Below are 57671 nucleotides of genomic sequence, written 5' to 3'. Positions count from 1 at the left end.
ATCGAGGCGAAACTGGATAAATTACTCGCTCTGCTGGAGTCTCGTTAAGATGTTCGTAGTTGATCTCACTTTTGACTGTTATCAGGACACTACGCTTGAGCAAGCAGAGCAGGCCATCAACCGAGTGGTTAACGCGCTGCGTTTCAACGGCCAAATCATTGGCGATGAATTTCCCACCGTTTTAAAAGAAGGCTTTTTTATCACCCGGGTAATGTGTCCACTTGAAGATGCACTGCATCCTCTGCATCACAGCCCATTCGTTAAGCACGCCATTGATCAACTCCAGCAGGCGGGATTGTTAGCACCAAAAGTCAAAGTAATAGGTCAGGATATTCATGCCAATGGCGCTGATCAATGCCAGTCTCCGTCCAGCTATATTCTCTACACAACCTATGTACACACCTGCAGTCCGTTGTATTGTGGTGATGATTTTCAGCCAGTGCCGCTGTATAAAATCCCGGCCATTGCCAATGGCGATTATAAAGCACTGATAAAATGGCAAGAAGACTGGCAGGCCTGTGATCAGATCCAGATTAATGGTGCAACACGCTGCGAGTTTGCCGCCCTCAATGAGTTGACCAGCCTGGACAGCGATCTCACCCGCCGGGGCCTAGATCTCAGTAAGCGGATCCGTTATCTCACCAAAAAGCCGGTTTACTATTACTTGTATCGGGTTGGGGGCGAGAGTCTGGCGCAGGAAAAAGCTCGTTTGTGTCCGAGCTGTGGCGCACATTGGGCGCTAGATGAGCCCTGGTTTGGCATTTTCGATTTCAAATGTGATGCCTGTGAACTGGTTTCCAATATTTCCTGGGATTTCCAGTAAAGACACAAGAGGTGGCCTGGCCACCTCCTGATATAGCTTAAAACTGCGAGACCAGCTGAGCCAGAAACGCACTCAGGCTGGGCGCCAGCACTGTATGTGGCGCCTTACCCACACGTTCAAGACATACTTCACCCGTACTGAGTTGCACTGTAATTAAGACATCTTCCTGCGCAGTCAAACCAATAAAAACGGTATCAGCTTGCTTCAGGCGGCGCTTCATTAACACATGCCCGGTGATATTCTGTTGTAAGCGCTCGAAATCTTCTTCATTCCAGGCCTGCAGCAGTTCAACCTCTTCTCCATCCAGCTTAGCCACAATATTGCCACCATACGCTGTGCCATAAAACGCATTTAATTCAGGGCTAAACTGAGTTTCCAGCGCACTGGCCAGTGCAGTCAAATCACCGCCCGGATTTCTGGACACGGCTTGCCAGGCAATCAGGCCATCGCCTCTTGGCTCACCGGTTTCACACGGGCTGGGCCATTGTGCGTCATGCTCGATCAATGGCCAGTGACCCCGGGTCTGCTGTACCGAGTTGGCAAATTTATCATGAAGTTCGAGGATCAAAGTGCTCACGCTCATACTGCTATTTTCGCTCATTATTCGCTATAATCGGGGCCATTGTAACTACTAATGGATCAACATGACAGACTACAATAACGCCCCGGAGTTAAAAGCCTCTGTGCTGGGTAAAACCACCGAATACGCCAGTCAGTATGAGCCAAGCTTGCTTCACCCTATCGCACGCAAGCTTAATCGTGATCAGATAGCCGTTGATGAGCAGGCATTACCATTTTTTGGTGAAGACATCTGGCATGGTTATGAGCTGTCCTGGCTGAATACAAAAGGTAAACCCCAGGTGGTTATCGCGCGCTTTGTGTTCCCTTGCCAAAGCAGCCATATTATCGAGTCTAAGTCATTCAAACTCTATCTGAACAGCTTCAATCAGAGTCAATTCGCCAGCTTTGACGCGGTACGTGACACATTACAGCAGGATCTCTCCAAAGCGGCCCAGTGCGATGTTACAGTGACTTTATACGGCCCTGACGACCACAATTGCCTGCCATTTTCAGCGCTGCCGGGAGAGTGTATAGATGAATTAGATATTGCCGTGGATGATTACAGCCCACGCGATGGCTTATTAACTCAGGAAAGTGACCAGCACGTGAGTGAAACCCTGCACAGCCACTTGTTAAAGTCTAACTGCCTGATCACCTCTCAGCCAGACTGGGCAAGTATTGTTATCCGCTATGAAGGGGCGAAAATCTGTCGTGAATCATTGCTACGTTACCTGATCTCATTTCGTGACCACAATGAATTTCATGAACAGTGTGTAGAGCGCATCTACTGCGATCTGCTGCGCGCACTCAACCCCACCAAGCTGGAAGTGTATGCACGTTATACGCGTCGTGGTGGCCTGGACATCAATCCGTTCCGCTCCAGCGAACAAGATAAGACCACCTTCAATGTTCGGATCAATCGTCAGTAAACGCCTCAATCGGCACGCTGACAGCACAAACATCGGTGTGATTGGCCTGGTGTAAAAACCAGGCTTCAGGACGATTTTTGCGCGCTGCTATCAAAGCCCTAAATGCGTCACTCTGGGTATTAAACACCCGAAAGCGTTGCTTGTCGGTACGCTGAATATCCGCCAATACCTCAACGCCAAGGATCGGGTTAAAAGGCTGATTTTCTTCAGGTTGTCTGTGCAATCGTTGCACATGTTCCATACCAGCTAACACTCGGCCAAAAACCGTGGTATTTAAATCCAGATACCGCTGTGCTGTTAATGTGAAATAGAACTCACTGCCCCCGCTATCAGCACTATTTTGCCGCGCCATCGCAAAGGTGCCCGGGCAATGCGTCTGCCAGGTACGTGTCCCCTTGTCGTTCTGTGCAACAGCAAACCCGTTTAAAAACCCGGTCCGTGGTGCATAACCATCGAGCAGGTTTAAGGGTGTGATCTCCTGAGGCTCAGCGGTTGCCAGGAAAAGCTCAGCGGGAATACTTTTTGACCCCTTGAGCGGGCGTTTCTCGTCACTCTGATCGCCGCCCTGTGCAACAAAACCTTCAACAAAGCGATATATAGTCAGGTCACGGTAAAAGTCCTCTCGCGCCAGCGCCTTAATATTTTCCACATGGCCGGGCGCCAGCTGCGGGTTCAGTTCGACATAAACGGGTCCGGTTGGCAAAGTGATCTTGAGGATGTGCTCCAATGGTACTGACCGCCAATCCGCATCGCCTGCCTGTGCGATGATCTCAGCAGGGGCTGGTGTCGCCTGAGGTACATCAACACTATCAGTTTGTGCTAGTTTGTCGGTTGCCTGACAGGCAGTGAGTGCGAGGAGTAACAGGGCTGCTGTGCTCATCCTTGATGTTATTTTGCGTATTATTATTGTCATTGTATGTTCCTGGTTGATACCACAATTCGCTGCGTGACAAAGGCGTCTCGGCAGACAAGGTTGGATTCGGCAAGCGCAGGTGGGTGCGCCCAGCCAAATCGAGTTGTGTTAGCTGTTCCGCGAAATGGCGACGAAATAGCTGCTCAAAACAACCATCCGCAATCGCTTGCTCAAGGCCTGCTTGCAGCAAATCACGGAGCTGGATATTGGCTTTATCGACAAACAGATAAACTGCTGATGGATAACTAATTAATAGACTGGGTTGCACCATAATATCAGTGCGTGAAGGAAAGTCATTGGCAGCCAGAATATCTAACGGCACGACATCCAGACGTTGGTTGCTGAGCATAGTCATGGCCTTTTCGGTATCGTGGAAAGCCACTACCTGTAACCCGTTGCGTTCGAACACCGCTCTGTCAGGCCAGTCATGACGCAGCCCAAACAGCAAAGGCTGCAACTGCCCCCAATGCTTAATATCCACAAAGTCCGCCGCCCGGCTGGCAGCAATGAACAACACACGATAGCCCAGCAAACCTTTAACCAAGGGGATACGCACAGCCAGGGCCTGCTGCTCACGCGCCTTACTGGTCACAGACCAAAACACATCAATGCCCGATGGTTTGCCGAGCAAACGCAATGCCCGACTCTGTGTCGGGATCCCGACAATTGGCTTAAATGTCACAGGTCTGGGTTGATAAGACAGTGCCAGTGCCAGTAACTCAGTCACATAAGGGTTGGCGCCCGCAGTGACACGGATCTCAAGCGGCCCAATAGCACGAGAGGCCGAGGCAGAGCCGGAGATACAGAGCATCAGTAGCAACAAAAAACGGCGCATCATTCGTCCCAGTCAAACTTATACAACAGATCAATACTCTTATATAAACCGCTGGTGGCTTCAATATAAAACTTTGAAAAAATACGATACCGCACTGCCACTTCGCTGAGCGATGCAAACACCCCGACCCGGTAACTGACCTGTACACTGGGCGTCAGATAGCCAGATACTTCAACTTGGGTATCGTCCCCGCTACCTTTGGCGGTCAGGTTCACGTCCTTAATCCCTATCGTCTCTCCCGCTTTGGCGAAATAACCCTTACTGCGATCGATACTCTGCGACAATAAAAATTGTGCCAGCATGGTATTGTTATTGCTGTCACCCTCCCCCAATGGCTGCCCATTGAGCAAATAAGCCAGCGCCTGTGCCTGATCCATCGCGGGCTCAGAGTAAATAACCAGCTCCGGACTGCGAATACTGCCTTTCACTTCAACACCAGCAACCACGCCATTGGCTGTGGTATCTGGGTTGCGGATCGCACGCACATTGATATAGGGCTTATCCAATGGGCCATTAAAGCCCAGCTGACCCGTCTCTATGCTCAAATCCTGACCAAAGGCCTTATATTGTCCTTCTCGCAGATTAATCTCGCCGCTGGCCAGCATGGCTGAAGCGAGTTGTTTTTCCAGCGATAGCTCACCTGCCAGATACGCATCCAGCCCCATCGCCTTGACTCTGACATCATCAAGCAAACTAACATCCAGGTCGAGACGATAATCCAGTATCTGAGCAGCCTCACTGGCACCGGGCTCAGTGCCATCAATGATGACCTGATCGTCACTCACAGTGACAACCCCTTCCGGCAGTTCTTCTACCTCTATGCGTCCATAAGGGACACTGACCGATCCCAATAGCTCAGCATACTGACCGTTGTAGCTCAGTGATAGATCAGGCGAAATATCCAGTTCGATACCTGGCTGAGGCATCAGCGTCAAGCGCTCACCATGGAGCTGCAATTTCGCCGCCATAGCGGCTTGCCAATCGACCTCACCGGTGAATGTAAGCTGGCCTCTGGGCAAGGTGTGCAGCTCACCATGGAGCAAAGCCTGCTGGCCATTCAGTTGCATATCAAGGTCCAAGTCGCTGATGGCCACAGGAATTTCACTGGCTTTTAGTTGAATATCCGAGGCTCTAAGCTGCCCATTTAGCTGCGGCTGAGACAGTGCACCATCAATCCCTATCTGACCGGCGATAGTGCCAGCCAGTTCCAGGTCGGGCCACAACAGACGGCGGAGTAAAGGTTTGAACTTATCAAGCTCTATGCCTGCGATGTTGACAAAACCGCGCATGGAGTGTGTCTCTGTCTGTAATGGCATCTCCAGTTCGCCATTGAAATGACCTAACTTTTTGAGCGCCAGTTGCCAGGCCGTTTTGGCTTGTTGTGCATCACTGTTGAGTGTCAGTGCAAAGCGCTCTATTTCAAGAGGTAAGGTCGGTGCTACGCTGTCTTCACTGTCGTTGAGCTGCTCAGCGACAGCGCCATGTAAAACAACCTGAGCATCAGACATATCCAGCTGCCCGTCCAACGCCTGTAACTGACCTTGTGACCAGTTTGCCCTGGCATGACCCGACAATAGGCCTTTTAGTTGCGCTGCGTTACTGAGTAACGGATTAAAATGCGCAAGGTGTAGTTGCTGCAACTCTACGCTGGCCTGGCCCTGAGCCCCCTGCTGCGCCGAGAAACACAGCTGTCCGGGTGCCAGTGTCCAGCATTGACGCCCTACCTCAACTTGCCCGGCTTTAGCCACAATTGGTGCCGATGACAGCAGTACCAGCTCGCTGCTGTTTATGCGCAACAGGCCCGTATCCAGTTGACCTGCCCAGGCTTGCTGAGCATATTGTCCACTTAATGCCAGCTCAGCGCTGCCGTCGTTATTCTCAATCTGTACCCTCAGCTGATGCTGGCTTTGATCACCTTGCGCCGTCATACTGAGTGCCGTTTCGGGTAGCTCCCCCAGCGTCACAGCAGGCAAAGAGACACGTAAATCCGTCAGCCAGTTTCTGGCCATATCCAGTGTCAGAGCCAGCGTCCCGCCTTCAAGCGATGTGTCCTCATAGATCAGTTTGTCGAGCTGGCTGTTGAACGAGAGTGCGGGCATATCAACCGGTCCGCTCGCGGTAAACACCCCAGACAGGTGTACATCCGCAGGCAAAAGCGAATTTCGTTCATGTGCCAGGGCCAGCTCACCTTGCAAGTCCAGTTGTTTATCGGCTTTGCCTGATACCATAATCTGACTTTGCCCGTAACTGAGCTGAGCAGCCTGGATCTCGCCATGTAAGTCACTATTCACTTTGCCTCGGGCTACCAGCTTCAGTGGCAATGCAGCCAACTGCCCCGAGAGTGTGAGCTCATTTATCTGTGCCTGCCAGCGTTCACCCTGCTGAGTAAACTCAAGCTGATAAGCGCCCGACAGCTGCGTCTCATCGAGTTCAAGCCAGGCGCCCAAAGGCAACCTGTGTAGTTCCCCCTGCAACCGACTACGAAGTCCATCTTTCCAGCTCACCTGCGCACTGAGTTGTGTATGAGCGTCTCCTAAAGCCAGTTCAGCCTTTTGCAACGCCAATGCGTTAAGACCTCCGTTGGCAGCCAGTTGCACCTTGAGCTGATTATCCAGCAAGGCCAGCTGCTTGCTGAGCGCCACATCGGCATGCGCGGTGAACTGATAGTCATCCGCGGTACCCGAGGCGCTGAACGCTAGCTGCTGCAGGGTGTTATCCGCATCGAGCGCAAATTGCCCGGCCCGAATATCCAATGAAAATGGCCAGTTTGGGACTGCCACATTCACACTTAAGGCGACCTCGCCTTGCGCCATACCAGTGATATCCGCAGCCAATTCAAGTTGCTGCAGGTCGCCATTCAATGTGAGCGAACTCTGATAATCCGGATGCTGATAGTCAAGCGTACCCGACACAGCCCAGCTGCTCAGGTCAGCCTGTGCTGTGACTGCCAGCTGATGAGCAAGATAAGCCATCGACAAGCGCCGTATCGACAACTCGGACTGCTGAGCACCTGCACTCAATGTTAGCTGATTCAATATCTGAATATCGCCCTCGTAGGGTTGATAAACAAGCTCGCCTACAGTCAGTTGTTCAAGATCAACGGCCATAGGAAGGCGTAAAGCAGGCAAGGATAATGCTGGTATCTGTGTCGGCATAACGAAAGGCGCAGCAGGTGCTGGTGCTTCAGATTGTTTGATTTGTATGCTGCCCAGTGCAAACTGACCAATCTGCATATCCTGCTCATCAATGCGTGCAGTCAGCATCAGCTCCTGAAGATCTATCTGATATCCGGCTGCTTTGATATCTGCAACACCCAGCGTCAGTTGCTCAATGGCAACGGAGAACGGCACAGTCACAGAACCCGGCTCAGGCGCAGGTTCTGTCCCTGTTGCGTCAGGTTGTGCGCTTCTTTGCTCAGTCAGATGTAAGGTCACCTGATCGGCACTGCCAGAAAGGCACAGGGTTGCACAGCTAAACCATTCAAGTGACAGGCTTAACTGACGTGCATCAAAAACAAGCTGTTCGTTTTCAAACCGGATATCCAGTACGGCATTAGACAACAAACGTGCCTGCGGCGAGCTTACCTGCAAACCAGAGACACTGTGGTTGGCCACCCAGACAACAAACTTATGACCGGGTAAGGTAAATAGCAGGCAAAAGACCGTCACACACACACCAATGACAGCATAGCTAATACGGCGCAGCCAGGTTTTCATTCCCATTACATCTCCGGTCCAATCACAATACTTAAACGGGTACTTTTGCTGTCTTTACTCAGTCCCCATGCGTGGTCTAGCCGAATTGGCCCAACCGGTGTCAGATAACGCAGCCCGAATCCTGCCCCCAATGCCCATTTCTCTTTAAAATCATCCGTCGCGGTACCACTATCAACAAACAAGGCAACACGCCAGTTAGGCAAAAACTGATAATTGTACTCAGCGCTGGCAGTCGCCAGGTATTTACCGCCGAGCAACTTGCCGTCCTCATCGCGCGGGGCCACAGACTGATAAGCAAACCCTCGTACGCTCTGATCGCCGCCTGCGAAAAAGCGCATATTAAAGGGCACGGCCGCAATGTCCTCAGTCACAATTGCACCGGCTTCCAGACGCGTCAGAAAAAAGTGTCGCTGCTCCAGGTTACGCAACCAGGCATTTTTCCATCGCACTTTGAGTAAAGATGTTGAAGAGATCACGGAGTCACTGGCCAGTTCGACCGAGATCAGTCGCTCATTCCCCCAGTAAGGCAGCATCCCCCCCAGCGTTTGCTTTTTCGCATAGCTAACCCCTGGGATCAGCATTTCAGTCTTAAGTACCTCACCATCTTGTTCACTGGTTTCATGTTCACGTTTCAAAAAAGCGGTACGCACCCAGTTACCGGATGTCAGCCATTGACGCTGAATCTGAATATTCCAGGTTTTGGTATCCACCCCTTCGGTCAGATCATCCTGCAACTGATAGCCACCAAGAATGCGAAATACGTCGCTATTAGGGTCACTCATTGGAATGGTGTAAGCCGCACTGATATCCTGCTGGCGCTGTGAAACATTAAGATCCGAGGTCATGGAGTGTCCCCCGTCAGTGATCCAGGGCTTACTCCACTTAAAGCGCGCTTTTGCCCCCAACTCAGTGCTATATCCACCACCAACTTCATAGCTATTGGCCGGTTTGTCGACCAACTCAACACGAACAGGGACCTCACCGCCTTGTCTGGCTTTCAGTAACGGGTAAACACGAACACTTTGAAAATACGGTGTCTCATTCAATGTCAGGTTGTACTCTGACAATTTATCCGCGGCATACAACTGACCAGACTGAAACGGGCTCAGTGCTCTGGCAAAGTCTATTGCTTTTGAATCAGAAGACAAATGCAGCTTACCAAAGCGATAGCGGGGGCCAGCTAAAAGGACTAAGGTAGCAGAAACCTGCTGTAATTCACGCTCTACAGTGATCTGCTTTTTCTGCCACTGAAAATCAAAATAACCCAGCTCCAGTAGCAGACTTTCAATTTGCGCTTTGGTGGCTTCATACTGATCATGTCTGACTTGCTCGCCAGCCTGGATAGCGCCCGCGATTAAACGGCTGCGCAGTGTTTCATCTGTAATCCCCTGTAAGGAGATCTCAACGCTGTGCCAGGACACTGGGGTCCCGGGATCCAGATGTAATGCGACACCGCGAGTCTGGGGGTCAAATGCTACAGAGAGCGTATGGCGATAATATCCAAGTGCCTGCAATGCCTTAGTAACATCTTTACTGATGAGCTTAGTTCTGCGCGGCGTAAATGGCTTACCCACGTAGGAGGCCATAAATCGCATGACGTTATCCCGAGCTTCATCCGTTAATTCAGCGCTGTCGGGGACACTGTAAATGGTAAACTCTGAGATACCAGATGACGCTTTAGCCAAGCAATGAAATGAAAACAGTAGCACAACAAGAATGGTACTAAACGCAGATAAACGCACTAAATAACCCTATAAATCACAGTGGCATTATGATACCACAGCAAGTTGACGCTGACATGGCGTGGTTAAGCCCAACACTGTGTTATTTTTATGCGCTTGCACGCAAATTTTTGCGGTCAGTGCTTTTTATTTTGTGTTGGATAGCGGACAATATCGCCAGCTATATTAACTTGAGTACGATTATGCAATTCCCTGATGATGACAACGGCCAGCTTCTGTCTGAAATTGCTGCAGCCGGTGTAGATCTCACGCAGATGCACAGCATCGATTTTTTTATCTTGTTTGAACAAAAAGCCGACGCAGAACGCTTTATGAGTGCCATATCTGCAGATGAGTTAGCACCAAACACTAAGCTGGATACCTGTCCGGATACTGGCGTATGGGAAGTAATAACTTCTGTGACTATGGTGCCAGATCACCAGCTTTTAACTCAGACAGAACAATACCTGGAGTCTATCGCTAACAGCCACGAAGGCTACGGTGATGGCTGGGGGATCCTCGCCGAGTAATGCTCGCGTGTTTTCGTCGCGGATAACAGCAAGTTCAGCTTAGCTTTTATCCGCGGTGCGATAACTGCCCTGATAATCAAAAATCTTCTCTGCCACCTGCCAGCCATACTTTTTATGTTGTCGGGCAATCACAAAATCTGGCGCCGATAACACAGTGGCATCCACCTGTGCCGCCTCCGTCCATGCCTTCACATTAACGCCAGTCCGGCAGTGTTTTTCAAACTGGCGAACAAAATAGTGCCGACTTTTGGGGTTCGCAAAGTCAAACACTTCGCTGACACTTGCGCCATCTTCATCAAAATAGGTGATTTTCAGCACTTGCGCCTTAACCACTTCACCACTTAACCCGCTACAGCGTATCACCATGGCATTTTTTAAATTGAGTGCCGCCCGCAGCTTATCGTCGGGATCTGCCAGCATCACTCCACAACTATGACACTGACGGGCCGCAATGTCGTTCTCGGCCCCACAACTGTCGCACTCTTTAAACTTAAAACGATAGTCACATTGTTGCTCATTGCCGTCGTCATCCTGTAACAACCCCTGACAACGCCTGCCAAAATGCTCAATAACCCGCCCCTGCTCATCATATTTGCCCCAGAAAATATTGCCAAAACCACAGCCAGGGCACAGTACCTGAACGGGTTCATTGTCTGAGTTAGGCTTTTTACTACCCACTTCCGGGTGGAATAAGTCAAATTCATTGGCTGCATAATCGATTACCAGACAATCTTTTTTACCTTCACTGAGACGCAGACCTCTGCCCACAATTTGCTGATATAAACTAACCGACTCGGTGGGCCTTAAGATCGCAATAACGTCGACATGAGGAGCATCAAACCCCGTAGTTAATACCGATACATTCACCAAATATTTTATTTCTCGACGTTTAAATGCGGCAATGATGTTATCCCGCTCACGATTATCCGTATCGCCAATCACTAAGGCTGTTTGATCTGTTGGTAAATAACCAATGATCTCTTTGGCATGTAATACGGTCGCAGCAAATATCATCACGCCATGACGCTCTTTGCTGAGTGACACAACGTGGTTAATAATACTCTTGGTAGCACGGGTATTACTCTGCAACAGCTGATTCATATCCGCTTCACTGTAACGACCAAAGGCGTTGCTATTCAGCGCGGAGAAATCGTAATTTTCTACTGCCGGATCGAGTTTATTAGGCGGAGTGAGATAACCATGCTTGATCATATAACGCAGTGGTAGTTCATAAATACAACGGCTGAAAGGGCTATTTTCACTGCCACGAACAAAGCCATGATAGTGATTTCGATACACCCAGCCACTGCCTAACCGATAAGGCGTTGCAGTCAGCCCTAAAAGCTTTAGAGCAGGGTTAAATTGTCGCAGGCGGTCAATGACCGCCATATACTGGCTGTCTTCTTCACCGCTGACACGATGGCACTCATCAATAATCAGCAAAGAATAAAAGGTGTCTATCGCTTCTAAATTCCTCGCCAGTGACTGAACACTGGCAAACGTTACCTGATGAAGCGTCTCTTTTTGTTTTAACCCCGCCGAGTAAATACTCGCGTTTAAACCATAACTTTGATATTTCTGGGCGTTTTGCTCAACCAGTTCTTTTACATGTGTCATCACCAGAATTTTGTGTTTCGCAAGTCGTGCTAACTGGGCGATGACCAGGCTTTTACCAGCCCCGGTTGGCAACACAATAACTGCGCTGTCATCGGACTTTTTAAAATGTGCGATGGTATTAGCGACCGCTTCTTCTTGATAAGGTCTGAGCGTGTAAATAGGGACACCTGAAAATATTAACGAGTTAGGATAAAGGTATAGATAGAATAAGACAGGATTTAGAAAGTGAACCGAATGGTTGTCCACTTAAACAGGGCAAGCCAGTCACTTATGAAATACTGTGACTGGCCTTAGGAGCGCACAATTAGATTTTGTGCTCTTCTAAATTAACACCAACAAACGCCTTTGGTGTTTTACCGCGACCAGTCCATTCAAATACCTCACCGTCTTTTTCAATACGGTATTTTGGGCGTACCTTACTACGCTTATCAGTCGCACTTTCCGAAGCAAAATCTTCTAAAGACAATCCTTTTTCTTTAATCAGTGCCAAAACTTCTTTTTTGGCTTCTTCCTGTTTTGCCTGCTCATCAATAGCAGCTTGGATCAGCTCCAGCGCTTTATTCAAATCACTGTAACTTGCAGTCTTTATAAAAGATCTTATTTCACGCATTGGATTACTCTCGTAGATTGTTGAATTTACAATTTTCTAAGTTAATTAAGCTCGATATATAGAGAGTATATTATATTTATCTCATTTCAAATTAAAAGTGATTAAATTTATAATGCCTGTTGATAATTACTCAATATTAGTCACGACACTTTCCACTATTAGGCACAGTGGTAAAATAACATGCCGGGCTAACGCATCCACACTTTCACTTCTGCCAGGCCATTCGACTGCAGCACCTGTAACTGAGATTCTACATTCTGGCTTTGCTCGAACTCAAAGGCATCCAGTTGTTCATCAAAAGTAATCGTCGCGGCGCCATCTCCACCACGCTGTTTTACTTCATGTAATGCGATGTCAGCCAGGTTAACCGAGGCCTCCCAGCCGATCACCTGTCCTCCCAGCAAGGGCAGTGGATAGAAAGACCAACCCACAGAGACACTCAGGTTTAGTGACTTACCATTGGGTAGCTTAAAGTCAAATTGGGCAATAGCTTTACATAAATCGCTAACATACCGCTCAACTTCAGAGCATTTAAAGTCCCGTAAGAGCAGTAAAAACTCATCGCCACTCCAACGTGCTACATAATCTGAACCCTGAGTACGAGTATTGAGCAAGGTTGCAAGCTGCTGTAAACAGCTATCTCCACCAATTGGGCCATAAGCATCATTGATTTTACTGAAACTATCTATATTCAGGATCATCAGCACCAGACTCTTATCCTGCTGACGCAATGACTGTGCGTTACGCTGATAGTGTTCAATATCCTTAGGAAGCTGGTCAAATAAGAAGCGGCGACTGCGAAGCCCGGTCAATTCATCTGAGTGGCTGACCAGTTTTAATTGCGTATTCACCTGATTCAATTTGTCGTTCGCTTTTCTCAGCTCGGTTGTGCGCTCAGCAACCAGCGCTTCCAGAGCAGCCTGTTTACGTCGCTCCTGAGTACGGAACACCCAAAACACCAGATAGAACAAAAACATGAAACCACAGGTGATAATCAAACGGAAAAACACCGTTTCATCAAACCGCTGAGGCAATTGCAGATTCAGCGACAGATTATGTGCCTGTTGCCAGTCCTGACCACGTCGCTTCACCTGTAATAAGAAGGCAAAATCACCCGGCGGCAAGTTTGTATATATGGCTTCCCGGCGTGACTGTGCATCGCGCCACTGGGCATCATGCCCTTCCAGTTTATAGCGAAATTCTATACTTTGCGGTGCATAAAAATCGATAGCCGTGTAGCGAATCGTCAAATCACGCTCGCTGGTATCGAGCTCAACCGGGCCCTCAAGTCTGTCTGGTGTCAGGTTTCGGTATGCCGTGGAAATACTCTCAAATTTGGGTGCCAGTTCAGCAGCACTGAACAATTGCACCTTTTTCGGGATCCGCACTATGCCTTGCAGGCTGGGGTAGAGAAGATAATCATCCTGTTCAACCACAGCATCATGCCCCAGCCCGGTACAACACTGGCTCGGCACCCCATCCAGTTGCCTGTCAAAGGGGTTGATCACCTGCTCAACCTGCAGATTCTGCACAGGTTCACTAAACTGCGCCACCGGCATCCGATATACCCCTTTCATGGTACTCACCCAAACGAGCTCCTGGGTTTTATCGAAATGCAATGACAAAATCGGGCCATAAGGTAGCCCGTGTGACGCATCCAGCTGATGCCAGTCTCCATCTTGGCTTCGATAATAAAGGCCATCATAAAAGGTCCCCACTAACGTGGCACTGCCTTCTACGTGTAAAATACTGGTGACATAAGCAGACTCAAGGGACGTCTGCCCGCCTATCTTCTCGATGCCACGTTCATTATATTTATAAGCCCCTTTGTCGGTGCCAATAAAACCAAAGCGAGGGAAGTCGACGACATAGGTAATAAACTGGCTACCAAGAAAGGCATTGTAAGTGAAGGGTGTCAGTCCGCTGTAATCGAGCCGATACAGACCACGCCCGGTCCCCAGCCATAATCCACCTTGATTGGAGGGGGTCAGCGTAAAGACCTGAGTCTGACGAAACTCTCGATTGGGGATGGCAAGTAATTTATCGTCTTCATAAATGACCACACCTCGGCCGGTGCCCAGAAACAAACGTTCGCCAATAAACTCCATATCATGGATCTCGACCCCTTTGAGCTGCTCTGAACTGATCACAGGCTCAAAATTATCGTTTCCATCCAACCGACCAACCCCTTCACGGGTCGCAACCCAAACGTTCCCCTGTAAGTCTTGCGTAATAGCAGAAACAGCCTGCTCTCGCTGCGTTCCCACGGCGAAACGCTCCACTCTGCCAGCATGCGCCAGCCACAAGCCTTCATTGATACTGGCCATCCACACATTTGAGTCGTTGTCGATGAAGATATCAGTAAACCAGATCCCTTGATCCAGCTGTGCCAGTTCAACATATTGCCACTGACCACCACTTTCTTTGTATAGCAGCCGTCCGTATGTAGAAACCCACATACCGCCTTGCTGATCGCTTAAAAACTTATAGGTCGCGTTATTGCCAATCTCATCGTAGCGCCGTAACACCTCATCGAAATCAAGAAAATAAGCCCCCAACTGGGAAGCCAGGAAAAGCTTACCGTCTATCCAGGCAAGGTCATGGATATTGGTCTGCGCTAACTGTCGGGGTAAAGAAACTTTGCTCGACAGCTCCAGTCGCATATCATTGGAACCCATGGATTGCGATTCGCTGATCCGCAGTAAATGGCGCTCATTAATCAGCCAAATCCCTTGCGGTGAAGACGTCATTTTGGTTACGGAGCCAACGATTTGGCTGATATGCGTTAGGGAGAGTTTTTTGTTATCAAGGTTATTTTCAGCCAAAGTAAGCCGCTTGGCCGAGACGTAATATAAGCCATTTGCCGCGACCCAGATATTGCCATTATGATCTTCGAGAATATCTCTGACTTCACCCTGGACTTCAAAACGCTCTGCGACCAGCGTCTGTGGATTTAAACGGGTCACACCCCGGCGGGTGCCAATCCACAACATGCCAAATCGGTCTACGAAAATCTTATTGACCGCATTGCTGTCGAGAAACGTGCTGTTTTGGGTCGTATAATTACTAAACTGTAAGCCATCAAAGCGACTTAAGCCGAACTGTGTCCCCAGCCAGATATAACCCTGCTGATCCTGTACAACACTTTTTATACTTTGCGACGGCAGCCCGTTTTGCATACTCCACTGTTTAACAACATAATCATTAATTGCCGCATTCACACCGGTGGTGAATATGCACAGCAACAGTAGAAGTATAAATCGCATAGGCTCCCTCTTCGTACCCGTAAAAAAATTAGCCGCCCAGGACCCCTGTTTTAAACAAAGCTTGCAGACAAATCAATGAAAATATCCCGGCAAGCAGGTCATCCGCCATGATACCAAAGCCACCATGGAGTTTTCTGTCCAATAATCTGATAGGACCTGGCTTTGCGATATCAAAAAAGCGAAACAACAAGAAGCCAACCAACAAAGACTGCCAGCTGATTGCTGCCCCCACCATAGTGATATAAAACCCGGCAACTTCATCCCATACAATGGCTGGATGGTCATGTACCCCGACATCCCGAGCAGTTTTACCACAAATCCAAAAGCCAGCCAGGCTGATGACAACCGCCAGGGCGACTTGTAGCCACAAGGGCTGTCCCATTGTCAGCAAAATAAATGGCAATGCTGCCAGGGTACCAAAAGTCCCCGGCGCTTTGGGTGCCAGTCCTAAACCGAACCCCAAAGCTAAAAAGTGGTGCGGGCGTTTGAGGTTGAATGATAACGGCTTATTCAAACCTGCTCCTCATTAAAAATGTTGATAACCACTGCGTGGCAAAGGGCACTTTTCGCCCGCATTGAACAACTCAAGCTTGCCCGCCGAAGCCGTGACCTGACCGATGCAAACAGGCTCAACGCCATACTGGCGCAGTCGTGCTTCGACAGCCCCTTTATTGCTGTCGTTGACGGTAAATAACAACTCGTAGTCATCACCATAAGCCAGACTTAACTCACGCCGCAAAGATTCGGGTTGTAATTGTTGCATAATCGGTGACAGGGGTACATCTTCGATATTAATGACGGCCCCGACGGCGGATTTATTCAGGATGTGCTGTAAGTCAGCCAGTAAGCCATCTGAAATATCGATACAGGCTGTTGCCATACCACGTAAGACCTGCCCTGCCGCAACTCTGGGAGTCGGGAAATGCAACTTTTCTTCAAGCCGCTTTACTTGCTTATCTTCAAGCACAAGCTGACGTTTACGTGCTTCTATAGCCAACGCAGCATCGCCCAATTCTCCAGTCACGTAGATCCAGTCACCCACTTTAGCACCAGAGCGTGTCAGTGCTTTGTCATTGGGAATAATCCCTTTGGCACAAATGGTGATGGTCAGCGGGCCCTGTGTCGTATCACCGCCAATCAGCTGAACATTATAGTATTCAGCAATTTCATGCATCCCTTCGGTAAACGCTTCCAGCCAATCCATATCAACCTCGGGTAAGGTCAGTCCAATGGAGATCCAGGTTGGCTCTGCGCCCATGGCAGCTAAATCACTGAGGTTAACAGCCAATGCACGATGGCCAAGCGCTCTGGGTGGAATGTCTTCGAAAAAGTGGACACCGGCAACCAGGGTGTCTGTCGTAATGGCAAGTTGGTGCTTTTCAGGAACCGTCACTATGGCACAATCATCACCAATGCCAACCTTTACATCACGGCGCGCAATACCACGCCCCTTGAAGTAATGATTGATTAATTCAAATTCCTTCATACAATAAAAAAGCCGGCCTACGCCGGCTCTCCTCACGGTCTCGATTACTTGCGGATTATCTTAACCGCTTTGTCCAGTACGCCGTTGACAAATTTGTGACTGTCTTCGGCACCAAACATTTTCGCCAGCTCAATCCCTTCGTTAATGGCGACTTTATAAGGGACGTCTTCGCGGAATTTTAACTCGTAAATGCTGACGCGTAATACGGCTTTTTCAACCATATCCAGATCATCAAATGGACGAGATAAATGCGGCGTCATCAATTCATCTAGCTGCTTGCAGTTCACTGCAACACCACGAGCCAGATCCTTGAAGTACTCTACATCAACCTTTGAAACGTCGTTTTCGATCAGCATTTGCTGCTCGATATCAGCAATGGGGTTGCCACTTAGCTGCCAAGAATATACTGCCTGAAGGGCAAGGACACGCGCCTTACGTCTAGCTGCTGGTTTCACTGAGATTCCTCTTAAATTTGCTCTAGCACGTTCACCATTTCTAGTGCACCAAGCGCGGCTTCGCCACCCTTATTGCCCATTTTGGTTCCCGCACGTTCGATGGCCTGCTCAATACTTTCGGTGGTTAATACACCAAAGGCAACCGGAATATCGTAGTCCAGAGACACGCTTGCCAGGCCTTTGTTAGACTCATTTGCAACCAGGTCGAAATGAGGCGTACCACCACGGATGATGACACCTAATGCAATGATGGCATCGTGTTCTTTCTTCATTGCAACACGTTTTGCCGCCAAAGGTAATTCTACCGCACCCGGTACATACACAACTGTGATGTCTTCATCCTTTACGCCACCTGTGCGCTTTAACTCATCAACCGCGCCTTCTAACAGGCTGCTGCCGATAAAGTCGTTAAAACGAGAGATGACAATGGCAAATTTCTTGCCTGGTGCGTATTTATTACCTTCGATGATTTTCATTAGATGATTCCTAATCTAGTATAAGCAATTGCCAAATTGAGGCGCATAATAGCATAGAAAAAGACGAAACGCCTACAGGGAAATCCCCAACAGGCGCTCGTGCTGTTATTCGTAAATTATTGAGGTTCGACGTAATCGACGACTTCTAAGTGGAAACCTGACAAGGCGTGATATTTTTTCGGTAAGCTCATCAGGCGCATTTTGCTGATCCCCAGATCAGCAAGAATTTGAGAGCCAACACCGACGGTTCTCGACGTGCCCTGGAATTTGCGATAGTTCGGCTTCTCTCCGGCGTCTTCTGCTGCAAACGCCTTAACCAGCTGTTCCAGATCTTCGGTTTTCTCTTGTTTGCCCAGGATAACCAACACGCCTTCATTGTTGGCGATGTATTTCATTGCCCCATGCAAGGTCCAGCTACGATCGGCACTGCGGTCAGAAAGCAGCGTATCATTGAATGTACTTTGCAAATGAACCCGAACTAATGTTGCCTCATCCGCACTGACTTCGCCCTTAAGCAATGCATAGTGCAACTGGTTATCTATGGTGTCTTTGTATGTGACCAGGTCAAACTCACCGTATTCAGTCGGTAATTTACACTGCGCGACCTTTTCAATTGTCGTCTCGTTAAGGTTACGATATTCGATTAAATCGGCAATGGTGCCAATTTTAATGTCATGCTCTTTCGCAAATACTTCCAGCTCAGGGCGTCTCGCCATGGTGCCATCCGGGTTGAGGATCTCAACAATCACAGAAGACGCTTCAAGACCGGCCAAGCGTGCTAAATCGCAACCTGCTTCAGTATGACCGGCGCGAGTCAAAACGCCACCAGGCTGTGCCATAATTGGAAAGATATGACCTGGCTGCACAATGTCTTCAGGCACCGCACCTTTGGCTACTGCCGCCTGCACGGTACGGGCACGATCAGCCGCTGAAATACCGGTTGTCACCCCTTTTGCAGCTTCTATCGACATAGTGAAGTTGGTTGAAAACTGAGCGCCGTTATTTTTAACCATCAGCGGTAAGTCAAGCTGCTGGCAACGTTCCTGCGTCATTGTCAGACAGATCAGGCCACGGCCATAAGTCGCCATAAAGTTAATTGCTTCTGGCGTGATATGCTCTGCCGCAATGATCAGATCGCCTTCATTTTCCCGGTCTTCATCATCCATCAGAATGACCATCTTACCGGCTTTGATGTCGTCGATGATTTCTTGTGCGCTGTTTAAGCTCATAATCTTTCCGTTAGTAAGTCGTAATTGGCAAGTTATTTAATAAACCCAGCTTTGGCGAGCAAGCTAGATGTGAGAGTTGATTGCTGCGTGGCAACCGGTTCACCCTGGATCAACCTTTCAAGATAACGAGCTATCTGATCCACTTCCAGGTTGAGTAAGGTTCCCACCTTAAAGTCGACAATAGTGGTTTCCTGTGCGGTGTGTGGCACTATCGTCAACTTGAATTTATCACCATCCAGGTCATTTACCGTCAGGCTTATGCCATCAATGGCCACGGAGCCTTTATAGGGGATGTATTTCATTAATTGTGCTGGCGCTTTGAGCCAGTAATCTGTGGCGCGTGCATTGGGCTGCACGGCGACGACCTCAGCAATGCCGTCGACGTGACCAGATACCAAATGGCCACCAAGACGTGAGATCGGTTGCAGGGCTTTTTCCAGGTTCACTTTTTGTCCAACCCGATATTCACCGAAACGGGTTAACTTCAGCGTTTCATTTGAAACGTCGGCACGAAAACCGTCAGCAAACTTCTCAACAACGGTCAGACACACTCCATTTGTGGCAATGCTATCGCCAAGTTGCACATCATTCATATCCAGTGTTGTGCTAGTAACTCGCACGCTGAGATCACCCTGTTTAAGCGTTAGCTCTGTCAATGTGCCCGTTGCTTCAATGATGCCTGTAAACATAATGTCTTACTTACCTTGTTGTTTGTGTGCCGTGACGCGAATGTCCGTCCCTATCGACACGACCTCTGCAATATGTAATTCGGTGATCTCACTCATCGACGCCAGCGGCGCGCTGTTGAACAAGTCTTTACCATGGGTGCCGATGATCTTAGGTGCCAGATAAATCAAATACTCATCAATCAAACTTTGTTGATGCATGGCACCCGCCAGTGTTGCACCGGCTTCCAGCCAGACTTGATTGATATTACGCTCAGCTAACGTACTCAGCGCTGCATGCAAGTCAATTTTACCTGCATGGGTAGTAATTTTAATTTGCTCTACGAAATGTGGCCAGTTGTGTTGATTATCAAGGTCTGAACGCAAAATAACGACAGGAGACGGGATTTTAAACAAAGCTAACTCAGGATGCAGACGGTTTTGCGAGTCAATAATCACCCGAATCGGTTGCCGCCATTGTTCAACGGGGCGCTCAATGTCCGCCAGCTCCTGTGCGCGCACATTAAGCCGGGCATCGTCGACCAGCACGGTGTCAGCGCCAGTTAAAATTGCGCAGCTTTGTGCGCGGCCAAGCTGAACATCTCGTCGTGCCGCTTCCCCGGTGATCCATTTACTTTCACCATTACCCAGTGCCGTTTTACCGTCCAGGCTTGCAGCCAATTTACAGATAACAAAAGGCAAGCCGTGTTCCATGCGCTTTAAAAACCCTTTGTTCAGTGCTCGAGCCTGTTGCTCCAGCAACCCGGAGGCTGTTTCTATCCCGGCCTCATTGAGCATCGCTAATCCCCGCCCGGCCACTTCAGGGTTAGGGTCAACCATGGCTGCGATGACTTTGCTTACGCCCGCTTCGATCAGGCCTTTTGCACACGGAGGGGTACGGCCGTAATGGCTGCAGGGCTCAAGTGTCACATAGGCTGTTGCACCTCGTGCACGCGCTTTCGCCTCACGCAGGGCATGTACTTCTGCATGTGGCTCTCCGGCGCGTAAATGAAACCCTTCACCGACAATCTCACCGTTATTTACGATCACGCAGCCTACATTCGGGTTGGGTGTGGTGGTAAAACGGCCTTGCTGAGCCAATTCAATGGCGCGTGCCATATAGGTCTGATCAGCCTGTGTAAAACTCATTCATCCCCCAAACGGGCAATTTCTTCACCAAACTCTTTTACATCTTCAAAACAACGATAAACCGACGCAAACCTGACATAAGCGACTTTATCGAGTTTTTTCAATGCTTCCATAATGCACTCACCCACCAACTGGCTGGGTACTTCACGCTCACCAGTCGCTCGTAACTGAGACTTGATCTGATGAACGACTTCTTCAATCTGCTCCGTACTCACCGGACGCTTCTCCAGCGCGCGATGTAACCCATTTTGTAACTTATCTTCGTTGAATGGCTCTCTGGAGCCATCTTGCTTGATGACTCTGGGCATAACCAACTCAGCACCTTCAAAGGTGGTAAAGCGCTCATGACACAAAATACACTCACGTCGCCTGCGGACCTGATGGCCCGAGCCAACTAATCGTGAATCAATCACTTTGGTTTCTTTTGCCGTACAAAATGGACAGTGCATAAAAGCTCACTATGAAAAACAGATAAAAACCCAAACTGCTTCAGTTATTTCAGAACGCACTTTGAGCCAATTGCTGCCAGTATATCAAGATAGTAGCATTCGATGCACATAAAAAAGGCCGCACTTAAGGCAGCCTTTTCTTATCTATTTCGGTAATCTTTCAGCTTTACGCGTAAACAGGTAGCTTAGCGCAGATTGCTTTAACCTTTTCTTTTACTTGTGCCTGTACCGCGTCATCTTCGATGTTATCAAGCACGTCACAGATCCAGCCTGCCAGCTCGCCCGCTTCAGCTTCTTTAAAGCCACGGCGTGTGATAGCTGGTGAACCAATACGCAGACCAGAAGTCACAAACGGAGAACGCGGATCGTTTGGTACAGAGTTCTTATTCACGGTGATGTTGGCACGACCTAGCGCAGCGTCAGCATCTTTACCAGTGATGTCTTTGTCGATCAGATCAAGCAGGAACAGGTGGTTGTCTGTCTTACCAGAGACCACTTTATAACCACGCTCCTGAAGTACCGCGACCATCGCCTGTGCATTTTTAACCACTTGTGTCTGGTATGCTTTGAACTCGTCTTGCAACGCTTCTTTGAATGCAACTGCTTTAGCTGCGATCACGTGACACAAAGGACCACCCTGACCACCCGGGAAAACCGCACTGTTCAGTTTTTTGTAGATATCCGCATCACCACATGCAGACAAGATCAAACCACCGCGAGGACCAGCCAGTGTTTTGTGTGTAGTCGTTGTCACAACGTGTGCGTGTGGGATTGGGCTTGGGTAGATACCCGCAGCAACCAGACCCGCTACGTGTGCCATATCAACCAGCAGGTAAGCACCGACTTTATCCGCAATCTCACGGAATTTAGCCCAGTCAACTATTCCTGAGTAAGCAGAGAAACCGCCGATGATCATTTTTGGCTTGTGCTCTAATGCCAGCGCTTCAACCTGTGCGTAGTCAATTTCGCCCGTTTCTTCATTCAGACCATACTGAATTGCATTGTAGGTTTTACCAGAAAAGTTCACGTGTGAACCGTGCGTCAGGTGACCACCATGCGCCAGGCTCATACCCAACACAGTGTCATGCGGCTGAAGCAGCGCCTGGAATACCGCAGCGTTAGCCTGAGAACCCGCGTGAGGCTGTACGTTTGCGTAATCACAACCAAACAATTCACAAGCACGGTCAATCGCCAGCTGCTCAACCACGTCAACGTGCTCACAGCCACCGTAGTAACGCTTACCCGGATAACCTTCAGCATATTTGTTAGTTAACTGCGACCCCTGAGCCTCTAGTACGCGTGGGCTACAGTAGTTTTCAGAAGCGATAAGCTCAATGTGCTCTTCCTGACGGGTGGTTTCCGACTGGATCGCTTGAAATAGTTCTGGGTCAAAATCTGCAATATTCATGTTACGTTCTAACATGGTGTCTCCTAGGTACACGTAAGATTGGTTTTTGAAGGCTTGATTGTACGCAAATTGCGGCCATTTGCCTATGAAATCGGTGTGAGCCTATTTAAACAAGGATTGAATTTATTTCACAGTGTTTGGGGGATGATATTTTTTTATTTAAACATTTATATTTTTTATTAAAAAGTTCACTTACATTTCAAATTGAAATCTACTAAATGCGCTTTGCTGGCGACGCACAGCACCGCCAGCAAAACAACAAGCAGACTGTTAACGCACCAAACGCGTCAAAATAGCCTGTTTGAGTGCTTCATAATCCGCGGACAAGGGCTCGGCCAAACACGGCTTTTCCAGCGCACTTGCGAGCGCTTCAGGCATCTCAATCGCCTGTTCCAGCACAGCTTCTACTGTTTCTCTGAATTTAGCAGGATGCGCCGTCGCCAGAAAAATACCGGTTTCTTCTGGCTGTCCATCCAACTGGAGCCCTTCGTAAGCGATGGCAGTATGCGGTTCTGTCACATAACCTCCTTTTGCAACCTGGCGCATGACTTCCTGCGTTCGCTCTTCCGACACTGAACGTGAATAAAACTCATACTTTGGAAAGTATCCACTATCCAACATAGATTCAACGCGAGGCCAATTATTAGGTTTGCTCACATCCATCGCATTAGAAATAGATTCCAAAGTCGCATTAGGTTGCCACTGGCCAGAGTCCAGGTAACGGGGCACAGTGTCATTTTGGTTGGTGGTTGCACTGAGGCGTTTTACAGGCAGCCCCAGCGCCGCGGCAATCATAGCCGCACACACATTGCCGAAATTACCGCTCGGTACGGAGACATGAACCTGTGCGCGTTCAGCCGCTGTGAGCTGGGCAAAGGCCTCGAAGTAATAACACACCTGGGCCAGCAGACGACTGATGTTGATTGAATTGGCTGAATTCAGCCCCAGCGTTTGTTTAACCTCATCATCTAAGAAAGCCTGTTTTACCAGTGCCTGACAGTCATCGAAGCTGCCCTCAACGGCATAACAATGAATATTTTCTCCCAGTGTGGTGAACAACTTTTGTTGCGCCAGCGAAATTTTACCCTGCGGATACAGGATCACCACGTCAACGCCGGGCATTTGATAAAACGCATGCGCAACGGCAGCGCCGGTGTCGCCACTGGTTGCAGTTAATATTGTCACCCGCTCGCCCTGACTAAACGCACCAATACATTGCGCCATAAATCGGCCACCGAAGTCTTTAAAGGCAAGCGTTGGCCCATGAAAGAGCTCCAGGCAATATTTATTTTCTTCAACTTGTACTAATTGGGCAGGAAAATCAAATGCCTGTTCGCACATGCTCTGCAAAGAATCGAGCGGTAGCTCATCTCCGATCAGATGTTTCAGAATCGCGGCACTGCGCTGCGCAAACGGTTGTGCCAGTAAAGCATCAACGCCTGTCAGTGGCACAAGCTCAGTTGGGAAAAACACCCCCTGATTACGGCCAAGACCTGTTTTTACCGCTTCAATAAAGGATACTGTCTGAGTATCATCTTTTAAGTTCACCAGTTTCATTCTACTCTCCTTCCTTTATTTCTCTTGTACCCTGTAGGTCTAATCGGCATATGTGACTGAAGCCATGTTCATTTAAATAGTGTTGTTGTAGCCATAGTTGGCATCGCTGTGCATCCTGATCGTTATCGCACAATGCCAGCAAGGTTGGCCCGGCGCCAGAAATACTGACCATCAGTGCACCTAATTCAGGCAAGCTTTGCTTGGCTTCTGCAAACCCTTTGATCAAAGGTGCTCTGGATGGCTCAGCAATCTCATCACGCATCAAGGTCACCGCTTTATCAAACTGATGCTGCGACATGAGCAATGTAAAGGCACTTAATCGCTGCGCAAATTCGACTGCATCGTGTGTCGCCAGCTGTTGCGGCAATACCGCTCTGGCCGCCGCCGTGTTTAGTGCAAAGCCAGGGTAAGCTACGACCAGTCGCCAGTTGTCATCGCTCGGTAAGCTCAGTGCCCTGTCCGGTATTAACTCGGCTGTCAGCTGCAACCCCCCTAAATAGCAAGGCGTGATATTGTCATAGTGGCGTGCGCCACTGACTTTTCCCTCAAAGTCAGCCATCAGCTCAATCATCTGCGTCTGAGACAACTGAGTCTGTGCAAAGGCATCCAGCGCTGCGAACGTCGCGACCACTGAACAGGCACTGGACCCAAGCCCCGAGCCAATTGGCAGACGTTTCTCCAACGTCAATTTCACCCCGGGCATAGTCGCAGCGACATGCTCCCTGAAATGGACCAGACATTGATAAGCCAGATTTTCCTCGGCTCCCGACGGTAATTTATCAGCATAAGGACCAATACATTCAAAACTGTCTTGTTCGGCTGCCTCAGCACTTACTACATCACCCAGCAAAGTGCCATCAAGCGGGGCTATCGCAGCGCCCAGTGAATCAAAACCGACACAAAAATTGCCGATGGATGCGGGTGCATAAAATCGTTTCATAACCACTCCTAGCGCGTCAGGGTTTTCAAGATATCAGCAAATACCCCGGCCGCGGTTACTTCCGCTCCGGCACCATAACCACGGATCACAAATGGTTTGGGCTGATAATACTGGCTTAATATGGCAAGCGCATTTTCACCATCTCGGATATCCGACAACGCATGTGAACGCTCTACCGCCTCAATACCCACCCGACAACGGCCATCTTGAATACTCCCCACATAGCGCAGTACTTTGCCCTCACTGGCTGCGCTTTGGATGCGATCTGCAAAGGCACCATCTTGTTGATGCAACTGCGCCATAAATTCATCCACTGAGCTACCCGCAGCAAAGTCAGCTGGCACAACTGGTTCCACTTCGATATCAGACAGCTCCAGTGCCAACCCGGACTCACGAGCAATAATAAGTAGCTTGCGTGCTACATCTGTACCTGACAGATCATCACGTGGATCAGGCTCTGTAAAGCCGCTCTGTTTTGCTTTCGCTGTAGCCTCGGACAAGCTCAGGCCATCTTCCAGCTCGCCAAAGATATAAGACAATGAGCCCGATAAAATACCACTGAAAGACAACAGCTCATCACCTGCACCAAATAACAGCTGAAGGTTGTCGAGTACCGGTAGCCCTGCCCCCACATTGGTTTCATATAAAAAGCGTCGGCCCTTTTGTTGCGCAACCTGTTTTAGCGCCTGGTAATAGTCGTAGTCACTGGTATTGGCTTTTTTATTAGCAGCAACAACATGGAAGCCCGCAGCCAGGAAGTCATGATACTGATCGGCCAGATGTTGAGACGAGCTGCAATCGACAATCACCGGATTGATCAGGTGATTCCGGCGCACAAACGACTCAAGCTCTGACAGCTCAAAGCCTTGCTGCGCATCGGCCAGCACCTGCTGCCAGTGCTCAAAAGGCACCCCTTGTTCATTCAGATAACAGCGTTTTGAATTCGCCACCCCATAGAGGTTGAGCTTGATATTACGCTCCGCCAGCCAACTTTGCTGGCGCTGTAACTGCGCGATCAGCTCAGTTCCCACTAAGCCACAGCCAAGCAAGAACACGTCAATTGAGGGAATATGGGTGAAAAAGTTTTCATGGCAAACCTTGACCGCATCCTGACAAAGCTCGCCCTGGATCACAGCAGAAATGGCACTTTCGGTAGAATCCTGAGCAATCGCCACAATATTGACCTGCGCCTGTGCCAAAGAGGCAAAAAACTTAGCGGCTAAGCCTTTGTGTGATTTCATGTTATCACCTACCAGGGTGACAATCGCCAGCGAACGACGTACCTGAATTGGCTCGATCAGATGAGCTTGCATCTCCAGTTCAAAAGCAGTTTGCAGTGCCTGCAATGCCAGTGACAAATCTTGTTCATGAACACAGAAGCTGATACTGAACTCACAAGAAGACTGGGTGATCAGAACAATCGATACATTGTCCTTCGCCAGCGCCGAGAAAACTCTGGCCGCCATGCCCACTTTCCCTTTCATGCCAGGTCCGGAGACTGTTAACATTGCCAGCTTATCGAGACTGGATAGCGCTTTAACCGGCTCGTCTCCCCCACCTTGTGCCGCGATCACAGATCCCGGTAGCTCAGGCGCGTGAGTATTTTTGATTTCGCATGGCACACCGGCTTTGGCACACGGCAAAATGGTTTTAGGATGCAAGACTTTAGCACCAAAATACGACAGCTCCATCGCCTCTTTATAGGACAGACGATTCACTTTGGTGGCCTTTTTAATCAGTCGGGGATCAGCACTGTATACCCCGTCCACATCAGTCCAGATCTGACAGACCTTGGCCTGAATGCACGCAGCAGCAATAGCGGCTGAATAATCCGACCCATTACGTCCGAGGGTCGTCAATTCACCAGCGCTATTACTGCCTGTAAATCCAGGCATGATGTAAAACTGTGCCGGCTGAGCCTGCAATTGCGCAACAAAGCGCTCGCGGCTGTCATCCAGTAAAGCTTCCGCATCCAGGTAAGCGTCATTTGTCGCAATACATGCGGTGGCATCGAGGTAATGGGCTTTATGCTTACTCAGCATCGCCACCATCAGCGCCACACTGACACGCTCACCAAAACTGATCACATAAGCCTGCACCGCATCCGGGCATTGCTTAAGGAGTTTTACACCCGCCAGTTTGTCTGCCAGCGCGGTAAAGTCGGGCCAATGCGCCACGTCACCAAATTCAGCTTCAACCTGCACTTTTAGCCCATTCAAACGCGCTGTCAGCGCCTGCCATTGATCACTAAAATTCTGTCCCTGACGTGCCAGTTCGCATAACTCAACCAGTTTATCTGTGACGCCTCCCGGTGCAGACAGCACCACTAAGGCTTCGTGGTTACCCTGCGTCAGGATAAGCTCACGAACTCGTTGCAGGCAGTCGTAATCGGCCAGCGATGATCCTCCAAACTTCAATACTTGCATGTTTATTTTCCTCATTCCAAAAACAAAAAAGGCCTGTGCTCGCAGTGAGCACAGGCCTTTTCGAATACGCACCGACCTATGCCACTATCCCGTTAGGATGGTGGTGGTAATAATGGTCGTGGTGTTAATAATCTTGTTCATAGACTTTAGACTGCCTGAACATTCGATAAACTGTCAAGCACAAAAACCTAATTCTCTCTGCAAAAAACTATGCAAAAAACTCAAGTTGTGTACAGCAACGTGCAAGGTTTATGTCAAATTTATGAATAATCTGATAAACAAAGCGACATAAACAGAAGTGGATATAAGAAGTGGTCGTTTAGCAATGACCCGATATTATCGGATCCCAAACTTACTGAGCGTTGCCTGCAGGGATTCTGGTTTCACCGGTTTTTCCAAAAATTCAAGCGCGCCCAGTTTAGCAACTCGTGTTTTCATTTCGTCCTGAATATCCGCCGAAATAACCACGACATACGTTTCAATCACCTGACGCTTGATCGCTTCTAGCACCCCGATACCATCTAACACAGGCATGGTCAGATCAAGACACAGTAAATCGATATGTCGTTCAGCCAGCACCTCCAATGCTTCACGCCCGTTACTGGCTTGGCAAATGTCAGCATCAATAATCCCATTGAGACAACGGATGACTTGTTTGCGGGCAACGACTGAATCGTCACAGACTAATACAGAGTAGCTCATAGAGTGAATTGTCAAATAATCTTTATTGTTCTGTTTTGGGATAAAGGTTATTGTTGTGGTTAAACTTATAACACAATAATCTCCATCCAGTAAGTGCCCGAGGAACAAATTCTTCGCGATATCAGATTGAGATTAATATTTATTTTTAGCACTTTATTGGCTAACTTTAAGTGTATTAAGCGCGCGGAAACTCGTTGTTAGGAGCAAAGAACACTTCATGCTGCAAAAAAGTCTGTCAAAGAAGCTGCTCACAAACGTCTTGTCGGTTTACTTTTTGCTCACCTTTGTCGTGACTTGTGGACAAGTGGTGGCCGAATATGTCAACACTAAGGACTATATTCGCAATGAGTTAACTATGCTGCAAAAAACCTTTAGTCGCAGCCTGACTCGCGCTATCTGGGAGCTCAACACCAAACAAACCGTCACCACCGCTGAGGGCTTGTTGGCCATACCTATGATCGAAGGGATCATAGTGCGTGACGATAGCGGCGAGATCATTTCTCAGCTGGGGCGCTCGCTCAACATTCATGAGTTATACAGCCAACAACTCGTACAAGAAGAAGCACTCATTGAGGATACGCCGTCAGGTCTGTTTGGCTACACCTTTCCACTGATCTTCGAGTTTTCCGGCAGAGCCACGCAAGTCGGTGATGTAACGCTGTTTTCAAGTCGAGAAGTCGTATTCAGCCGGATCATGATCTCTATTTATTTTCTGATTGGTAATGCGATGGTCAAAACCACCTTTTTGATTATCTTGTTCTTACTCGCTTTCAGAAAATTACTCACCGAACCACTCACCGATCTGACCGAGCAGATTGACGATTTTGAAATCGACAATGTTGATGGTCACAAAATAGACATTGATACCGCAGAGCGCAACGAGCTCAAGGTGATGGAAGAGGCCTTCAACAAACTCATTGATCGCATCGCGGACTATCGAAAAAAACTCGATCAGGCGCAAAAAGAGTTGTTAATAAGTAATGAAAAACTCGACCAGCACAATATTCAGTTGGAACAAGAGGTCGCACGCAAAACATCTAACCTGTCTCAGGCTATGATGGATCTGCAACAACAAAAATATGAGCTGGAGAAACAAAAGCTGACTCTGACAGAAGAGATCGATCTCAGACGTCAAACCGAAGAAGAGCTGCTGACCAAACAAAAAGAGCTGGAAAAGTATGTTGATGAGCTCAACATGGCACAGGAGCGTCTGGTTGGCTCAGAAAAAATGGCCGCACTGGGCGGCCTGGTCGCGGGGATCACGCACGACATCAATACCCCAGTCGGCATCGGTGTTACGGCAACCTCATTCCTGGAAGAACGCCTGCAAAGGCTGGAAACTGCATATCGAGATAAGACGCTTTCGCCCAAAGCGCTGGAAGAATTTATCAATGAAGCAAAACAAAGTACCAGCTTATTAACCACCAACCTAGATCGAGCGTCAGAGCTGGTCGCCAGCTTTAAACAAATTGCGGTTGATCAGGCCAGTGAGGCGGTACGTACTATCAACTTTAAACAGTACCTGGGCGAAGTTATCCGCTCATTACACCCCAAACTCAAAAAGACCGCACACATTGTCAACGTAGACTGCCCCGAAGAGTTAACCCTGCACCTGCCCGCAGGGGCCATCAGCCAGATATTCACTAATCTGATTATGAACTCCCTGATCCATGGTTTTGAAGGCGTTGCGCAAGGCACCATAGACATTGAGATAAGAGAAGAAAATAACGATGTCTTTATCGTCTACAAAGACAACGGTAAAGGCGTTAGCAAAGCGCAGCTTGAAAAACTGTTTGACCCTTTCTTCACCACCAAGCGTGAACAAGGCGGCAGTGGTCTGGGCACACACATTACTTTTAACCTGGTTAAGCAGACCCTGAATGGCGACATTGAAGTCAATTCAGAAGAAGGAAGAGGACTAACTTACTATATTAGGTTCCCTAAAGAACTACAGAAGAACATCGCAATGTTCAGTTAATGAACGCCTGTATCAACAAGGCGAAATATCTGCGCTGAGTCTTTGCCCGAGGGTATGTCGGTTTGCTATGATGCGGGTCGATTTTACTCTTCGGAACCTGTTCTATGTGGTTTAGCAATCTTATCTGTTACCGTTTTAAACAAGACGTCTCCTATGCTCAGGAAGACTTTGAAGCAGCACTGGAGCACGACGTATTTCGTCCGTGCGGTAGCCAGGACATGAGCACCTTTGGCTGGACCAAAGCCCTTGGCAAACATGGCCAGACCCTGAGCCACTTTTCTCAGCACTGTATTCTGGTTTGTGCCAAACGGGAAGAAAAAGTCCTGCCTGCGTCTGTGATCAATGAAATGGTTGCGGAAAAGATCGAGTCGATCGAGCAAGAAGAGAATCGTCCGGTCAAGAAAAAAGAAAAAGACGAAATTAAAGAAAATATCACTGCAACTTTGTTGCCTCAAGCATTCAAAAAGTCCAGCCTGCAATTTGCGTTTATCGACCAGAAAAATGGCTGGTTAATCGTCAACAGTGCCAGCTTTAATAAAGCGGAGGAATTGACCGCGTTACTGAGAAAATCCCTCGGCACCTTGCCTATCGTCCCCGCCTTTGCAAATTATGATTTGGATCTGTTCCTGACTGACTGGCTCACCAAATTCGAAGTCCCTGAAGGGTTTGCAATCGGCTCAGATGCCGAATTACAAGAAGCCGATGACAATGGCGCACAGGTTAAACTTAAACAGCATGACCTGGCCGGTGACGAGATAAAACTGCACCTGGAACATGGTAAGCGCGTAACGAAGCTGGGTATGGACTGGCGTGAACGCGTGCAGTTTACCCTGCAAAATGATGGCTCAATCAAGCGCCTGAGTTTCAGCGACACACTGAAAGAGCAAAATGCCGACATCCCTAAAGAAGACATGGCGGTCAAGCTCGATGCAGACTTCATTCTGGTCTCTGAAGAAATCAAAGAGCTGCTTGAAGAGCTGTCACAAGGGCTCGGCGATCAGGACGATCTGTAACGTCTGAGAGGCGGGGCTAAACGCTCCGCCACTTCACTTTCGCAATTACGAAAATGCCGCTTTAATATCGTTCAGCATGTCCTGATAGGCATCATCATAAAACATATCCACTGACCCCAGCACGCCCTTCTCTTCGTAGACATGCAGTGCCGCGGCCTTATCAGACACTTGCAATATGCCTTCAACAATGGCGCCGACACGGATAAAGTCCACATAACAAACATGCCCGGGTTTATAGTTTGGATTAGCCCAACTTTCAGCAACTTCAACAAACTCTTCCGTGAACCCCCATTCACGCATAATGGCACCCCCTATGCGACCACCGAGCTTTTGGATCGCATGCGCTAAAAAGCTCGGGTTGGCGAAGACTTCAGGGTGATTTTCAGCTTCAGTCAGGATAGGAAGTACCCCGATATTGAACACCAGTGACGCCAGCGTAATGGTGTCTTTATTGAGCGAGGTATGTTTGTTAATGCGCAGATAAAAGTCCATCGTGGTGATGGCCTGACAGGCCACTTTCAGCGTCTTCTGCCAGGCTTTATCCATATACGTTTTGATGAGCTTATTTTGCGAAACAAACAGCTGCTCCATCGCCATAGCTGTGGCGACATTTTTGACCTGACGCAAACCTATCCGGGTGACGGCCTGATTAAGAGTGTTAACTTTTACAGTACGGCCCAGAAATGCACTGTTGGCCACTTTAATCATACGTGCCGCCAATGCGGGATCATGAGAAATCACCTCGGACATTTGCATCAAATTAACTTCCGGGTCATCCGCAGCCTGCCGGACCCTTACAGCAATTTCAGGCAAGGTAGGTAGTACCAGGGTATCATTATTTATTTTATCAATCAGAATCGTCAACAAGGCATTTTCAGTAGACATATTGGTTCAATCCTCGAATTTATTGGCCTCTGGAGCGCAGCAACTGCCTGTGGCGCTGGGCAATGTGCTGTTCATGTTATTAGTATTGTCTAACTTAAAGAGTAAGTTAAGAAAAGTATAAAAATTATTCGTGATAGACAAAAAATTCCAACGCGCTGAGTAAAATAAAATATTCAGCGACTTTGTGCCGCAACAGCAGCAAGTTGCAGCCAATTCATGTAAGGTATAGCACCGAAATAATAATAGGGATCCCTGCTGGCAGCTATGTTCTGAGCGGCCTCAATGCAGTAAAGGTCCGACTAACACTCCAAATGAAGGAAAAATGATGAAACGCGCACTCTTATCCACGGCGGTCATGCTGGCCTGTGGCATGCTGCTCAGTGGCTGTTCTGAGCCACAGCAACCCAAGACTGAAAGTCAGGCACAACAAAGCGCAACACACAGCGGCTATCAGCTACAAGACCTGTCGCCAGAGCGACTGGATATCTATACCCAGGTCACCCTGAATAGCGACTTGTCTCACCTCAATGACAACCAGAAGAAAATGCTGGGGTTATTGATTGATGCGTCTAAAATCATGGATGAGTTGTTTTGGAAACAAGCATTTGGCATGAATAAAACGGAGTTTCTGGCCAATATTCAGGACCCGAAGGTACGCCAGTTCGCTGATATTAACTATGGTCCCTGGGACCGCCTGAATGGTGACAAAGTCTTCCTCAGTGGCTTTAACGCCAAAGCACCCGGCGCAGAGTTCTACCCTGGCGACATCAGTAAAGACGAACTTAATCAGGCGGATGTAAAAGACAAAGCGGGTTTGTACTCTTTAATAAAACGCGATGCGCAAGGCCAACTGTATAGTGTTCCCTACTCCGAAGCCTACCAGAACGAATTAAACACGGCCGCACAGCTATTGCGCGATGCCAGCAAACTGGCAGTGGATAAGCAGTTTTCCAAATACTTAAATTTACGTGCAGACGCGCTGGTAAATAACAGTTACCAAACCTCTGACTTCGCCTGGATGGATATGAAAAATAACCCCATCGACGTGGTGATTGGTCCCATCGAAACCTACGAAGATCAGCTCTTTGGTTATCGTACTGCGTTCGAATCTTATGTCCTGGTCAAAGACATGGCCTGGAGTGAACGTCTGGCAAAATTTGCCGCTTTCTTGCCTGAACTACAACAGGGCCTACCGGTCGATGAACAGTACAAGCAGGAAGTGCCTGGTTCAGATGCCGACCTCAATGCGTACGATGTCATTTACTATGCTGGCCATTCTAATGCCGGGAGTAAAACCATTGCCATTAACCTGCCGAACGATGAAGAAGTGCAACTCCAAAAGGGCACGCGTCGTCTGCAGTTGAAAAATGCAATGCAAGCCAAGTTCGACAAGATCCTGGTACCCATTGCTGAGCAGTTAATTGTCCCGACACAACGTAAGCATATTACCTTTGATGCCTTTTTTGCCAACACCATGTTCCACGAAGTAGCGCATGGTCTGGGCATTAAAAACACCATTACAGGCAAAGGCACGGTGCGTCAGTCACTGCAAGAGCATGCCAGCGCACTGGAAGAAGGCAAAGCCGATATTCTGGGCCTGTATATGGTTGAGCAACTGCTGAAAAAAGGCGAGATCACAGAAGGCACGCTGGAAGACTATTATGTCACCTTTATGGCCGGAATTTTCCGCTCTGTGCGCTTTGGCGCATCCAGCGCCCATGGTAAAGCCAACATGATCCGGTTTAATTTCTTCAAACAGGAAGGCGCATTTTCAAAAAATGCGGATGGCCTTTATGCTGTGGATATGGAGAAAATGGGGGCAGCGATGGAAAAGCTGTCTAACCTGATCCTGACCCTGCAAGGCGATGGTGACTACCAAAAAGTCGATCAGTTACTGGCGACCCATGGCGATATCAAGGCAGAGCTTCAGGCCGATCTGGACAAGCTGGCGGCAGCCAATATTCCGGTTGATGTCACCTTTAAACAAGGCAAAGCCGTATTGGGCTTGTAATATCCCAATACACAATCAGGTAGATAAACAGGCGCTCAGATATCCAGCGCCTGTTTTATTTCGGCTATTTGCTGATCACTGTATGGGATTGGTGGCAGTTGGCCCCACACAGGCTTTGGCCAGGCTGCATCATGCTCAAAACGCGCAATATGATGAACGTGCAGCTGAGGCACCATGTTTCCCAGCGCAGCCACATTCAATTTGTGTGGATTAAATACGGATTTAATTAGGTGACTTAACTGAGCAGACTCCTGCCAAAACAGCTGTTGCTGATCTGCACTGAGATCAATGATCTCACGCATGCCAGATATACGTGGCACCAGTATAAACCAGGGGTACTGGCTGTCGTTCAGTAATAGCAGTTTACACAATGGCCAGTCGGCCAGTTCAATACAATCGTGCACCAATTCCGGCGCCAGTTGAAATCTGCTCATTGGTCTTTTCAAGTTCATTATTGATGGGCTCACTGTAACTAACTTGCCACATAAAATCGACCCGATACGACGACGTTTTTGTCTGTCACCACACCCATCGGATTTGTTTGCCATCGGGATTTACAGTCTTTAACATCGGGTTCTCAATCCAACATTACACAATTATAAAGGTGACTCTGTGCGCAATTTGCTATCTTATGCCGCGCTTGCCACCGGTTTGCTGGCCACCAGCCAGTTTACTGTGGCCCAGCCGCTGACGCTGGAACGTATTTTCGATGACCCCTCTTTGGCAGGTAAGGCCCCTGTTAACCTTAAGTTTTCGCCCGATGGTACTCGGGTAACCTACCTGCAGGGCAAAGTAGACGACTACAACCGCTACGATCTGTGGGAATACAATATTAAGGCCGACACAAACCGTCTGCTGGTCGATTCCCAGGCCTTATTCTCTGGTCCTGAAACCTTGTCAGATGAAGAAAAGGCGCGCCGTGAAAGACAGCGTATATTTGGTCGCGGGATCCTCGAATACAAATGGTCTAAAGATGGTAAAGCACTGCTCTTCCCACTCAATGGTGACCTTTACTATTATGAGCTCAGCTCAGGTAAAAGCCGCAAACTGACCGATACCGAAGCCTTTGAAACCGATGCCCGCTTCTCGCCTAAAGGCAACTACGTGTCCTTTATACGAGAGCAAGACCTGTATGCTCTGGAGCTCGCAACCGGCAAAGAGATCCGCCTGAGTAAAGACGGTGGTGGCGTGATTAAAAATGGCATGGCAGAGTTCGTTGCACAGGAAGAAATGAGCCGTATGACTGGCTACTGGTGGGCCGGGGATGAAAGCAAAATTGCCTTCACCCGCATCGATGAAAGTCCGGTACAAGAAGCCATCCGCAACGAAATTTATGCCGATGAAGTCAAACTGTTTAACCAACGCTACCCGTTTACCGGCACGGATAATGTCCGCATCGATCTGGGGGTGGTCACCCTGAATGATCAGAAAGTGAACTGGATTGACCTGGGTAAAGAAAAAGACATCTACATTGCCCGAGCGAAATGGCTGGAAGATGACACCACCTTGTCATATCAGTGGCAAAACCGTGCTCAGCAAAAGCTGGAATTAAGATTCTACAACGCCGACAGCAAACAACAACGCGTCGCTCTGACAGAGATCAGCGACACCTGGATCAATCTGCATTTTGACCTGCATTTTTTAAAAGACAAAAAGCACTTCATCTGGGCCTCAGAGCGCGATGGCTATAAGCACCTGTATTTGTATCGCACCAGCGGCCAACTGGTTCGTCAGCTGACTCAGGGTGACTGGATTGTCGAAAAGCTTCAGGGCGTGGATGAGAAAAAGGGCCTGATCTACTTCTCTGGCCGCAAAGACACCCCACTGGAAAGCCACTTGTATGCGGTCCCATTATTCAAAAAAGGCAACATTGAGCGGATCACACAAGCCGGAGCCTACCACAAAGTGGTGATGGCAGAAGACAACCGCACTTTTATCGACAGCAAATCGTCCGTAAATCAACCTACATCGGTTTCATTGCGCAAAGCCAATGGCGAATTCATTACCTGGCTGGAACAAAATAAGCTCGATGACCAGCATCCGCTGACACCTTTCCTGAATGATTTGTCGACACCAGAGTATGGCACCCTGAAAGCGGCAGATGGGCAATTGATGCACTACCGTTTGTTTAAGCCTAAGCAGCTTAAAAAAGGCAAGAAATACCCTGTGATCGTCAATGTTTATGGTGGCCCGCATGCACAGCGTGTTACTAATAGCTGGCGCAGTAAAAACCTTTATTTCCAGTATATGGTGCAGCAAGGTTACATCGTCTTCCAGCTGGACAACCGTGGTTCATACAACCGAGGCAAACGCTTTGAAGACCCTATTTACAAGCACTTAGGTGAAGTGGAAGTCGCGGATCAGATCCGTGGTGTGGAATTCTTACGCACACTGGATTATGTCGACCCTTCGCGCATCGGGATTTATGGCCACAGCTACGGCGGTTATATGGCACTGATGACCATGTTCAAAGCAGGTGATTACTTTACCGCAGGCGTATCTGGTGCGCCAGTAACAGACTGGGCACTGTATGACACGCATTACACTGAACGTTACCTGGGACATCCACAAACCAATGCGAAAGGCTACGAGCAAAGCGCAGTGTTCCCCTACACAGACGGTCTGAAGGGCCCGCTGATGATCTATCACGGCATGGCGGACGACAACGTGTTGTTTACCCATGCGACGAAGCTGTTCAAACAGTTACAGGATGAAGCAAAGCCTTTTGAAATGATGACCTACCCGGGCTCTAAACACAGCCTGCGTGGTAAGAAGGTGCAGACGCATCTGCATCAGACCATCACCAACTTCTTTAATCGTCACTTTGACGTGAAGTAACACGCAGGCACGGGCCATCGCTGGCCCGTGTCACCTATACGCACAAACACTCCCTGACACTATTCGACAAATAGCTAATTGCCTTACGCTTTCCTCAGTAAATATATTATTCATTTGATTTAGAACAAGTTTTACCTCTTACTTTGTTGCAAAATACGCAACCATAGCTGATTCAGTGCACAATCTTGTGCTTTAAAAAGGAGTAGGTGCAATGGCATTTTTAAGACAGTTCACCATATTTGGCCGCCTTGCTATGCTGGTGGGCGTCGTCGTACTTGGCCTGAGCGCACTGGGCATAATGAATTTGCAGCAGCAATATCAGGCACTGAGTGAACAGCAATACGAAAAAACCAAGAACCTGGTTGAAACAGCCCATAGTCTGATCGCCCACTTTCATCAGGCACAGCTCAACGGCACACTCAGCGAAAGCCAGGCCAAAAGCGCCGCTCTGAGCGCACTGAAAGACCTAAGATACGATGAAAGCAATTACTTTTGGGTCAATGATCATTACCCTCGCATGGTAATGCACCCGTTTAAGCCCCAACTCAATGGCCAGTCACTGCGCGATAGTAAAGACCCTGACGGGGTCGCGCTGTTTCAGGAAATGGTGGCCGTTGTTAACAGCCAGGGTGATGGCTTTGTGCCATACAAATGGCCCAAACCCGGCAAATCTGCACCCGTCGACAAAATTTCTTATGTAAAAGGCTTTGCCCCGTGGCAGTGGATCTTAGGTTCCGGGGTGTATCTCGACAATATCGATGAGCAATTTGCTCAACTGCGTAATCAGATGCTGTTCAATATCGTCGCACTGCTCATCGTGCTAATAATTCTGAGCTTTATCATCAGCAATAGTGTATTACAGCCGATGCGAGCAGCAGCCGACATGATGCGAGACATTTCCCAGGGTGAAGGCGACCTGACACAGCAACTAGATGAGCATGGCCGTGATGAGATCTCACGCCTGTCTCGTTTTTTTAATGCCTATACAACTAAAATGCGCCGCTCGATTACCTCGGTCGCGGGCAATGCCGCTGAAGTAGAGGCGTTGGCCGATCGCGTAGATGACACGGGCGAGGTAAACCTAGAATACATTGAACGCCAAAATGACAGCAGTCGCCAGGTCGCAACGGCCGTTGAGCAAATGAGTGCTCAAATCAAAGAGATCAGCCAGCATGCTGAGGCTGCAGAGCAGGCTGCCGGAGATGCAATGCGCACCAGTGAAACCGGCAAAACTACCATCAGTGCCACAATCAGTGCCATAGGTACGCTATCAGACACCATTGAAGAGGTCAGTGTGGTGACGCAGGCGCTGGCAGAAGAGAGCCAGCATATTGGCTCAGTGCTGGACGTGATCCGGGGTATTTCGGAGCAGACCAACCTGCTCGCACTGAATGCCGCCATAGAAGCTGCCCGAGCCGGGGAGCAGGGTCGCGGGTTTGCAGTCGTGGCCGACGAAGTACGTACACTGGCAAGTCGTACCGGACAGAGTACCGATGAGATCCAGACCATGATTGAAAAGTTACAAAAAGGCGCTCAGGCCGCTGTTGATGCCGTGCAAAACAGTCAACGTCTTTCTGCCAACACGGTGAGTCAGGTCCATGAGGCTGAGCAGGCATTGAGTGAAATTGAACGTCTGATCACCGTCATCCTGGAAATGAACGGCCTGATCGCACGAGCGACGGATGAACAAAGCAGTGCGGCTGCCGATGTAAATGTACGAATTAGCGATCTGTCGGACGCCACCCACCATTCACTCGACACCACCCAAACCTTGTCCCAGGCCAGCAAAGAGCTCAAACAGGCAAGCCATCAGCTTGCCCAGATTGTAGAGGGCTTTAAAGTTTAGCGACAGTAGCGCACAAACAAACTGCTGACGGTGGCGGCAGTTGGCTTACCATGTTGCCAGTCACCTCCTTCCACACCACTGCCCGCGATATCCATGTGGACATAAGGCAGTGGTAAGTCAGACTCACAGCCGTGCTTGTCCAGTCCACCAACGATAGCCAGGAAGGCCATTGGGAACTGGTGACCGCGCGCAGTAACAGCCGACGGAGCATTGTTGCTCGACAAAACATCATCCGCCAGAGTACGTGGCTGCACGAAATCGTAATCTTCACGACGGCTGCGCGATACCTCAGCACAATCAGCCCACAGATCACCGATATCAGCAAGCTGACGAGATACCTGCTGTGCACGTGCCGGGCCGTTTTCAACATAAGCACTGTAAGGCCCCATCGCTCGGGCGGCGTGTCCGGTTAGAGTAGCCACCGTAAACAGCTCAGGATTCACTTCCTCAGTAGCCATATCTTTAAGCTCACTCAACAAATCTCCCATTGCAAGACGGCCTTCCGCATCCGTGTTACCAATACGCACTTTCACGCCTTCACGCGTGGTGATGATCTCATCCGGAACGAAGCAATCAGAGCCAATCGAGTTACGCACCACAGCCAGGTACGCAATCACTTTCACGCCTTTAGGCTGGAAGTCTGCGACAGACTTCATAAAGCCAGCGACTGAAGCAGCACCACCTTTGTCACGGCTCATGCCCGCCATAAACCCGCCAACTTTCAGGTCGGCACCACCGGTGTCATAAACCAGACCCTTACCAACAAACATCAACGTGCGCTCAATGTCTCCTTGCGGCGTATAGACCAGCTTAACAACACGCGGGTGATGACGCTCTACCGCATAAGATGCGCGCGCAACGGTGCCCAGCATAGGGTAGTCTTTGTCTATGGTGGCAGGATCTGACACGACTTCAACGCTGACACTCGTATCCTTAAACAGCTCAACACAGTAATCTGCAAACTTAGGGGGGGCCATGCGCTCAGGCTCCGTACCACACAGGTCCCGGGCTGCATACTGACCAGCTGCCATAGCGTTTAGCTGACGACATTGCTCTTCAGAAGCCCCCAATAGTGCAATAGATTCAACAGGTTCAATCGCTGGTCCACGATATTCACGGGCTTCCAGAGGTTGCCACAGCGCCTGACACGCTCCCAGGTACGCTACTTCAAGAGCATTCTGATAACGCGCATCGCCAGGTACCCCAGCCACCATCAATACCGGCTTAACCGCACCGGCTGCTTTGGCTTCCAGCACAGCGGCTTTACCCGCTTCAAAAAAACGTCGCACGTCATCGTAGTCACGGTTAAGCGGGCCTGTTGGTGACACTATCAGACGCTTGCCCGGTACACCTTCAGCTAACAGCAAGCTGGCTTTGCTGTGCAATCGTGCGTCAACCGCAAGATAAGGGGCTGCCGCACTGTTTAGTGCCGCAGCAGAAAGATCTGACACATCGGAAGTGACGACGATAACAGCATCGGCGTCCTGAACTTGCCAGTCACTGACCGGCAGAGCGAGAGGAAAAGACATATAATCAGCCCTTGGTTATTAAAATGCTGGGCTGATTATCGGTTATTTGTCCGCAAGAGCCAATACCATCGGGGTAATTGCCGGGACATAACATAACGCGCGCCAACGTATGACACACTGACACGCCCTGTTGAGACGCAAAGCAACCGTTAATCCGACTGCGATACTGCGCTGCTGTCTTTTTGTAATTTTAGCTTACTGACCACAGACCAGGCTTCCAGCATCACCAATACACTAACAACCAGGACCACAATATCCAGGCCCACCAGCAACCAGTTACCCTGCTCATAATATTCACCCAGCTTGATCAGCCCGGCAAAAAAGGCCATCAGAATCACAAACATCATCGGGATCAGTGTGAATTTTGCCGGACGACCCAGCTTCATCAGATACACAGAGATCACCAGCAAGGTCAGGCTGGCTAGAATTTGGTTGGTCGAACCAAACAGGGGCCAAATGATCATACCGCCGCTACCCGACGCACCGCCCGCACCAAATGCCAGCAGTAAACAGCAACCTACTGCAACCAGGGTTGCAAGCACACCGTTTTTCAGGGCATTAAGTTGATAAATTTCACCCCATTCCTGGATAATATAACGCTGCAAACGCACGCCAGAATCCATGGTAGTACCGGCAAACAACACCACCATTACCGCAAGCAGAGTTGATGCGATCTCCACCGACAGCCCCCAGCCATTGCTGATCAGGTTTGCCCCGCCCTGGATAAATGCGCCGACACTGCCCGCACCGAGGTGACTGTAAATTTCGTGCCATTCTTCAGGTGACACTGCCAGCATGACGCCACTCACGGCCACCAGCGTGATCAATGCCAATGAGCCCTCACCCACGGCCCCCAAGTAACCGACAAAGCGGCCATCGGTTTCTTTATCCAGCTGTTTCGAACTGGTACCAGACGATACAATGCCATGGAAACCAGAAACGGCGCCACACGCAATGGTAACAAACAATAAAGGAATGATGCTTGGCGTATCGATCGCAGTTTGCGTATTAAAGGCAGGTGCCGTGATATCCGGCATCACCACAAATACTGCACCATACAGCAAAACCAGCCCCACCAGCAGCTGCATGCCATTAATAAAATCGCGCGGTTGTAACAACATCCAGACAGGTAATAAAGACGCCACAGCCGCATAAATAAACAGAATAATAATCCAATTGGCTTTATCGGCCAGCCCAAACAATTCGCTGGGCAGCGCCAGTGGCATACCCGACCCCACATAAATGCTGGCGTAAAGAATGGCGACCCCAATCACACACAAGGGCACCAGTGGCACCTGACGTTTAAGTAACTGGCCAATCACCAGCGCCACTAAGATGGCGGCCCAGGCAGGAAACACAGCACTGGGGTTAGCCACGAAGGAATTGGCAATAACGACCCCAAATACGGCATTTACCATCAACAGTACCAGGAAAACCACAATCATAAACAATGAACGCGTGCGTGTACCTATAACAGTTTCTGACAGCGCCCCCATCGACTTGCCTTTGTGACGCGCACTGGCCCACAATGCGCCCATATCATGCACACCCGCAAAAAAGATGGTACCAAACACCACCCATAAAACCGCGGGAACCCAGCCCCAGTAGACGGCAATGGCTGGGCCAACAATAGGCGCTGCCCCTGCTACGGATGTAAAATGATGTCCCCAGAGCACCACTTTGTTAGTCGGTACATAATCTACCCCGTCATTTAACTCATGCGCCGGTGTGACGAACTTATCGTCCATTTTAAATATTTTTTCGGCGATGAATTTTGAGTAGACAAACCAGCCAAACAGCATACCAAGTATGCCAAACAGCACGATCATGATTGACTGCATTGTATTCCCCCTGTTGTCCTGTTGTTGTTCTTGATGTCCGCTAAATATGAGTTTGTTATTGCCCATGCAATTCAGCCATATTACAATGCGCGGCAAAGCCAGCGGCTCAGACAGTATCTGGCCGTCAGGTGATCCGCTTTATGCTCTCGAGGTTGTATTGTGCAAAATAACGTCTTAATTTAGCCGGACAGGCTATACCCTAGCACACCGCAGTGTGATCACAGAGCCTTGTCATTGTTATCTTTTAGTCGAAGGTCTGAACATCAAACAGGCCCAACTGAGCCTGACCAGACGCCACTTCACCTAAACCCAGCTGTATCCCTATCAATCTGACCGGTTTACTGCCAAAGCGCTCAACTGCCTGCTCCAGCAAAGTGAACAACACACCTTCATCAATCTCATGATACTGACACTCTTTGGTGGTTTGCGAAAAGTCATAAAACTTCACTTTAACACCCAGTTTATTGAAGGTCCGCGTGCCGCGATAGGGGTCAGCCCGCCGTTGCAATTCAGGTAGCAGGCGCTGGCGAAGTACATCTTTAAGTGCATCCAGATCTTGTATGTCTTTTTCAAACGTGGTTTCAACACCGACCGATTTGCGGATCCGCTCAGTTTCTACCTTACGCTCATCAATGCCCTGACAACGTCGCCAGAGTACATCGCCAAATTTACCAAACCGCTCTGTCATCTGAGTTCTGCTGCTGGCCTTAACGTCGCGGCCATATTGCAATCCCATTGCCAGTAGCTTTTCATGTGTCACTTTGCCTACGCCGGGGATTTTTTTCAGCGGCAAAGTGTCAATAAACATATCCACGTCGTCAGGGGTGATCACATACTGACCATTCGGTTTATTTTCGTCGCTGGCGATTTTGGCCAGGAATTTAATGGGCGCAATGCCCGCAGAAGCAGTCAGGCCCGTTTCTTGATAGATATCGCTGCGGATCTGCTGCGCAATTAACGTTGCGCTGCCCTGACACAAAGTGCACTCCGTAACGTCCAGATAAGCTTCATCTAAGGAGAGTGGTTCTATCAGTTTAGTGTAACGAGCAAAAATCGTGCGGATCTGCGCAGACACCGCTTTGTAAACTGCCATCCTGCCGGGCACAATCACCAGTTCAGGGCACAGCTGCTTAGCTTTGTAGTTAGACATGGCAGAGCGCACACCATACTGGCGCGCGATGTAGTTGGCCGTTGATAACACGCCCCGGTGGCTATTCCCACCAATCGCAATCGGCACATTGGCCAGCGCTGGGTTATCGCGCATCTCTACGGCAGCATAAAAGCAGTCCATATCAACATGGATAAACTTACGCATGAACTTGATGACTGGTTATTTATACAGTTATTATGAGCAAAGAAATTCAGTATGGCAATATGATTGTGTGTTTTTTGTCATCGTGTCTCACCTGTATTTTATTGCCAAATACTCTAAACTGGTCAGACAATGGCCGCGTATCAGTGCATAACTAAACTGAGCCGCCAGACCTATTTAACACAAGGAGCATTTATGAAGTACAGCCACCTGGGTCATTCCAATTTAGAGGTGTCGCGTGTCTGCCTGGGCAGCATGACATGGGGCGTGCAAAATAATCAGCATGATGCCGATGAGCAAATCAATTATGCGCTAGCACAGGGTGTTAACTTTATCGACACTGCTGAAATGTATGCCGTTCCTCCGTCACCTGAAACCTATGGTAAGACCGAGGAAATTATCGGGGACTGGTTACGTCGCCACCCTGAAAAGCGCCAGGAAATGGTCATTGCCACTAAAATAGCCGGTTCCGGGCTTGCCTGGATCCGTGGCGGTGCACCCATCACGGCCGAAGCCATTATCGCCGCTGTCGATGCTTCCCTTAAGCGACTGCATACCGATTATATTGATGTATACCAGCTGCACTGGCCAAATCGAACCTCCCCCCATTTCTCTAAACACTGGCCCGGCATGATCACTTTCAGTGATGTATCAACGGAGCAACACAAAGCTGAGATGTTGGAAATACTGGGAGCACTTAAACAGTGTATGGACGCAGGTAAAATTCGTCACTGGGGACTGTCCAATGACACACCCTGGGGCATAAACACCTACTTGCAACTGGCGCATCAACACCAATTGCCAAGACCGGTATCAATTCAGAATGAGTTCAATCTGTTACATGCTAAAGACTGGCCTTATATCATAGAAAACTGTGTCCATGAAGACATCGCCTATCTGCCCTGGTCGCCACTTGCCGGAGGCGCTTTGTCAGGTAAGTACCTGGGAGGTGCACGACCAGAAGGATCGCGCTGGACCTTGATCCAACGCAACGGTTTATTCCGGGATACTCAGTTTGCACAAGAAGCCACGGCGGCCTATGTCGAGATTGCCAAAGAGCACAACATCACCGCATCTCAACTCGCACTGGCCTGGTGCGACCAGGTCGACGGCGTGACGTCTACCATCATAGGCGCAACGACGATGGCGCAGTTAAAGGAAAATATCAAAGCCTTTGATTGTACTCTGCCACCAGAGGCATTGGCCGAAATTGATACGGTGCTAAAAGCGTATCCATTACCCTATTAACAGATACGCGCTCGACGGGTCCCGCTCGGGCGCTGCTGTCTGAATCGAAATATGGTAGACTCTGCACTTTTTCGGGACTCTGCTATGCGCGTTCTTAATCCAGCCCCAGCCGTGCCTTTACCTGGTACCAGTTTCACCCGGCCTGCGACACGGGCCATTATTACCCGCCAATCGCAAATCTTGTTGCTCTACACCCAGCGATATGATGATTATACCTTGCCCGGCGGTGGGGTTGACGAAGGTGAGTCTCTCACAGACGCACTGGTACGCGAGGTCAAAGAAGAAACCGGTGCCCGCTCTGTAACCCACATCGTCCCTTTTGGTATATATGAAGAATATCAGCGCTGGTACAAACCCGAGTATGACAATGTACACATAGTTTCGCACTGCTATCAGTGTGACATTTGCGGGGAATTTGATGAACCAGAAATGGAGCATTATGAAGTCAGCAATGGTATGCAACCACAATGGGTGGAGATCACCGAAGCCATTGCCCACAATGAAGCCGTACTGGCAAACAGCGATAAACAAGGACAATCTCTGCTCAGAGAAACCCGCTTGCTTAAACTCATTGCCAAAGAACTGATGCAACTGAACTTTTAACCCTCAGCCTGAGTCATACTTGTGTTTTGGATAGAAAAACAAAATAACAAAATCAAAACACTCAGGAAAAGTGATGCGTTCATGGCTCAGTGCAATTGTCATTTCCGTTGCCTGTCACTCAATTTTGCTATGGCTACTGGCTCAACACTCGGTTGTGGCGCCTGTCCGTGCGCCTCAATCAAGCATTAAAACCTATCTGGTCGTTGCCCCGCCTGAACGCACACCAGACCCTGCGGCTACCGAGCAACCATCACAACCACCCACAGAGCCCATACTGTCGCCAGAGCAGCAAGTCACCCCAGTTCAGCCTATACCTGAAAAAAAGCAGGCCGTATCGAATGTCGTCTCTGCCAAGACTGACCCTATGACTCACACCGTTCCTCAGCCACAGGCCCAACAAACCAAAGCACATACAAGCAAACCCTATAAACGTATCGATCCAGCTCTGGGCCTGTCACGTCTGCGCCAGCAAATGCTAAATCAGCCTGTGACACGTCACAAACCAAACAATTCCCAGCCAAAACGCCTCGGCGTACCTGAGTCACATCAAACCTTGAACCAACCTATGCGGCAGATTGAATCGAAAAACCACATTTTCACCGAATATCGGGAAGGAGACCGGTGCTACAAAGAGGTTCAGGGTGACCCAAACAACCCACCACCAGAAGGGTTTGCCAAAAACTGGCTCACTGCAAGCAGCACCTGCGACAAAACGGCGATCACAGATGCGTATGATGCCGCTATGGACAAATGGCTGAAGAAAAAACGCTGACGACACTGGCTGAGCCATATGTAATTACCCACGCTGTGTGCCGATAAACTGTACTGAGATCAAAACAACCCTGGCTTTGACTCGCAACCTGCCGCTAAAGCGATTAGTATTTAGCTGTTAGCCCGCCCTTAGTCCGGCAAGTCAATGGCCTAACAATGTGTATTTACCCCACACTGTGCGCTGACAAACTGTACTGAGATCAAAACAACCCCGGCTTTGACTCGCAACCTGCCGCTAAAGCGATTGGACGATTAAAAGCTAGCTGTTAGCCCGCCCTCAATCCGACAAATTAAGTGTATTTACCCCACGCTGTGTGCCAACAAACTGTACTGAGATCAAAACAACCCCGGCTTTGACTCGCAACCTGCCGCTAAAGCGATTGGACGATTAAAAGCTAGCTGTTAGCCCGCCCTCAATCCGACAAATTAAGTGTATTTACCCCACGCTGTGTGCCAACAAACTGTACTGAGATCAAAACAACCCCGGCTTTGACTCGCAACCTGCCGCTAAAGCGATTGGACGATTAAAAGCTAGCTGTTAGCCCGCCCTCAATCCGACAAATTAAGTGTATTTACCCCACGCTGTGTGCCAACAAACTGTACTGAGATCAAAACAACCCCGGCTTTGACTCGCAACCTGCCGCTAAAGCGATTGGACGATTAAAAGCTAGCTGTTAGCCCGCCCTCAATCCGACAAATTAAGTGTATTTACCCCACGCTGTGTGCCAACAAACTGTACTGAGATCAAAACAACCCCGGCTTTGACTCGCAACCTGCCGCTAAAGCGATTGGACGATTAAAAGCTAGCTGTTAGCCCGCCCTCAATCCGACAAATTAAGTGTATTTACCCCACGCTGTGTGCCAACAAACTGTACTGAGATCAAAACAACCCCGGCTTTGACTCGCAACCTGCCGCTAAAGCGATTGGACGATTAAAAGCTAGCTGTTAGCCCGCCCTCAATCCGACAAATTAAGTGTATTTACCCCACGCTGTGTGCCAACAAACTGTACTGAGATCAAAACAACCCCGGCTTTGACTCGCAACCTGCCGCTAAAGCGATTAGTATTTAGCTGTTAGCCCGCCCTTAGTCCGGCAAGTCAAGGAGTTAGTATGAGTATAAAGCGGATCAACCAGTTTTTTAATCCCCGTTCGGTGGCTGTTATTGGTGCCTCCAGCAATCCAGGCCGAGCCGGTAACGTGGTGATGCGCAATCTGCTGCATGGTGGGTTTAAAGGCCCCATTATGCCCGTTACACCCAAATATGCTGCCGTTCAGGGGGTATTGGCCTACCCAACTATTGCCGATCTACCCCAGGTACCCGATCTGGCCGTTATCTGTACCAACAAGGCAACGCTGGTACAAATTTTAACCGAGCTATCGGAGCGGGGATGCAAAAATGCCATTGTTGTGGCTGCGGGGCTCGACAACGAGCAAAAACAACGCTTGCAGGCACTGGCCAGAGACAAGCAGATCACACTGCTGGGCTCCAATAGCCTGGGTATGCTGCTCCCTCACCTGGGGCTAAACGCAAGTTTTTCTCATACCACCGCCGACGCAGGCAAGCTGGCCTTTATCTCTCAATCTGCCGCAGTCTGCTCCACCATACTGGACTGGGCAAAAAGCAAACGTATTGGTTTTTCGTATTTTATTTCTCTGGGCGATAGCCTGGATATCGACTTTGACGAATTACTGGATCTATTCGGTCGGGATGCCAAAACGAAAGCAATATTGCTGTATATCGACAACATCAAGGATGTACGTCGCTTTATCTCCGCAGCAAGAGCTGCCGCATTTAGTAAACCCGTCATTGCTATCAAAACCGGCCGTACTCAGGCGGGAGCTGAGGCCGCCGTGATCCATACAGGCGGGTCGACCTCAGACGATGCGGTATACGATGCCATGTTTCAGCGTGCAGGTATGCTCAGAGTCACCGATCTGCGGGAACTATTTGCGGCTACACAAACGCTGGCACTACACCCAAAACTATTACAGGTTGAGCATCTCACCATACTCACCAATGGCGGCGGTCCTGGTATAATGGCCGTGGATACCCTGTTACAGCGCAGTGGTAAACTCGCCGAACTCAGTGACAAAACCATCGCGGCGCTGAATGCCGTGATCCCGCAATCAAACCACACTGCAAATCCGGTTGATATTTTCGGCGACTCAGCGCCTCACCGCTATCAGCAGGCACTGGAGATTTTACTCAAAGCGGAGGAAGTGAAGAACTTACTCATCATTCATACGCCATCCGCCCTGGCCCCCAGTGAAGCGTATGCCCAGATCATTGCACAAACTCTGAGTACGTTGCCTAAAATGGCGCGTCCCTTTGTGATGACCAATTTTATGGGAGAGGAAGCGGCCTGGGAGGCCCGCGATGTCTGCGCCGAGCACAGCATTCCGACGTACCGCACACCAGAGGGCGCCGTCGGGGCATTTATGCACCTGATCAGCTACCGGCGTAACCAAAAGCACCTGACGCAAACCCCGGAGTCCATCAGTCAGGATGAACTGATCCACAGCCACAGTGCAAAGGCGCAGATTGACAGCTTTCTTGATCAGTCACTCACGCAGCTCTCGACCCATCAGGCCAGCCAGATCCTCTGCCATTACGGCATGGAGTGCATTGAGACAGACATTGCACTGACTCCCAGTGAAGCCAAAGAGCAGGCACAAATACTCGGCTTTCCTGTCGTGCTCAAACTGATCAGCCCGTCTATTCAGTCCAAGTCTGAGGTTGGTGGCGTGGTGCTCAACCTCAATGATGGCGATGAAGTAGAACAAAGTGCCTTTGCTATACTCCTGCGAATCAAGCAAGCCTACCCGGACGCCATTATTGAAGGTTTTTCTTTGCAAAAAATGGCGCCCAGGGCTGGCAGTCAGGAATTACGCATTGCGGTCAAAACCGAGCCCGATGTAGGACCCGTTATATTGCTTGGTGAGGCTGGCACCGGGTTTAACTTCAATCAGGCGGCCGTTGCCCTGCCCCCGCTAAACATGAACCTGGCTAAATACCTGATAGCGGCGGCGTATGATAAAGGGGTCCTGAAAGAGCGCCTGTTACCGGAGAAAGTAGATAAATATCGCCTCTGCGCGTTGCTCACCCGCGTCTCCCAGTTAGTGGTGGATCAACCAGATATTCAGGCTGTGGAACTGAACCCCATTTTAGCGACCGATGGACACTTTTTGATCCTCGATGCCAATATTGCTTTGCAGCGTTACGAACCGCACCCCGGGCGCAAGCGATTGGCCATCAGGCCCTACCCAAAAGAGTGGGAGCGATCGGTTACCCTGAAAAATGGCACCCTGGCACAGCTAAGGCCAATCCGCCCCGAGGATGAACGTAACCACCAGGAATTTGACCAGTCCCTGAGTAAAGAAGACAGATACCGACGTTTTTTCGGAGAGCTGCCACAGTTTACCCATGAGCAATTGGCTAAAATGACACAAATCGATTATGACCGTGAAATGGCATTTATCATTACCGAGCCATATAAAAGTGCGCAACGGACACTGGGGGTTTCACGAGTGCTGATGGACCCGGACAATTTACTCGCCGAATTTGCTGTGGTTGTGCGTTCAGATTGCCAGGGTCTGGGCCTGGGTAAACTCCTGATGGAGGCAGCCATCAACTACTGTAAACGTCAGCGCGTCGGATCTATTGAAGGGATCACCTTACCAGAAAACACCGGTATGATTGGGCTGGCGAAAAAACTGGGGTTCACGGTGACCCGAGACTTTGAAGAAGGCACTGTGGTGATGAGAATGCCACTCACAGCACAGTAAAGAAGTACAACCCCAAATAGCAAGGTGAACAAGATAACTATGGATCTGACACTCAGACAAAAAACCGCCGGGCTACTGGAAGCCAGCGGGCGATTCAGAAAAGCCGGGCATGCCATAGATGTGTTTCTGATCTCGCTCATCATTATCAACGTCATTGCCATAGTACTGGAGTCTGTGCCAGCACTTGCTACGCGTTATCACAGGCTGTTCTTTTTCATCGAAGTCACGTCAGTGGCGATTTTCACCATTGAATATCTGCTCAGACTATGGTGCTGCGTTGATAAACTGGAATTTAAACATACGTCAGGCAACAACACGAAAAAACGTATGCGTTATGTGTTCTCGCCACTGGCTATTATCGATTTGCTGGCCATTCTCCCCACGTTACTCATGGTATTCTTCACCTTTGACCTACGTTTTTTACGCGTATTCCGTTTGCTGCGTATTTTCAAACTGACCCGCTACTCGCGCGCAATGCAGCTATTGTTAGCCGCATTCAGAGAAGAGAGCAGTTCATTGCTGGCGGCTTTCTTTATTATGTCACTGGTGTTGATTGTGGCGTCGTGTGGCATCTATCTCATTGAACATGACGTGCAGCCCGATAAATTTGGCTCTATCCCGGCCGCCATGTGGTGGGCAATGGCCACACTAACCACGGTAGGATACGGTGATGTGGTGCCCATCACGCCGTTGGGGCGTTTTTTTGGCGGGGTGATCACCTTACTGAGTATGGGCATGGTCGCTATCCCCACGGGTCTGCTGGCGTCCAGCTTTGCCGATCAACTGAGAAAACGCCGCGATGCCTTCAATGAAGCCGTGCTGCACTCACTGAGTGATGGGGTCGTCGATGAGCAGGAAAAAGAACACCTCGAAGCCCTTAGAATTGAGCTGGGACTCAGTGCAACGGAAGCCAACCAGGCCATTAAAATGATGACCAGCCAGCGCGTACACAACCACTACTGCCGTCATTGTGGCGGCAAGCTATAGCACGACAAAGGCCTGCTTCACGCTGGCCTGTCACTAGCTGGCACGTGCAAATACTTGGTGCCAGTTGCGTCTTAATAGTGCGCCGGCTTCGCTCGCAGGCAAAGCTTTACTAAACAAATAGCCCTGGAAACGCTCACATCCTAGCATTCTCAGGAAAGACAGCTGTTCCATTTGCTCTACGCCTTCTGCAACACAATACTTACCCAGGCTGTGTGCCAGCGATAAGGTGGAGTGAATGATCACTTCGTGTTCCTTGTCGCAACCAATGTCGCTGACAAAGCTGCGATCAATTTTGAGCGCATCGACCGGATATTGTTTGAGGTAGGTCAGTGAAGAGTATCCCGTCCCAAAGTCATCCATATACAGTCGGCAGCCCAGCGCCCTGAGTTCGTGCATACGCACGATTGCCTGCTCCGCATCTGCCATCATCACTGACTCGGTGATTTCGAATACCAGATAGCGCCCGTCGATACCATTACGTGCCAGAATATCGGTGATCCGGGCCAGTAACTCTTCGTACTGGAAATCCAACGCCGATAGATTAACGGAAATATACAGATCGGGATGGGTTGTGTGCCACTCTTTCAAATCGACCAGCGCCCTTTCCAGGGTTTGCAACATGACCCGGGTAATGATCCCCGTCTGCTCTGCGGTATGGGCGAGCTCCTCGATGCTGTAACTGGGCGTTTGTGGCCAGCGCAGCAAGACTTCAAAGCCTTCTACCGACATATGCGTCGCATTAATAATGGGCTGATAATGATTGCGAAATGCTTCTTCCTGATAAGCTTTTAACAACGCCTGTTCGATAGCCAGAGCGCGCTGAACCTGTTCGTTGATCTCACTGTGATAGAATTGATAATCCGTGACCAGTGACTGTCTGGCATGGTTCAGTGCCGTCTCCGCAGCCTGGTTAAGGTCAAAGGCATCACTGGCATCATCAGGGAACATAGCGATCCCCAACTTCGCTTTCACATGCACCTGTTGCTGCTCAATCTCAAACCCTTTTTCAAATCGCTCAAGCAGGCAATGAATATATCGCATTACCTGTTCCACGCCTGCCAGCTGCTCCATCAAAATATAGAAGTCTCGCTCATTACCTATGGCCAGGCTGTCGACTTCCCGAAAACAACACTGCAAGTTGGTTGCGAGTTTTTGCGTAACAAGCGCCAGGAAGTCGTTGCCATAGGTATCCGCGAATCTTTGCAAACGGCTGAACTTAATCGCAATAATCGCCAGAGGCTGACGTGACAAATGCGCCTGCTCTATCGCATGCTGCACGCGATCCATGAACAGTACCTTATTTGGCAGCTTGGTCAATGCATCATAGTTGGCCAGTTGATAAAGCTCTTTCTCTGTACGCTTTTGCTTGGTGATGTCGGTCAGTACTAAAATATAATGCTTATCTTCCGTCGCACTGATTTTTAGCAGTACCTGGCGCTTTTCGCCGCTGGGCAGTCGCAAAGTTTCCTCGGCAACATATAAGTCATCGACTTTTAATTTACTGATTGCACGCAGATACTTCATTCTGACATCGCGTTCCAGACCCAAAGTGACACTGGTACTGGATGAGGGCGCCGCACTGACAGAGAAGGCACTTTGCAGGGCTTTGTTGCAAGCCAGAATGCGCAAGTGTTTGTCAAAGATCATAACCCAGTCACGAGTTTGCTCAAACGCCGCACCAAACAGGGTTGCCCGCTCTTCGAATACCCGCTCCCGGGTCAGGTTAGTATACGTCCCGGCAACCTGCACTGGCACGCCATCCTGCCACGCCATCACTTTGCCGTAGTCCTTGTACCAACGCCATTGGCCATTGATGTGACGCAGACGATAAGTGCAGTCAATAAACCCTTTTTCGGTTGAGACAAACTCCAGCCATTCAATCCGGAACAAAGCGCGGTCCTGTGGGTGGATCAACTCCAGGTATTCGTCTAATACCAGGCTCTCGTTACTGTAACCCAGGTCGCTCACGAGCCGTGGCTGATACACAAACTGGCTTCCGGATTGCCAATCCCAGACACCCGAGTTACTGCCCTCCAGAGCCATCTTCAGGCGCGTTTCGCTGTTTTGTGTCTCTCGGTGCGCAGCCAGGATCATACCCGCCACTTTGTTTTTCCGGTGCACCCAAAAAGCAAATAAAGCAGCGGCCAGCAGGACATAACAAAACAGTGCCCAGGGCGCACGCCAGATCGGATAATGCACCACAATCTCTAATTGAGCTGGTGGGGTATAATCCCCTGTCAGTGGGTCCTTCGCCCAGACTTTGAGACGATAATTGCCGGGACTTAATTTGGGAAAGACCACCCGGTTGCTGTTACGGCTCAGAATGCGCTGCTCGCCCGAAAGCTGATATTCATAAACGATGCGCTCTTGCAGCGTAAACGCCATGGCCGAAAACGACACTTCCAGGCCAATATCATCATGGTTCAGTTCGATGTAAGAAAATGACTTGAGCCCGGATGGCAACAGATCCCGAGACATCAGATCAACATCGGTTATGTTCACACGATTTAGCAAAGATTTAGCGGGACGATGCGCCTTGGGGTCGAAGAGCGTAAAGCCCTGCAATGAGCCATAACCAATACGACCATCCGACAACTTAACTGACGCCCCGCCGTTAAACTCATTGCTCATCAGGCCATCGGCCGTCGTAAAGCCCTGAAGGTGAAAGTTATCCGGGTCCAGCCGCCAGATCCCCTGATGAGACGACATCCAGATCATCCCGACATCATCTTGCACCATTTCATACAAGATATTATTGGTGACGGTATGCTGCTCATTGGGCATAGGCAGCAACTCGTAACCATCCGCGGTAAGGCGTACCAGGCCATGTCTGGCAAACGACAGCCACAGCACATTATGTTTATCTATGGTATAGCTCAGCAAATCGACCGCACTTTGCTTATGTGCTTTGGGCACCTGATATATCTCAACCAGCTGGTGCGCTTGCGTATCATACCGGAACAACCGACCCTCGCTGTAAAAAACAGGGTCCTGAGGGTGTGTACTTAAAGGCTTATAAAAGCCGTAGCTCAGGAAAGGGTCAAACCGGTCGAATTCTTTGCCCAATTTCGAGAGCGTACCAGTATTAATATCAAACACATAAAAGCCGGTTTTTTCATCGACCAGATAGAGCTGACCATCCCCTACAATCACCGCGCCTTTAACAAACCCGGACAGCACGCCAGTAGCAGTGTCATCCTGTGCCTGGGGCCGGTAAATTTGCTCGGAATCAGGCTCAAAAATAAACAGTCCACGGTTACTGCTCAGCCAAAGTTTGTCCTGATAATTTAGTAAACCAAAGATAGTAAACTCGGGATAAAAACCATCCCCCAAAAAGCCTGCTAAATACTGTTCGGAAGTTCGGGTTCGTGGATCATAACGGGTCAGCCCATCTCGTGTCCCGGCCCAGATATAGCCATCGTATTCGACCAGGCCCCACACCGTGCCTTTCGAAAAGCGCCCTTGAACAGATCCCGGGTGAACATTATCAAACCCCTGAGACTCTGCCGGTAAGTAAAATGCGCCATCTTTTTTAGTCGCGATCCAAATGCCACCAAAATCATCACGAATGAAGTAAATAACGCTGCTGTCCGACACCGCATAATGACTACTGGCCAGCCTTGTATCGCGATGGACTGCACCAGTGGCGATGTCATAGTGCATCAGACCATGATCTGTCCCCAGTAACAGCTGCGTGCCATTACGCTGAATTTGCCAAATATTGAGCTCTTCAATCAAGGTTTGGTATGGTACGTCGGCCTCAAAATCACGGCGTAATGCACTGATATCCAATTGATACATGCCAATTACGGCCCCTAAGATCAAAGTGTCGTCATCGAGCAGATGCATTGATTTGGTATTGGTCTGAAAAGGGTGCGTGATCTGATCACGGTGAGTAATGGCGCGCAACTGCTCCGTGTCAGTGTTATACACAAACAAGCGTTCAGCCGATGCAATGAACAATAAGTTATCGTGTTTAAGTAGACCCCGCACTGCCATTTGACGATCTTCGACAGGCAACATTATCTCCTGAGTGATGTTCCCTGTGCGCGTATCCATCACAGCGACATTTTGTGCTCTGCCAAGCCACAGCTCATACTTACTCTTGCTAAGCATTTGAAATACGCTGTTTTTAAAGTAATCTTCTTCAGATTCTGGTGCTGATGTATAACGACGATAGCTGTCTTTCTCGGGGTCATAACTAAACAAGCCTGCACGCCCCGACGCTATCCAGATGATGCCACTTTCGTCCTGGTAAATGCGATCGATCTGCATTTTGTTCAGGTCCTGATTTGGCCCCCCGACCTCTAGCACCTGATACCCGTCATAGCGATTAAGGCCGCCTTCGGTTGCCAGCCAAAGGTATCCATTGTCATCGACCAACAAAGTGTTCACATAGCTTTGTGACAAGCCCTCTGCCGGAGATAAACGAGATACCTGCGCCAAAGAGAGGGAGGTAAACACAACAAGAATAAAGCTGAGGATTATTCGCAACATAGTCGATTCTACTCAGGGTTAATACATTGCATTGCCAGGATCTGCCGACCTTGTGCAACATAGGTATGATACTTGTCTGCCAGTCCCTGAGGCAGTGCCGATGGGTCAATCGCCGCAAAGCCCAGGCCTGCGTAAAACCCACTCAAATGGTGATAAGCAAAGGTGTACAGAGGAGCCTGTTGTTGCACCAGTACGGCATTCAAAAGGGCTTTTGCAAACCCTTTGCCTCGTTGCTCAGGCGCAACCAGTACCGTAGACAAAAAACAATGCCCTGTGACCTGTTGCACTCTGCACGCTGCAACGATATCCGGGCCTTTAAGCACCCAGTTCTGATCCTGGCGCGTCGCCTTCCCCCGGGCTTTGTGAGCTTGATAAAACTTATTCACCAGGGGCGTTTGAATGGCCGGTAATACCTGAGCAACTACTTTCATGGCTATGCCAGCATCAGCCCCAGATAAAATTCGAATTTTTCTTTTAACATCGCCTGCTCTGACAGAGGGCGCTGATTAATCGCATCATAAATGGCCTCACGGCTATTCTTACCGCGTTTGATTTGATAAGCCCAAAAAGACGCTTCGTACTCTAATTGAATTTGATATTTATCTTGTCTCGATAAATTACACAGGTTATAGCTCATAGTAAATTTGGTTACAGCAATCTCTGTAAAAAGTGTATCATAATTACGCTAAGGTGTATCCGTTCATATGCATGCTCAACGCATGTTACCAACGTGCTACTTTGTGCCGCAGCGCCACTGCTAAAATAAGTGGGGTCGATTTTTATAGGGAGAACCATTGCGAATTTTTAGTTTGTTATTGTTATGCTGCCTGAGTGCACACAGCGTCGCAACAGATAACCGCACACTGTACTTTAATCGCCCTGCGGACACCCCTCAGGCGAGATACGTGATTGAGTTATTGCAAACCGCTTATCAACAGCTTGGTTATAAGTTAGAGGTTGTTGATTTTAATCGCCAAAGTGCCCTTATCGCTGCCAATAATGGTGCTCTGGACGGACAACTCGGACGGATCCATGGCGTGACTCAGGCCTACCCAAATTTACTCCAGGTACGCTTTCCTCTGTATACTTTTAACTTGCAGTTACTCAGTCGCTGTTTAAGTTGTACCTTTGAGCAGCTCGACTCACTGGTTATTCAAAGCGGTTATCTGGTTTCAAACCAGTACCTGGATAGCGCGCCTTTCAATGGCCAGCTAATTGAGGTAAAAAACAATATCACTCAGCTCAATCTGGTTACCCAGGGAAAAGTACAGGCAGCGTTAGTGGTCGACTTTCACTTACGAGAACATCTGGCGGATATGGATCTGGACTCATTTAAAATTGATACGTTGCTGACCATTGAGACTTATCATTATTTACACATTAAGCACAAGGCCCTGATCCCCCGTCTTGAAGAAGCACTGCATACCCTGGCGGAAAAGGGCACTGTGGCCATGCTCAAAGCAAAATACCAGATTTAAAATAAATCTTCCTGATCTCCTGGTTGCTGAGCGTCCGCTGACTGGGCCTCTGCGCTGCGCTTTTTCGCGGCCATCACACGCTTTTGACGTTGCGCGCATAACTCAATCACCTTACGCTTTTGCTGCTCACTCAGCGCATGCCAATGAAAGCGTTCATCGCGGCTGCGAAAACACCCTTTGCAATAACCCCGATTATTCACCTCACAAATACCACGGCAAGGGCTGGGGATCTCAAAAATCTCAATCTGTTCCATACGCTGTCACAGGTTAGTCTTTTTCTGATATATGGCCAAATTGACGCTCAGTTCACGGCTTATCAACATTAAATTGAGTATAATATAGACTTAAAATAATTATCTATACCTGTATAGTCTCAAGGAGACACCACACATGAAAAAATACTTTTACCTATTTCTACTTTTGCCCTGTTTTGCTTACGCAGATTGGCACAGTGGTAAAGTTGAAATGATAGCAATAGGCTATGATGGCAAAACAATTTCTATTGGCTTGGAAGGCTCTACAAAGACCGAATGCACATGCTATCCAACCTGGCCAAACCGGTTTTGCCTGAATAGAAATAGAGT

At 49.2% G+C, this 57671-nt stretch carries 47 protein-coding genes (2 of these 47 cut by a window edge); 17 read left to right on the top strand and 30 right to left on the bottom strand.

Translation table 11 applies throughout. The features are described 5' to 3' along the window. Positions 1-48: the final stretch of a hypothetical protein gene (locus tag PRUB_RS06390; RefSeq protein WP_010382775.1), read on the top strand. It extends 228 nt beyond the left edge of the window; the window shows 48 of its 276 coding nt (coding positions 229-276); its start codon lies beyond the left edge, outside the window; its stop codon occupies positions 46-48. A gap of 1 nt (position 49) precedes the next feature. Then, positions 50-823 carry a Zn-ribbon-containing protein gene (locus PRUB_RS06385; protein ID WP_010382776.1) on the top strand — a complete coding sequence of 258 codons (774 nt, stop codon included), beginning with the start codon at positions 50-52 and terminating at the stop codon, positions 821-823. 37 nt (positions 824-860) lie between these two features. Here PRUB_RS06385 and syd read toward each other — a convergent pair whose 3' ends face one another. Beyond that, on the bottom strand, positions 861-1406 hold the full coding sequence (syd, locus tag PRUB_RS06380) for a SecY-interacting protein (RefSeq protein ID WP_010382777.1): 546 nt from the start codon (positions 1404-1406) through the stop codon (positions 861-863). Positions 1407-1467: 61 nt separating this feature from the next. Here syd and queF point away from each other — a divergent pair, with 61 nt between their 5' ends. Continuing rightward, positions 1468-2313, top strand: a complete 846-nt coding sequence (gene queF, locus PRUB_RS06375) for an NADPH-dependent 7-cyano-7-deazaguanine reductase QueF (protein ID WP_010382778.1) — start codon at positions 1468-1470, stop codon at positions 2311-2313. Here queF and PRUB_RS06370 read toward each other — a convergent pair. From PRUB_RS06370 to PRUB_RS06355, 4 genes are read right to left on the bottom strand one after another with little or no spacing between them, the layout of a single operon-like run. Beyond that, positions 2300-3193 carry a peptidylprolyl isomerase gene (locus PRUB_RS06370; RefSeq protein ID WP_010382779.1) on the bottom strand — a complete coding sequence of 298 codons (894 nt, stop codon included), beginning with the start codon at positions 3191-3193 and terminating at the stop codon, positions 2300-2302. The genes queF and PRUB_RS06370 overlap by 14 nt on opposite strands. After that, positions 3123-4061: a type 2 periplasmic-binding domain-containing protein gene (locus tag PRUB_RS06365; protein WP_010382780.1), complete on the bottom strand. Its 939-nt coding sequence runs from the start codon at positions 4059-4061 to the stop codon at positions 3123-3125. Before PRUB_RS06365 ends, PRUB_RS06370 begins: the two co-directional genes overlap by 71 nt. Then, positions 4061-7783, bottom strand: coding sequence for an autotransporter assembly complex protein TamB (gene tamB / locus PRUB_RS06360; RefSeq protein ID WP_010382782.1), 3723 nt, complete (start codon positions 7781-7783; stop codon positions 4061-4063). Before tamB ends, PRUB_RS06365 begins: the two co-directional genes overlap by 1 nt. Continuing rightward, the gene (locus PRUB_RS06355; protein ID WP_010382784.1) at positions 7783-9519 is read right to left on the bottom strand and encodes an autotransporter assembly complex protein TamA; all 1737 of its coding nucleotides are present in this window, start codon (positions 9517-9519) and stop codon (positions 7783-7785) included. The genes tamB and PRUB_RS06355 overlap by 1 nt, the downstream gene beginning before the upstream one ends. 182 nt (positions 9520-9701) lie before the next feature. Between PRUB_RS06355 and PRUB_RS06350 the strand changes: the two genes are divergently transcribed. Continuing rightward, positions 9702-10028 (top strand): ribonuclease E inhibitor RraB, encoded by a 327-nt coding sequence (locus tag PRUB_RS06350; RefSeq protein WP_040645521.1) that lies wholly within the window; start codon positions 9702-9704, stop codon positions 10026-10028. Positions 10029-10067: 39 nt separating this feature from the next. On the opposite strand, the gene radD is transcribed toward PRUB_RS06350, so the two are convergent. From radD to PRUB_RS06270, 16 genes are all read right to left on the bottom strand, one after another. After that, a complete protein-coding gene (radD, locus tag PRUB_RS06345; protein ID WP_040645520.1) occupies positions 10068-11804 on the bottom strand; it encodes a DNA repair helicase RadD in 1737 nt (578 codons plus the stop codon). Positions 11805-11949: 145 nt separating this feature from the next. Next, positions 11950-12255 carry an H-NS histone family protein gene (locus PRUB_RS06340; RefSeq protein WP_010382788.1) on the bottom strand — a complete coding sequence of 102 codons (306 nt, stop codon included), beginning with the start codon at positions 12253-12255 and terminating at the stop codon, positions 11950-11952. Positions 12256-12443: 188 nt separating this feature from the next. Then, complete coding sequence (locus PRUB_RS06335; RefSeq protein WP_010382789.1) at positions 12444-15521, bottom strand: ligand-binding sensor domain-containing diguanylate cyclase; 3078 nt, start codon at positions 15519-15521, stop codon at positions 12444-12446. Positions 15522-15549: 28 nt separating this feature from the next. Then, positions 15550-16035 carry a phosphatidylglycerophosphatase A family protein gene (locus PRUB_RS06330; protein WP_010382790.1) on the bottom strand — a complete coding sequence of 162 codons (486 nt, stop codon included), beginning with the start codon at positions 16033-16035 and terminating at the stop codon, positions 15550-15552. Between the two features lie 12 nt (positions 16036-16047). Next, entirely contained in the window at positions 16048-17007 is a 960-nt protein-coding gene (thiL, locus tag PRUB_RS06325; protein WP_010382791.1) for a thiamine-phosphate kinase, read from the bottom strand. 44 nt (positions 17008-17051) lie between these two features. Further along, positions 17052-17462, bottom strand: coding sequence for a transcription antitermination factor NusB (gene nusB, locus PRUB_RS06320; RefSeq protein WP_010382792.1), 411 nt, complete (start codon positions 17460-17462; stop codon positions 17052-17054). Between the two features lie 11 nt (positions 17463-17473). After that, positions 17474-17938 carry a 6,7-dimethyl-8-ribityllumazine synthase gene (gene ribH / locus PRUB_RS06315; protein ID WP_010382793.1) on the bottom strand — a complete coding sequence of 155 codons (465 nt, stop codon included), beginning with the start codon at positions 17936-17938 and terminating at the stop codon, positions 17474-17476. 116 nt (positions 17939-18054) lie between these two features. Next, positions 18055-19167, bottom strand: coding sequence for a bifunctional 3,4-dihydroxy-2-butanone-4-phosphate synthase/GTP cyclohydrolase II (gene ribBA, locus PRUB_RS06310; RefSeq protein ID WP_010382794.1), 1113 nt, complete (start codon positions 19165-19167; stop codon positions 18055-18057). Positions 19168-19199: 32 nt separating this feature from the next. Continuing rightward, positions 19200-19856: a riboflavin synthase gene (locus PRUB_RS06305; RefSeq protein ID WP_010382796.1), complete on the bottom strand. Its 657-nt coding sequence runs from the start codon at positions 19854-19856 to the stop codon at positions 19200-19202. A 6-nt stretch (positions 19857-19862) separates the two neighbouring features. Beyond that, positions 19863-20981 (bottom strand): bifunctional diaminohydroxyphosphoribosylaminopyrimidine deaminase/5-amino-6-(5-phosphoribosylamino)uracil reductase RibD, encoded by a 1119-nt coding sequence (gene ribD / locus PRUB_RS06300; protein WP_010382798.1) that lies wholly within the window; start codon positions 20979-20981, stop codon positions 19863-19865. After that, entirely contained in the window at positions 20978-21430 is a 453-nt protein-coding gene (gene nrdR / locus PRUB_RS06295) for a transcriptional regulator NrdR (protein WP_010382799.1), read from the bottom strand. The genes ribD and nrdR overlap by 4 nt, the downstream gene beginning before the upstream one ends. A 166-nt stretch (positions 21431-21596) precedes the next feature. Then, on the bottom strand, positions 21597-22853 hold the full coding sequence (gene glyA, locus PRUB_RS06290) for a serine hydroxymethyltransferase (protein WP_010382800.1): 1257 nt from the start codon (positions 22851-22853) through the stop codon (positions 21597-21599). A gap of 255 nt (positions 22854-23108) precedes the next feature. Further along, complete coding sequence (gene thrC, locus PRUB_RS06285) at positions 23109-24395, bottom strand: threonine synthase (RefSeq protein WP_010382801.1); 1287 nt, start codon at positions 24393-24395, stop codon at positions 23109-23111. A 1-nt stretch (position 24396) separates the two neighbouring features. Beyond that, positions 24397-25335 (bottom strand): homoserine kinase, encoded by a 939-nt coding sequence (thrB, locus tag PRUB_RS06280; protein ID WP_010382802.1) that lies wholly within the window; start codon positions 25333-25335, stop codon positions 24397-24399. Between the two features lie 8 nt (positions 25336-25343). Next, positions 25344-27761, bottom strand: coding sequence for a bifunctional aspartate kinase/homoserine dehydrogenase I (gene thrA / locus PRUB_RS06275; protein WP_010382803.1), 2418 nt, complete (start codon positions 27759-27761; stop codon positions 25344-25346). 336 nt (positions 27762-28097) lie between these two features. After that, complete coding sequence (locus tag PRUB_RS06270) at positions 28098-28463, bottom strand: response regulator (protein WP_010382804.1); 366 nt, start codon at positions 28461-28463, stop codon at positions 28098-28100. A 217-nt stretch (positions 28464-28680) separates the two neighbouring features. Between PRUB_RS06270 and PRUB_RS06265 the strand changes: the two genes are divergently transcribed. Both PRUB_RS06265 and rdgC read left to right on the top strand, forming a co-directional pair. Next, positions 28681-30441, top strand: coding sequence for a sensor histidine kinase (locus PRUB_RS06265; RefSeq protein WP_010382805.1), 1761 nt, complete (start codon positions 28681-28683; stop codon positions 30439-30441). A 104-nt stretch (positions 30442-30545) separates the two neighbouring features. After that, positions 30546-31454 carry a recombination-associated protein RdgC gene (gene rdgC, locus PRUB_RS06260; protein ID WP_010382806.1) on the top strand — a complete coding sequence of 303 codons (909 nt, stop codon included), beginning with the start codon at positions 30546-30548 and terminating at the stop codon, positions 31452-31454. A gap of 45 nt (positions 31455-31499) precedes the next feature. On the opposite strand, the gene PRUB_RS06255 is transcribed toward rdgC, so the two are convergent. Next, entirely contained in the window at positions 31500-32339 is an 840-nt protein-coding gene (locus PRUB_RS06255) for an HDOD domain-containing protein (RefSeq protein ID WP_010382808.1), read from the bottom strand. A 325-nt stretch (positions 32340-32664) separates the two neighbouring features. Here PRUB_RS06255 and PRUB_RS06250 point away from each other — a divergent pair, with 325 nt between their 5' ends. Then, entirely contained in the window at positions 32665-34350 is a 1686-nt protein-coding gene (locus tag PRUB_RS06250; RefSeq protein WP_010382809.1) for a dipeptidyl-peptidase 3 family protein, read from the top strand. A gap of 35 nt (positions 34351-34385) precedes the next feature. On the opposite strand, the gene PRUB_RS06245 is transcribed toward PRUB_RS06250, so the two are convergent. After that, positions 34386-34784, bottom strand: coding sequence for an HIT domain-containing protein (locus PRUB_RS06245; protein ID WP_010382810.1), 399 nt, complete (start codon positions 34782-34784; stop codon positions 34386-34388). A 187-nt stretch (positions 34785-34971) separates the two neighbouring features. Here PRUB_RS06245 and PRUB_RS06240 point away from each other — a divergent pair, with 187 nt between their 5' ends. Continuing rightward, positions 34972-37188 (top strand): S9 family peptidase, encoded by a 2217-nt coding sequence (locus tag PRUB_RS06240; RefSeq protein WP_052026471.1) that lies wholly within the window; start codon positions 34972-34974, stop codon positions 37186-37188. A gap of 211 nt (positions 37189-37399) precedes the next feature. Then, a complete protein-coding gene (locus tag PRUB_RS06235) occupies positions 37400-39034 on the top strand; it encodes a methyl-accepting chemotaxis protein (RefSeq protein WP_010382812.1) in 1635 nt (544 codons plus the stop codon). On the opposite strand, the gene PRUB_RS06230 is transcribed toward PRUB_RS06235, so the two are convergent. The 3 genes from PRUB_RS06230 to dinB all read right to left on the bottom strand — a co-directional run bounded on the left by PRUB_RS06230 (position 39031) and on the right by dinB (position 43719). Next, a complete protein-coding gene (locus tag PRUB_RS06230) occupies positions 39031-40563 on the bottom strand; it encodes a M17 family metallopeptidase (RefSeq protein ID WP_010382813.1) in 1533 nt (510 codons plus the stop codon). The two genes, PRUB_RS06235 and PRUB_RS06230, sit on opposite strands and share 4 nt — an antisense overlap. 149 nt (positions 40564-40712) lie before the next feature. Next, positions 40713-42404: a carbon starvation CstA family protein gene (locus PRUB_RS06225; RefSeq protein WP_010382815.1), complete on the bottom strand. Its 1692-nt coding sequence runs from the start codon at positions 42402-42404 to the stop codon at positions 40713-40715. Between the two features lie 244 nt (positions 42405-42648). Then, positions 42649-43719 carry a DNA polymerase IV gene (gene dinB, locus PRUB_RS06220; protein WP_010382816.1) on the bottom strand — a complete coding sequence of 357 codons (1071 nt, stop codon included), beginning with the start codon at positions 43717-43719 and terminating at the stop codon, positions 42649-42651. Here dinB and PRUB_RS06215 point away from each other — a divergent pair. The 6 genes from PRUB_RS06215 to PRUB_RS06190 all read left to right on the top strand — a co-directional run bounded on the left by PRUB_RS06215 (position 43718) and on the right by PRUB_RS06190 (position 51112). Continuing rightward, positions 43718-43870, top strand: a complete 153-nt coding sequence (locus PRUB_RS06215; RefSeq protein ID WP_155946391.1) for a hypothetical protein — start codon at positions 43718-43720, stop codon at positions 43868-43870. The two genes, dinB and PRUB_RS06215, sit on opposite strands and share 2 nt — an antisense overlap. Positions 43871-43911: 41 nt before the next feature. Beyond that, positions 43912-44964, top strand: coding sequence for an aldo/keto reductase (locus PRUB_RS06210; protein WP_010382817.1), 1053 nt, complete (start codon positions 43912-43914; stop codon positions 44962-44964). A gap of 84 nt (positions 44965-45048) precedes the next feature. Next, positions 45049-45567: an NUDIX hydrolase gene (locus tag PRUB_RS06205; protein ID WP_010382818.1), complete on the top strand. Its 519-nt coding sequence runs from the start codon at positions 45049-45051 to the stop codon at positions 45565-45567. Between the two features lie 73 nt (positions 45568-45640). Continuing rightward, on the top strand, positions 45641-46339 hold the full coding sequence (locus tag PRUB_RS06200; protein ID WP_010382819.1) for a hypothetical protein: 699 nt from the start codon (positions 45641-45643) through the stop codon (positions 46337-46339). Positions 46340-47449: 1110 nt separating this feature from the next. Next, entirely contained in the window at positions 47450-50125 is a 2676-nt protein-coding gene (locus PRUB_RS06195) for a bifunctional acetate--CoA ligase family protein/GNAT family N-acetyltransferase (protein WP_021032916.1), read from the top strand. Positions 50126-50164: 39 nt separating this feature from the next. Further along, positions 50165-51112 carry an ion transporter gene (locus PRUB_RS06190; RefSeq protein ID WP_010387265.1) on the top strand — a complete coding sequence of 316 codons (948 nt, stop codon included), beginning with the start codon at positions 50165-50167 and terminating at the stop codon, positions 51110-51112. 33 nt (positions 51113-51145) lie between these two features. Here the strand turns inward: PRUB_RS06190 and PRUB_RS06185 are convergent, their stop codons facing one another. From PRUB_RS06185 to PRUB_RS06175, 3 genes are read right to left on the bottom strand one after another with little or no spacing between them, the layout of a single operon-like run. Continuing rightward, a complete protein-coding gene (locus tag PRUB_RS06185) occupies positions 51146-55609 on the bottom strand; it encodes an EAL domain-containing protein (RefSeq protein WP_010387262.1) in 4464 nt (1487 codons plus the stop codon). Between the two features lie 8 nt (positions 55610-55617). Further along, positions 55618-56040: a GNAT family N-acetyltransferase gene (locus PRUB_RS06180; RefSeq protein WP_010387260.1), complete on the bottom strand. Its 423-nt coding sequence runs from the start codon at positions 56038-56040 to the stop codon at positions 55618-55620. A 2-nt stretch (positions 56041-56042) separates the two neighbouring features. Then, positions 56043-56246, bottom strand: a complete 204-nt coding sequence (locus PRUB_RS06175) for a DUF3283 family protein (RefSeq protein WP_010387258.1) — start codon at positions 56244-56246, stop codon at positions 56043-56045. Between the two features lie 157 nt (positions 56247-56403). On the opposite strand from PRUB_RS06175, the gene PRUB_RS06170 reads away from it, so the two are divergent. Next, on the top strand, positions 56404-57087 hold the full coding sequence (locus PRUB_RS06170; protein ID WP_010387256.1) for a substrate-binding periplasmic protein: 684 nt from the start codon (positions 56404-56406) through the stop codon (positions 57085-57087). On the opposite strand, the gene PRUB_RS06165 is transcribed toward PRUB_RS06170, so the two are convergent. Next, the gene (locus PRUB_RS06165) at positions 57084-57341 is read right to left on the bottom strand and encodes a DUF1289 domain-containing protein (RefSeq protein ID WP_010387254.1); all 258 of its coding nucleotides are present in this window, start codon (positions 57339-57341) and stop codon (positions 57084-57086) included. The two genes, PRUB_RS06170 and PRUB_RS06165, sit on opposite strands and share 4 nt — an antisense overlap. Positions 57342-57477: 136 nt before the next feature. Here PRUB_RS06165 and PRUB_RS06160 point away from each other — a divergent pair, with 136 nt between their 5' ends. Continuing rightward, positions 57478-57671 carry the 5' portion of a hypothetical protein gene (locus PRUB_RS06160; protein WP_010387252.1) on the top strand. 112 nt of this gene lie beyond the right edge of the window, so the window shows 194 of its 306 coding nt (coding positions 1-194); the start codon lies at positions 57478-57480; the stop codon falls past the right edge of the window.

The organism is Pseudoalteromonas rubra (assembly GCF_000238295.3).
GTDB classification, from domain to species: domain Bacteria; phylum Pseudomonadota; class Gammaproteobacteria; order Enterobacterales; family Alteromonadaceae; genus Pseudoalteromonas; species Pseudoalteromonas rubra.
Note: the sequence above shows the minus strand (reverse complement) of the source record. Positions and strands in the feature narration are given on the sequence as shown.

Excerpts from the sequence above, each read along its gene's own strand:
- PRUB_RS06385 (WP_010382776.1), top strand. The coding sequence starts at position 50 with ATGTTCGTAGTTGATCTCACTTTTGACTGTTATCAGGACACTACGCTT.
- syd (WP_010382777.1), bottom strand. The coding sequence starts at position 1,406 with ATGAGCGTGAGCACTTTGATCCTCGAACTTCATGATAAATTTGCCAAC.
- queF (WP_010382778.1), top strand. The coding sequence starts at position 1,468 with ATGACAGACTACAATAACGCCCCGGAGTTAAAAGCCTCTGTGCTGGGT.
- PRUB_RS06370 (WP_010382779.1), bottom strand. The coding sequence starts at position 3,193 with ATGAGCACAGCAGCCCTGTTACTCCTCGCACTCACTGCCTGTCAGGCA.
- PRUB_RS06365 (WP_010382780.1), bottom strand. The coding sequence starts at position 4,061 with ATGCGCCGTTTTTTGTTGCTACTGATGCTCTGTATCTCCGGCTCTGCC.
- tamB (WP_010382782.1), bottom strand. The coding sequence starts at position 7,783 with ATGGGAATGAAAACCTGGCTGCGCCGTATTAGCTATGCTGTCATTGGT.
- PRUB_RS06350 (WP_040645521.1), top strand. The coding sequence starts at position 9,702 with ATGCAATTCCCTGATGATGACAACGGCCAGCTTCTGTCTGAAATTGCT.
- PRUB_RS06340 (WP_010382788.1), bottom strand. The coding sequence starts at position 12,255 with ATGCGTGAAATAAGATCTTTTATAAAGACTGCAAGTTACAGTGATTTG.
- PRUB_RS06335 (WP_010382789.1), bottom strand. The coding sequence starts at position 15,521 with ATGCGATTTATACTTCTACTGTTGCTGTGCATATTCACCACCGGTGTG.
- thiL (WP_010382791.1), bottom strand. The coding sequence starts at position 17,007 with ATGAAGGAATTTGAATTAATCAATCATTACTTCAAGGGGCGTGGTATT.
- ribH (WP_010382793.1), bottom strand. The coding sequence starts at position 17,938 with ATGAAAATCATCGAAGGTAATAAATACGCACCAGGCAAGAAATTTGCC.
- ribBA (WP_010382794.1), bottom strand. The coding sequence starts at position 19,167 with ATGAGCTTAAACAGCGCACAAGAAATCATCGACGACATCAAAGCCGGT.
- PRUB_RS06305 (WP_010382796.1), bottom strand. The coding sequence starts at position 19,856 with ATGTTTACAGGCATCATTGAAGCAACGGGCACATTGACAGAGCTAACG.
- ribD (WP_010382798.1), bottom strand. The coding sequence starts at position 20,981 with ATGAGTTTTACACAGGCTGATCAGACCTATATGGCACGCGCCATTGAA.
- nrdR (WP_010382799.1), bottom strand. The coding sequence starts at position 21,430 with ATGCACTGTCCATTTTGTACGGCAAAAGAAACCAAAGTGATTGATTCA.
- glyA (WP_010382800.1), bottom strand. The coding sequence starts at position 22,853 with ATGTTAGAACGTAACATGAATATTGCAGATTTTGACCCAGAACTATTT.
- thrC (WP_010382801.1), bottom strand. The coding sequence starts at position 24,395 with ATGAAACTGGTGAACTTAAAAGATGATACTCAGACAGTATCCTTTATT.
- thrB (WP_010382802.1), bottom strand. The coding sequence starts at position 25,335 with ATGAAACGATTTTATGCACCCGCATCCATCGGCAATTTTTGTGTCGGT.
- thrA (WP_010382803.1), bottom strand. The coding sequence starts at position 27,761 with ATGCAAGTATTGAAGTTTGGAGGATCATCGCTGGCCGATTACGACTGC.
- PRUB_RS06270 (WP_010382804.1), bottom strand. The coding sequence starts at position 28,463 with ATGAGCTACTCTGTATTAGTCTGTGACGATTCAGTCGTTGCCCGCAAA.
- PRUB_RS06265 (WP_010382805.1), top strand. The coding sequence starts at position 28,681 with ATGCTGCAAAAAAGTCTGTCAAAGAAGCTGCTCACAAACGTCTTGTCG.
- rdgC (WP_010382806.1), top strand. The coding sequence starts at position 30,546 with ATGTGGTTTAGCAATCTTATCTGTTACCGTTTTAAACAAGACGTCTCC.
- PRUB_RS06255 (WP_010382808.1), bottom strand. The coding sequence starts at position 32,339 with ATGTCTACTGAAAATGCCTTGTTGACGATTCTGATTGATAAAATAAAT.
- PRUB_RS06250 (WP_010382809.1), top strand. The coding sequence starts at position 32,665 with ATGAAACGCGCACTCTTATCCACGGCGGTCATGCTGGCCTGTGGCATG.
- PRUB_RS06245 (WP_010382810.1), bottom strand. The coding sequence starts at position 34,784 with ATGAGCAGATTTCAACTGGCGCCGGAATTGGTGCACGATTGTATTGAA.
- PRUB_RS06235 (WP_010382812.1), top strand. The coding sequence starts at position 37,400 with ATGGCATTTTTAAGACAGTTCACCATATTTGGCCGCCTTGCTATGCTG.
- PRUB_RS06230 (WP_010382813.1), bottom strand. The coding sequence starts at position 40,563 with ATGTCTTTTCCTCTCGCTCTGCCGGTCAGTGACTGGCAAGTTCAGGAC.
- PRUB_RS06225 (WP_010382815.1), bottom strand. The coding sequence starts at position 42,404 with ATGCAGTCAATCATGATCGTGCTGTTTGGCATACTTGGTATGCTGTTT.
- PRUB_RS06215 (WP_155946391.1), top strand. The coding sequence starts at position 43,718 with ATGAACTTGATGACTGGTTATTTATACAGTTATTATGAGCAAAGAAAT.
- dinB (WP_010382816.1), bottom strand. The coding sequence starts at position 43,719 with ATGCGTAAGTTTATCCATGTTGATATGGACTGCTTTTATGCTGCCGTA.
- PRUB_RS06210 (WP_010382817.1), top strand. The coding sequence starts at position 43,912 with ATGAAGTACAGCCACCTGGGTCATTCCAATTTAGAGGTGTCGCGTGTC.
- PRUB_RS06205 (WP_010382818.1), top strand. The coding sequence starts at position 45,049 with ATGCGCGTTCTTAATCCAGCCCCAGCCGTGCCTTTACCTGGTACCAGT.
- PRUB_RS06200 (WP_010382819.1), top strand. The coding sequence starts at position 45,641 with ATGCGTTCATGGCTCAGTGCAATTGTCATTTCCGTTGCCTGTCACTCA.
- PRUB_RS06195 (WP_021032916.1), top strand. The coding sequence starts at position 47,450 with ATGAGTATAAAGCGGATCAACCAGTTTTTTAATCCCCGTTCGGTGGCT.
- PRUB_RS06190 (WP_010387265.1), top strand. The coding sequence starts at position 50,165 with ATGGATCTGACACTCAGACAAAAAACCGCCGGGCTACTGGAAGCCAGC.
- PRUB_RS06185 (WP_010387262.1), bottom strand. The coding sequence starts at position 55,609 with ATGTTGCGAATAATCCTCAGCTTTATTCTTGTTGTGTTTACCTCCCTC.
- PRUB_RS06180 (WP_010387260.1), bottom strand. The coding sequence starts at position 56,040 with ATGAAAGTAGTTGCTCAGGTATTACCGGCCATTCAAACGCCCCTGGTG.
- PRUB_RS06175 (WP_010387258.1), bottom strand. The coding sequence starts at position 56,246 with ATGAGCTATAACCTGTGTAATTTATCGAGACAAGATAAATATCAAATT.
- PRUB_RS06165 (WP_010387254.1), bottom strand. The coding sequence starts at position 57,341 with ATGGAACAGATTGAGATTTTTGAGATCCCCAGCCCTTGCCGTGGTATT.